This is a genomic window from Actinomadura harenae (assembly GCF_003696215.1).
Taxonomy (GTDB): domain Bacteria; phylum Actinomycetota; class Actinomycetes; order Streptosporangiales; family Streptosporangiaceae; genus Spirillospora; species Spirillospora harenae.
In genome coordinates this window covers 1-41,849 of sequence record NZ_RFFG01000069.1, presented here as the reverse complement: position 1 = coordinate 41,849, position 41,849 = coordinate 1, and the positions used below count along the sequence as shown (strand labels likewise).

Annotated in this window: 9 protein-coding genes; 4 read left to right on the top strand and 5 right to left on the bottom strand. The window is 73.9% G+C overall.

Translation table 11 applies throughout. The features are described 5' to 3' along the window. The 3 genes from EBO15_RS29970 to EBO15_RS29960 all read left to right on the top strand — a co-directional run. Window positions 1-1,888, top strand: a 1,888-nt coding sequence (locus EBO15_RS29970; protein ID WP_233616526.1) for a condensation domain-containing protein, incomplete at its 5' end; no start/stop codon positions are given. 1 nt (window position 1,889) lies between these two features. Then, window positions 1,890-12,815: a non-ribosomal peptide synthetase gene (locus EBO15_RS29965; protein ID WP_122197824.1), complete on the top strand. Its 10,926-nt coding sequence runs from the start codon at window positions 1,890-1,892 to the stop codon at window positions 12,813-12,815. A 130-nt stretch (window positions 12,816-12,945) separates the two neighbouring features. Beyond that, window positions 12,946-35,427: a non-ribosomal peptide synthetase gene (locus EBO15_RS29960; protein ID WP_122197823.1), complete on the top strand. Its 22,482-nt coding sequence runs from the start codon at window positions 12,946-12,948 to the stop codon at window positions 35,425-35,427. A 139-nt stretch (window positions 35,428-35,566) separates the two neighbouring features. On the opposite strand, the gene EBO15_RS29955 is transcribed toward EBO15_RS29960, so the two are convergent. The 5 genes from EBO15_RS29955 to EBO15_RS29935 all read right to left on the bottom strand — a co-directional run bounded on the left by EBO15_RS29955 (window position 35,567) and on the right by EBO15_RS29935 (window position 41,001). Next, a complete protein-coding gene (locus EBO15_RS29955; protein ID WP_122197822.1) occupies window positions 35,567-36,499 on the bottom strand; it encodes a sulfotransferase domain-containing protein in 933 nt (310 codons plus the stop codon). After that, a complete protein-coding gene (locus tag EBO15_RS29950; protein WP_122197821.1) occupies window positions 36,496-37,551 on the bottom strand; it encodes a methyltransferase in 1,056 nt (351 codons plus the stop codon). The genes EBO15_RS29955 and EBO15_RS29950 overlap by 4 nt, the downstream gene beginning before the upstream one ends. A gap of 137 nt (window positions 37,552-37,688) precedes the next feature. Next, window positions 37,689-39,011 (bottom strand): sensor histidine kinase, encoded by a 1,323-nt coding sequence (locus tag EBO15_RS29945; protein ID WP_122197820.1) that lies wholly within the window; start codon window positions 39,009-39,011, stop codon window positions 37,689-37,691. An 11-nt stretch (window positions 39,012-39,022) separates the two neighbouring features. Further along, window positions 39,023-39,676 carry a response regulator transcription factor gene (locus EBO15_RS29940; protein WP_122197819.1) on the bottom strand — a complete coding sequence of 218 codons (654 nt, stop codon included), beginning with the start codon at window positions 39,674-39,676 and terminating at the stop codon, window positions 39,023-39,025. Window positions 39,677-39,813: 137 nt separating this feature from the next. Beyond that, window positions 39,814-41,001 (bottom strand): cytochrome P450, encoded by a 1,188-nt coding sequence (locus EBO15_RS29935; protein WP_122197818.1) that lies wholly within the window; start codon window positions 40,999-41,001, stop codon window positions 39,814-39,816. 215 nt (window positions 41,002-41,216) lie between these two features. Here EBO15_RS29935 and EBO15_RS29930 point away from each other — a divergent pair, with 215 nt between their 5' ends. Further along, the gene (locus tag EBO15_RS29930) at window positions 41,217-41,810 is read left to right on the top strand and encodes a hypothetical protein (RefSeq protein WP_122197817.1); all 594 of its coding nucleotides are present in this window, start codon (window positions 41,217-41,219) and stop codon (window positions 41,808-41,810) included. Window positions 41,811-41,849: the final 39 nt, after the last annotated feature.

Sequence of the window (41,849 nt, the reverse complement as noted above, 5' to 3'; positions counted from 1 at the left end):
GGACCGGGCCGCGCTGCCCGCGCCGGACCTGGCGGGGGCGTCGCGGGGCCGTGCGCCCGCGACGCCCGCGGAGGAGATCCTCTGCGGGGTGTTCGCCGAGGTCCTGGGCCTGGAGACGGTCGGCGCGGACGACTCGTTCTTCGCCCTCGGCGGCGACTCGATCATGTCCATGCTGGTGGTGTCGCGGGCACGCCGCGCGGGCCTGGTGATCACCTCCCGGCAGGTGTTCGAGGAGAAGACGCCCGCCGCGATCGCCCGCGTCGCGGACACCGCGGGCGCGAACGGCCCCGGCGGCGCGCCCGACGAGCCGACCGGACCGGTTCCGCTGACCCCCGTGATGCGCGGCCTGGCGGAGCGGGCCGGTCCGGCCGCGCTGTCCGGGACGTTCAGCCAGTCGGTGGTGCTCACCGCGCCGGACGACCTGGACCTCGGCCGCCTGACCGCCGCGCTGGCCGCGCTCCTCGACCGCCACCCGGTGCTGGGCGCCCGGTTGGAGGCGGACGCCGGCCGGCTGACCGTCCCGTCCGGCGACGCCGCGGTGCCCGCGGGCGACCTGGTCGCGCGCGCCGGGGGCCGGGACGTCCGGCGGGCGCTGCGGGAGGCGACGGACCTGCTCGACCCGGCCGCCGGGATCATGCTGCGGGCGGTGTGGCTCGCCGACGCCGGGCTGGTGCTGGTCGTGGCGCACCACCTGGTGGTCGACGGCGTGTCGTGGCGCGTTCTCGTGCCGGACCTCGCCGCCGCCTACCGCGGCGAGGTCCTCGACCCGGTGCCGACGTCCTTCCGGAGCTGGGCGGAGAACCTGGCCGCCGAGGCGACCGGCCAGGCCCGCCTGGACGAGCTGCCGCTCTGGACCCGGCTGCTGGCGGGCCCGCAGGCCGTGCTCGGAGCCCGCCCCCTGGACCCCGCCCGCGACACCGTGGCGGCCGGGACGCGCCGGGCCGACCTCACCCTGCCGGTCCCGGACACCACGGCGCTGCTCACCGGCGTCGCGGAGGCGTTCGGCGCCGGAGTCGACGACCTGCTCCTCGCGGGGCTGGCGGCCGCGGTGGAGGAGTGGCGGCGGACCCGCGGCCTGCGCACGCCCGGCGGCCAGCTCGTGGACGTGGAGAGCCACGGCCGCGCCGACGGCGACCTCGGCCGCACGGTCGGCTGGTGCACGGCCGAGCACCCCGTCCGGCTGGACGCGGGAGCCGTCGACCACGCCGGCGTCCGCGCGGGCGGCCCGGCCGCCGCCCGGCTGGTCGCGCACGTCGCCGGACGGCTCCGGGACGTCCCGGGCGACGGGCTGGGCTACGGGCTGCTGCGCCACCTGAACCCGGACACCGCCCCCATGCTCGCGGCGCTGCCTCGCGCCCAGATCGGCTTCAACTACCTCGGCCGTTTCGCCTCCGCGTCCGCCTCCGGCACCACGACGTCCGGAACGGCCTCCGGCACCACATCGTCGGGCACCACGTCCTCGGGCACCACGTCGTCGGGCAGCAGGGCGTCGGGCACCACGTCGTCCCGCACGGTGTCGGCCGGGGCCTGGCGGCTCGCCGGGGAGGGCGCGATGAGCGGCGCGCCCGACCCCCGGATGGCGGCCGTCCACGCCCTGGACGCGAGCGGCTTCGTCCACGACGGGCCGGACGGCCCCGAACTGACCCTCTCGCTGACCGGTCCCGCCGGGCTGTGGGACGAGGCGACCCTGCCCGACCTCGCCGCCCGCTGGACGGCGATGCTGCGCGGCCTGATCGCCTACGGCGCGGGCGGCGACGGCCACGCCCCGGGCGGGGGAACACCCGAGGCCGACCCGAGCGCGGACGACCCTGGGCCGGACGACCTCAGCGCGGACGAACTGGAAGAACTGGCGGACATCGCCGAAGGCATCGGACAAGGGGGACTGTGACATGGCGAGATCCGCGCCGGCCGAGGTCTGGCCGCTGTCGCCGCTCCAGGAGGGCCTGCTCTTCCACGCCCGGCACGCCGAGGGGAACGCGGACGTCTACGTCGCGACGCAGGCCCTGGAACTCGCGGGCGACCTGGACGAGAACCTGCTGCGCGGCGCGTGGGAGGCGGTGCTCGCCCGGCACGCCGCCCTGCGCGCCTGCTTCCGCCGGCGCGGCTCGGGCGCCCCGGTGCAGATGATCCCGCGTGAGGTGGCGCTGCCCTGGCGGGTCGTGGACCTGTCCGGCCTGCCCGCGGACGCCGCCGACGAGGAGGCCCGGCGGCTGGCGGCCGACGACCGCGCCCGGCCCTTCGACCTGACCGCTCCACCGCTGCTGCGGCTGACACTGATCAGGCTGGCCCCGGACCGGCACCGGCTGGTGCTCACCACGCACCACATCATCCTGGACGGCTGGTCCCTGCCGGTGCTGCTGCGCGAACTCGCCGAGCTCTACCGGTCGGACGGGGACGCGTCCGGCCTGCCGCCCGTCACGTCCTACCGCGACTACCTGCGCTGGCTGGCCCGCCAGGACCGGGACGCCGCCCGGCGCGCCTGGGCCGAGGCGCTGGACGGGGCGTCCGAGCCGACGCTGGTCGCGCCCGCGCTGCGGGACGCCGAGCCCGTCCTGCCGCGCACGGCGCGCGGCACCGTGGACCGGGACCGCACCGCCGCCCTGCGCGACCTGGCACGCGCCCGGGGCCTGACCCCGAACACGGTGGTCCAGGCCCTGTGGGCGGTGCTCGTCGGACGCCTGTCCGGCCGCGACGACGTGGTGTTCGGCACGACCGTCGCCGGACGGCCGATGGAACTGCCCGGCGTCGAGCACACCCTCGGCCTGTTCGTGAACACCGTCCCGGTGCGGGTCCGGCTCAGCCCGGCCCGCCCCTTCGCGGACCTGCTGGACGACCTCCAGCTGCGGCAGTCGGCCCTGATCGACCACCAGCACCTCGGCCTCGCCGAGATCCAGCGGATCGCCGGGCCCGGCGCGGGCTTCGACGCCCTGCTCGCCTATGAGAGCTACCCGCGCGCCCAGGGCGGCCCGCCGCGCTTCGGCGGCCTGACGATCACACGCGCCGTGAGCGAGGACGCCTCCCACTATCCGCTCACCCTGGTCGTCGACCCGCACGACGAGATGGACCTGCAGCTCACCTACCGTCCGGACGCGTTCGGCGACGACGCCGCCGCCGGACTCCTGGACCGGTTCGCCCGCATGCTGGAGCAGGTCACGGCGGACCCGGACGTCCGCCTGTGCGACCTGGAGGTTCTGCGGCCGGACGAGCGGCGACCCGCCGTGACGGCCGACGAGGCCGCGACGCCGCTGGTCGACGGCGCGTCCCTGGTCGACCTGTTCGAAGCGCAGGCCGACCGTGCTCCAGCGGCCGTCGCCGTGGTCTCCGGCGAGACCCGCTGGACGTACGCCGAGCTCGACGCCCGCGCGAACCGGATCGCCCACACGCTCCGCGCCCGGGGGGTCGGCGCCGAGGACCTGGTCGGCGTCCGGCTGGAACGGTCGGCCGACCTGGTCGCGGCCCTGCTCGGCGTGCTGAAGGCCGGCGCGGCGTACCTGCCCGTCGACCCGTCCTACCCGGCGGAGCGGATCGCCCTCCTCCTGGACGACGCCCGCCCGGCCGTCGTGGTGGACGACGGGTTCCTGCGCGGCCTGAGCGCGGACGAGACCCGTGTCGGCGTGCGCGTCGCCCCGTTCCAGGCCGCCTACGTGATCTATACGTCGGGGTCGACGGGGCGTCCGAAGGGTGTGGTGGTTCCGCATTCGAACGTGGTGGCGTTGTTGGGTGCGGCGCGTTCGCGTTTCGATTTCGGCGCCGAAGACGCGTGGGCGTTGTTCCATTCGTTCGCGTTCGACTTTTCGGTGTGGGAGTTGTGGGGGGCGTTGGGGTTCGGTGGCCGTCTGGTCGTGGTGCCGTGGGAGGTGTCACGCTCACCGGTCGACCTCGTGAGGTTGCTGGCGGCTGAGCGTGTGACGGTTCTGAACCAGACGCCGTCGGCGTTCTATCAGTTGATGGATGTCGAGGGTCTGCCGGAGGTGGGTCTTCGGTGGGTGGTGTTCGGTGGTGAGGCCCTGGACGTGACCCGCTTGGGCGGGTGGTTCGCGCGGTGTCCTGGGACGTCGTTGGTGAACATGTTCGGGATCACCGAGACGACCGTCCACGTCACCTGGGGTCTGCTGGACGAGCAGACGTGCGCTCCAGGCAACGGAAGCGTGGTGGGATCCGCCCTCCCCGGCTACCAGGTGTACCTGCTCGACGCGTGGCTGCGGCCGGTTCCGTCAGGCGTTATCGGTGAGATTTATGTCGCAGGCACCGGCGTCGCGCGCGGCTACCTGAATCGCGCCGGATTATCAGGAAGTCGTTTTGTCGCCGATGTGTTCGGGACGGGCGCCCGGATGTATCGGTCGGGGGATCTGGCGCGCTGGCGCCCCGACGGAACGCTCGACTATCTGGGGCGTGCGGACGCGCAGATTCAGCTGCGTGGTTTCCGGGTCGAACTCGGCGAGATCGAGGCCGTCATAGCCGGGCACGCCGGTGTGTCCCAGGTCGCGGTCGTCGTCCGCGAGGACCAGCCTGACGCGCAACGCCTCGTCGCCTACCTGGTCGGTGACGCCGACCCGCGCGCGGTGCGCGCGCATGTCGCCGGGCGGCTTCCCGAGTACATGGTCCCGGCGGCGTTCGTCACGCTGGACGACCTGCCCATGACGGTGAACGGCAAGCTCGACCGCGCCGCCCTCCCCGCCCCCGACCTCGCGGCTCCCGGCCGGGGGAGGCTTCCGCGGACCCCCGCCGAGGAGGTCCTCTGCGGGCTGTTCGCCGAGGTGCTGGGAGTGTCGTCGGTCGGCGCGGACGACTCGTTCTTCGACCTCGGCGGCGATTCGCTGCTGGCGATGCGGCTGATCGCCCGTCTCCGTGCCGTCCTGGACGCCGAGGTGGGGATCCGGGAGCTGTTCGCGACGCCCACGGTCGCCGGTGTCGCCCGCCTGGTCGAGAACGAGCGCGGCGTCCCGGTGGTGCCGCTGGCCGCCCGCGAGCGGCCCGACCGGATTCCGCTGTCGTTCGCCCAGCAGCGCATGTGGTTCCTCAACCGGCTGGAGGGGGCGGGCGCGGGTGCCGCCTACAACATGCCGCTCGTCCTCAGGCTGTCGGGCGATCTGGACGCCCCGGCGCTGGAGGCCGCCCTCGGCGACCTCGCCGACCGGCACGAGACCCTCCGCACCGTGTTCCCGGACCGCGACGGCACCCCCTGCCAGCGCATCCTTCCGGGAGCCGAGGGGCGTCCGGCGCCGGCCGTGGACGAGGTCGCCGAAGCCGACGTGAACGCGATCGTGGCCCGCGAGGTGGGCCGGGAATTCGACCTGGCCCGGGAGCTGCCGTGGCGGGTCCGCCTGCTGCGGCTCTCCGCCACCGAGTCGGTGCTGGTCATCGTCGTCCACCACATCGCGGGCGACGGCTGGTCCCTCGGACTGCTGGCCGACGACCTCCGGACCGCGTACGCCGCGCGCCGGAACGGCGCCGGACCGGACTGGGCGCCACTGGCCGTCCAGTACGCCGACTACGCGTTGTGGCAGCGTGAGGTGATGGGTGATCCGGACGATCCGGGGAGCCTGATCGCGGAGCAGCTGGCGTACTGGCGTCAGGCGCTGGCGGGCGCGCCGGAGGAACTCGCGCTGCCCGGCGACCGCCCACGCCCCGCCGAGGCGTCCTTCCAGGGCGGGGCCGTTCCGCTGGAGGTCGGTGCGGCCACCCACGCCCGGCTCGTGGAGGTGGCGCAGCGCCGGGGCGTCACCATGTTCATGGTCGTCCAGGCGGCGCTGGCGATGCTGCTGGCGCGGCTCGGCGCGGGCACCGACATCCCCATCGGCACCGTCACCGCCGGGCGAGGCGACGCCGCGACCGAGGACCTGGCCGGGTTCTTCCTCAACACCCTGGTACTCCGGACCGACGTCGGCGGCGACCCGTCGTTCACCGACCTCCTCGCACGCGTCCGCGACACCGACCTCGCCGCCTACGCCCACCAGGACCTCCCCTTCGAACGGCTCGTCGAGGCCCTCAACCCGGCCCGCTCCCTCGCCCGCCACCCCCTCTTCCAGGTCATGCTGACCCTGCACAACACACCGCGGGCCGACCGTCCCTGGGAACTCCCCGGGCTGCGGGTCCGGCCGCTGCCCCCGGCGGAGGGGGCCGTCCCGGCCAAGTTCGACCTGACACTCGGGCTCCGGGAGAGCCGCGACGAGCACGGGAGGCCCGCCGGGGTCTCGGGAGACCTGCAGTACGCCGCGGACCTGTTCGACCGGAGCACCGCCGAGCGGCTGGCCGAGCGCCTCACCGGCCTGCTCGACCAGGTCGCCGCCGACCCCCGCGCCCGCCTCGGACAGCTCGACGTCCTGACCGACGCGGAGGCCCGGGACGTCCTGGCCCTGCGCGACGCCCCCGTCCCGGCGGTCCGCGACGCCTCGCTGGTGGACCTGTTCGCCGAGCGGGTGGACCGCGCGCCCGACGCCACGGCCGTGGTGTCGGGGGAGACGCGCTGGACGTACGGAGAACTGGACGCGCGGTCGGACGGGGTGGCCGCGGGCCTGACCGAGCGGGGCGTCCGCGCGGGCGACCTGGTGGGCGTGGTCCTGGAGCGGTCGGCCGACCTGGTCGCCGTGCTCCTCGGCGTGCTGAAGACCGGCGCGGCGTACGTCCCGGTGGACCCGTCCTACCCGGCCGAACGCGTCGCCTTCACGCTGGCCGACGCCGACCCCGCGCTCGTCGTGTGCGCGCCCGCCACCGAACACGTCCTCCCCGCCGGACGCGCCCGCTGGGTCCTGGACGGCACCCGCCCCGGAACCTTCCCCCGGCGACGCGTGGTCCCCGGGACCCCCGCCTACGTGATCTATACGTCGGGGTCGACGGGGCGTCCGAAGGGTGTGGTGGTTCCGCATTCGAATGTGGTGGCGTTGTTGGGTGCGGCGCGTTCGCGTTTTGATTTCGGTGTGGATGACGGTTGGGCGTTGTTCCATTCGTTCGCGTTCGATTTTTCGGTGTGGGAGTTGTGGGGTGCGTTGGGTTTCGGTGGCCGTCTGGTGGTGGTGCCGTGGGAGGTGTCGCGGTCGCCGGTCGACCTCGTGAGGTTGCTGGCGGCTGAGCGTGTGACGGTTCTGAATCAGACGCCGTCGGCGTTCTATCAGTTGATGGATGTCGAGGGTCTGCCGGAGGTGGGGCTTCGGTGGGTGGTGTTCGGTGGTGAGGCCCTGGATGTGACCCGCTTGGGCGGGTGGTTCGCGCGGTGTCCTGGGACGTCGTTGGTGAACATGTTCGGGATCACCGAGACGACCGTCCACGTCACCAGGGGTCTGCTGGACGAGCAGACGTGCGCTCCAGGCAACGGAAGCGTGGTGGGATCCGCCCTCCCCGGCTACCAGGTGTACGTGCTGGACGCGTGGCTACGGCCGGTACCGCCCGGCGTGGTCGGAGAGATCTACGTCGCGGGCACCGGCGTCGCGCGCGGCTACCTGAATCGCGCCGGTCTGTCGGCCGGACGCTTCGTCGCCGACATCTTCGGGACGGGCGCCCGGATGTACCGCTCCGGGGACCTCGCCCGGCGCCGCCCGGACGGAACGCTCGACTATCTGGGGCGTGCGGACGCGCAGATTCAGCTGCGGGGTTTCCGAGTCGAACTCGGCGAGATCGAGGCCGCCGTCCTCGACTGTCCCGGGGTGCGTCAGGCCGCGGTCGTCGTCCGCGAGGACCAGGCCGACACGCAACGCCTCGTCGCCTATCTCGTCGGCGACGCCGACCCGCGCGCGGTGCGCGCGCATGTCGCCGGGCGGCTTCCCGATCACATGGTCCCGGCGGTGTTCGTCACGCTGGACGGCCTGCCGATCACCGTGAACGGCAAGCTCGACCATGCCGCCCTCCCCGCCCCCGACCTCGTGGGCCTGGCCAAGGGACGGCCCGCGGCGACCCCCGCCGAGGAGGTCGTCTGCGGGCTGTTCGCCGACGTGCTCGGCCTGGAGACGGTCGGCGCGGACGACTCGTTCTTCGACCTCGGCGGCGATTCGCTGCTGGCGATGCGGCTGATCGCCCGTGCCCGTGCCGTCCTGGACGCCGAGGTGGGAATCCGGGAGCTGTTCGCGACGCCGACCGCGGCCGGGATCGCCCGCCTGGTCGAGAACGAGCGCGGCGCCTCGCTGCCACCCCTGGCCGCCCGTGAGCGGCCCGAACGCGTCCCGCTGTCGTTCGCCCAGCAGCGCATGTGGTTCCTGAACCAGTTGGAAGGCGACGACACCCGGGCGGCCTACAACGTCTCCCACGTCGTCCGCCTCAACGGAGACCTCGACGTCACCGCCCTCGACACCGCGCTGGGCGACCTCGCCGACCGGCACGAGACCCTCCGCACCGTGTTCCCGGACCGCGACGGCACCCCCTACCAGCGGATCCTGCACGGCCCCACCGGACGGCCCGGCCTGCTCGTCCGCCCGGTGCCGTCCGCCGAACTGCGCGCGGTGCTGGACGACGAGACCGCCCACGGATTCGACCTCGCCCGGGAGCTGCCGTGGCGGGTCCGCCTGCTGCGACTCTCCGCCACCGAGTCGGTGCTGGTCATCGTCGTCCACCACATCGCCGTGGACGGCCTTTCCCTGAACGTGCTGGTCCGCGACCTCGCAACGGCCTACGCGGCCCGCCGAGCGGGAGGCCCCCCGGACTGGGCGCCGCTCGCCGTCCAGTATGCCGACTACGCGTTGTGGCAGCGTGAGGTGATGGGTGATCCGGACGATCCGGGGAGCCTGATCGCGGAGCAGTTGGCGTACTGGCGTCAGGCGCTGGCGGGCGCGCCGGAGGAACTCGCGCTGCCCGGCGACCGCCCACGCCCCGCCGAGGCGTCCTTCCGTGGTGCCCTGGTCCCGATCCGGCTCGACGCCGACGCCCACGGGCGGCTCGTCCAGGTGGCGCGGAGCAACGGCGTGACCCTGTTCATGATCGCCCAGGCGGCGCTGGCGATGCTGCTGGCGCGGCTCGGCGCGGGCACCGACATCCCCATCGGCACCGCCATCGCAGGACGGGGCGACGCCGCGACCGAGGACCTGGCCGGGTACTTCGTCAACACGCTGGTACTCCGGACCGACGTCGGCGGCGACCCGTCGTTCACCGACCTCCTCGCACGCGTCCGCGACACCGACCTCGCCGCCTACGCCCACCAGGACCTCCCCTTCGAACGGCTCGTCGAGGCCCTCAACCCGGCCCGCTCCCTCGCCCGCCACCCCCTCTTCCAGGTCACGCTGGCCGTGGTGCCGTTCGCGCCGGACGACTGGTCGCTGCCGGGGCTGCGCACCGAGCCCGTCCCGGCGCAGGCGCCGTCCGCCAAGTTCGACCTGTCCGTCACCCTGGAGGAACGGCTGCGCGACGGCGTCCCGGCGGGCCTCGGCGGCGCGATCCAGTACGCGACCGACCTGTTCGACGAGGCGACCGCGGCGGACCTCGCCGACCGGCTCGCCCGCGTCCTCGGCCAGGTGGCGGCCGACCCCGGCGTCCGCGTGGGCGAGCTGGAGATCCTGTCCCCGGAGCAGCGCCGCACCCTCCTGGTGGACTGGAACGACACCGGAACGCCCCTCCCCGAGGAGACCCTGGTCGACGCGTTCGACCGGAGGGTCGCGGCGGCCCCCGGCGACCTGGCGGTGCTCGACGAGGACACCGGACTCACCTACGCCGAACTCGACGCGCACGCCAACCGGCTGGCCCGCGAACTGATCGCGCGGGGCACGGGACCGGAATCGGTCGTCGCCGTCCTGCTGGAGCGCTCGGTCCTGCTGCCGGGCGTCCTGCTGGGCGTCATGAAGTCCGGGGCGGCCTACCTGCCCATCGACCCCGAGTATCCGGCCGACCGCGTCCGCGACCTGCTGTCCGACGCCGCCCCGCAGGCGGTGGTGTGCGCACGGAACACCGAGCACCTTCTTTCGCGGGACCACCCCGCCCTGCACGCGTCCGTGCCCGAACCGGACGTCTCCGTGCTCGTCCTGGACGATCCCGCGACCGCCGCCGCGCTCGCCGGGCGTCCGGCCGCACCGGTCACCGACGCCGACCGTGCGCGGCCCCTGCGCCCCGCCCACCCCGCATACCTGATGTACACCTCCGGGTCGACGGGCCGCCCCAAGGGGACGGTCCTCACCCACCGCGCCGTGCTCAACAAGCTCGCCACGCAACGCGACGACTACGGCATCACCCGCGAGGACACGGCGCTGCACAAGACCTCGGTCGGGTTCGACGTGTCGGTCTGGGAGCTGTTCCTGCCGCTGACCAGCGGCGCGGCGACCGTGATCGCCCGGCCCGGCGGCCAGCGCGACCCCCGCCACCTCGCCGAGCTGATCGAGCGGACCGGTGTGACGATCGCCGAGTTCGTCCCGTCCCTGCTGGCGGCGTTCCTGAGGGAGGACGGCGCGGCCGGGAGGGCGCGCGGGCTGCGCCACGTCCTCTCCGGAGGCGAGGCGCTGTCCGCCGGGCTCGTCGCGGAGTTCCACGACCTGCTCGACGCGCCCCTGCACAACTGCTACGGCCCGACCGAGGCCGCGATCGGGGTGACCGGCCGGCCCTGCCCGCCCGGGGCCGGCCCGGGACCGGTCCCGATCGGACGGCCCGTCCACAACACCCGCGTGTACGTGCTGGACGAGTTCCTGCGCCCGCTTCCGCCCGGCTCGGTCGGCGAACTGTACGTGTCCGGCGCGCAGCTCGCCCGCGGCTACGCGGGCCGCGCGGCGCTGACCGCGGAACGCTTCGTCGCCTGCCCGTTCGGAACGTTCGGCGAACGCATGTACCGGACCGGCGACCTGGCCCGGTGGACGCGTGACGGCGAGCTGGTCCACGCCGGGCGCGCCGACGAGCAGGTGAAGCTGCGCGGTATCCGGATCGAGCCCGGCGAGGTGGAGGCCGTGCTGGCGGACCACCCGTCGGTCGGCCGGGCCGTCGTCGTCGTCCGCGAGGACCGGCCTGGGATCCGGCGGCTCGTCGGGTACGTGACCGGCCCGGACGCCGACCCCGCCGAGCTGCGCGCGCACGCGGCGTCCCGGCTCCCCGACGCCCTGGTCCCCGCCGCGGTGGTCGTGCTCGGCGAGCTGCCGGCGCTTCCGAACGGGAAGCTGGACCGGCGCGCGCTGCCCGCCCCCGGCCCCTCCGCCGGGACGGCCGGAGGACGGCCGCCCGCCACCCCGGCCGAGGCGACCCTGTGCGGCCTGTTCGCCGACCTGCTGGGACTCGCCGAGGTCGGCGCGGACGACTCGTTCTTCACCCTCGGCGGCGACTCGATCATGTCGATGCTGCTGGTGTCGCGGGCCCGCCGCGCCGGGATCGAGATCAGCGCCCGGCAGGTGTTCGAGGCCAAGACCCCCGCCGGGCTGGCGCGGGTCGCCGGGACGGCCCGCCCGGCGGCCACCGCGCCCGCCGACGACGGCACCGGCGAGCTGCCGCTGACCCCGGTCATGCGTGACACCGCCGAACGCGCCGGGGCGGCGGCGCTGACCGGGACCTTCTGCCAGACGATGCTGGTGACCGCCCCCGCCGGGCTGGACCTGGACCGGCTGGTGACGGCCGTGCAGGCGCTGCTCGACCGGCACGACATGCTGCGGGCGCGGCTGGACGGCGCGGCGGACCGGCTCGTCGTCCCGCCCGCCGGAACGGTTCCCGCGTCCGGCCTCGTCCGCCGCGCCGACCTCGCCGAACTGGCGGACGGCGCGCCGGTGCGCGCGGCGATGGGACGGCTCGACCCGCGCGCCGGGACCATGCTCCAGGCGGTGTGGTTCGACGCGGGCCCGGACCGGCCCGGGCGCGTCCTGCTCGCCGTCCACCACCTGGTGGTCGACGGGGTGTCCTGGCGGATCCTGCTGCCCGACCTGGCCGCCGCCTACGCCGGGACGGAACTGGAACCGGTGCCGACCTCGTTCCGCCGCTGGTCCCAAGGGCTGGTGGAACAGGCGGAGGACCCGGCCCGCGTCGCCGAACTCCCGCTGTGGGAGCGGATGCTGGACGGCCCCGCCGCCCTGTTCGACGCCGCTCCACCGCGGCCGGCCGGCGGCCCCGGGTCCGTGCGGACGACGGCGGTGGTCCCCGCGGAGGTGACGGCGGCGCTGCTCACCCGGGTCCCCGCGGCCTTCCACGCGGGCATCGAGGACGTGCTGCTGGCGGGGCTCGTCGCCGCGCTCGGCGAGCGCCGCCGCCACCACGACGGCCGCGACCTGACCGGCGGTGTCTTGGTGGACCTGGAGGGGCACGGCCGCGAGCCGCTCGCGCCCGACATGGACCTCGCCCGCACCGTCGGCTGGTTCACCGACCTCCACCCCGTCCGGCTGGACCCCGGAGTGCTCGACCACGCCTCCGTGCGAGCCGGAGGCCACGCGGCGGGCGCCCTGGTCAAGCGGGTGAAGGAGCAGTTGCGGGCCGTCCCGGCGGACGGGCTCGGCTACGGGCTGCTGCGCCGCCTCAACCCGCGGACGGCGGAGGCCATGGCCCGGTTGCCCGTTCCCCGGCTCGCCTTCAACTACCTGGGCCGGTTCGCCGCCGAGACGTCGGGCGCGCCGGGCCCCTGGCAGCCCGCCGGGGTGACGGCGCTCGGCGGCGGGACGGACCCGGGCATGAGCGCGACCCACGCGCTGGAGGCGGGCGGCCTCGTCCACGACCTTCCCGAAGGCCCCCGGCTGACCCTCGCCCTGAGCGGCGGCGCCGACCTGTTCACCCGCGCCGGCCTGGACGACCTCGCGGACCGCTGGGCCGCCATGCTCGGCGGCCTCGCCGCGCACGCCGCCGAGGGCGGCGGGGGCCACACGCCGTCCGACTTCACCCTGGTGTCGCTCGGCCAGGACCAGATCGACGAACTCCAGTCGGGACTCGCGGGCGAATTCGGCTGAGCCGCCGGACGGGTCCGGCAGCCCATTCGTATTGCGCATTTGGACAGCCCTTCCGCCTCGTGCGGGCTTGGTAGAGTCCGCCACGTATGTCTTTCGATGAAAGTAATGCGTGTGCGGCGGAAGGGCGCTGATGAACCAGATCCGCATCGACGATGTGTGGCCGCTGTCCCCTCTTCAGGAAGGGCTGCTGTTTCACGCCGGATATGACGAGCGGACCCGCGACATCTATGTCGGCCAGCACATCCTCGAATTAGCGGAACCGCTGGACAGTGGGGTTCTCCGCGCCTCCTGGCAGGCCGTACTGGACCGGCACGCGAGCCTGCGCGCGAGTTTCCGGCAACCGGCCGGAGCGCCCCGCCCGGTTCAGGTCGTCGCGAAGGGCGTCACCCTTCCGTGGCACGAGCAGGACCTTTCCGGACTTCCCGCCGACACGGTGGGGGGCGAAGTCCGGAGACTCGCCGAAACGGAACTCCAGAAGGGCTTCGACCTTTCCGTGCCGCCGCTCCTCCGGCTGCTTCTGCTGAAACTCCCGGATCGCGCGTACCGTCTCGTCGTCACCATGCACCACATCGTGATGGACGGTTGGTCGCTGCCGATCCTGTTCGACGAGGTGTCCGGCGTGTACGCGGCCGGGGGCGACGCGTCCGGCCTGCCGCCCGTCCCTCCCTACCGCGACTACCTCGCCTGGCTCGCCCGCCAGGATCAGGAGGCGGCCCGCGCGGCCTGGCGGGACGCCCTCGCGGGACTCGACGAGCCGACCCTCGTCCGCCCCGCGGCGTCCGCCCTGCCCGTCCAGCCCGGCCACGTGACCAGGCGGCTCGACCGGGCGGCGACCGACCGCGTCCGTGAGGCCGCGCGCGCACGCGGACTGACCGTGAACACCGTCGTCCAGGGAGCCTGGGGACTGCTGCTCGGCAGGCTGACCGGCCGCGACGACGTCGTGTTCGGGGCGACGGTCGCCGGACGCCCCATGGAACTGCCCGGCGTCGAGCGGATGCTGGGCCTGTTCATCAACACCGTCCCCGTGCGCGTCCGGCTGGATCCCGCCCGGGCCGCGGCGGCGACGCTCGCCGAACTCCAGGACGCCCGGTCGCGGCTGCTCGCGCACCAGCACCTCGGCCAGACGGAGGTCCGGCGCGCCGCCGGGCCGGCGGCCGCCTTCGACACGCTGCTCGTGTACCAGAACTACCCGCGCGGCCTCGCGTCCGGCGCGTCCGGGGACGGGCCGGACGGGAACGGCCTGAGGATCACCGGTGCCGCGGGCGAGGACGCCTCCCACTATCCGCTGACCCTGGTGGCCGCCGAACTCGACACCCTGGACCTCCGCCTCGAGTACCGCCCCGACGTCGTGGACGAACCCGCCGCCTCCTCCCTCGCGGACCGGCTGACGCGCGTCCTCGAGCAGATCGCCGCCGACCCGGACGTCCGTCTCGGGGATGTCGACGTCCTGGTCGCGGGCGAGCGTGAGCTGGTCGTGGAGGAGTGGAACGACACGGCGCGTCCGGTGGTGGCGGGTTCGCTGGTGGAGTTGTTCGAGGATCGGGTGCGGCGGTCGCCTGACGCGACGGCGGTGGTGTTCGATCAGCACCTTTGGACCTATGCGGAGTTGGACGCCCGCGCGAACCGTGTCGCGCGCACCCTGGCCGAGCGTGGGGTGCGTGGCGAGGAGCTCGTGGGCGTCCGCCTGGAGCGGTCGGCCGATCTGGTCGCCGTGCTGCTGGGTGTGCTGAAGGCGGGTGCGGCGTATCTGCCGATCGATCCGTCGTATCCGGTTGAGCGGATCGCGTTCATGATCGAGGACGCTCGTCCGGTCGTGGTGGTGGACGAGGAGTTCCTTGGTTCGCTGAGCGAGGACGATTCGCCGGTCGAGGTCGAGGTTTCCGCTGGTCAGCTGGCATATGTGATCTACACGTCGGGGTCGACGGGTGTGCCGAAGGGTGTGGCGGTCACCCACGCGAACGTCACCGATTTCTGCGCCGCGAGCTGCTGGCACGACGAGGCCGTGCAGGGCGTCCTGGTGCAGGCGAACCATGCCTTCGACGCGTCGACCTACGAGATCTGGGTGCCGCTGCTGCACGGCGGTCGGCTGGTCGTCGTGCCGCCCGGCGAGGTGGACGTCTGGGAGCGGGCCGACCTGATCGCCGAGCACGGCGTGACGAACGTGCACGCGACGGCGGGCCTCTTCGCGGCCTTCGCCGAGCAGGCCCCGGAGATGTTCGCGGGAGTCCGCGAGGTGTCCACGGGCGGTGACGTGGTGTCCCCGGTGGCCGTCCGGACGCTCCTGGAGGCGCACCCGGGCCTGGTGGTGCGGACGACCTATGGCCCGACCGAGACCACGGCGTTCACCACGCACCTGGCCTTCACCGATCCCGGCCAGGTGGACGGGGTCGTGCCCATCGGCCGTCCCATGGACAACGCCCGCGTCTACGTGCTGGACGAGTTCCTGCGGCCCGTCCCGCCCGAGATGCTCGGTGAGCTGTACGTCGCCGGTGCGGGTGTCGCACGCGGATACGCCGGGAACGCCGGGCTGACGGCCGAGCGTTTCGTGGCGTGCCCGTTCGGCGCGGGCGGCCGGATGTACCGGACCGGTGACCTGGTCCGCTGGACGCGTGACGGTCTCCTGGAGTTCGCCGGGCGCGCGGACGACCAGGTGAAGATCCGCGGGTTCCGGGTCGAGCCGGCCGAGATCGAGGCCGTCCTGACCACGCACGAGCGGGTCACGAACGCCACGGTCCTCGCCCGCGAGGACCAGCCCGGCTCGAAGCAGCTGGTCGCCTACGTCGTGGCGGAGGCGTCCGCCGACGAGCTCCGCGAGCACCTGGCCGCCAAGCTGGCCGACCACATGGTGCCCGCGGCCATCGTCGTCCTGGACGAGTTGCCGGTGACGGTGAACGGCAAGGTCGACCGGGCCGCGCTGCCCGCCCCCGACTTCGCCGGGCTCGTCGGCGGCCGAGGCCCCGCGACGGTCACGGAGGAGATCCTGTGCGGGTTGTTCGCGGAGGTGCTCGGCCTGGAGTCGGTCGGCGCGGAGGACGCGTTCTTCGCCGTCGGCGGTGACTCCCTGCTGGCGATGCGGCTGATCGCCCGCGTCCGCGCGGTCCTGCGGACCGAGGTGAGCATCCGCGACCTGTTCGACCAGCCCACGGTGGCCGGCCTGGCGCGCCTGGTGGACGCCGGGCACGGCGAGGCGCGGCCGCCGCTGGCCGTCCGGGAACGCCCCGAGTCGGTGCCGCTGTCGTACGCGCAGCAGCGCATGTGGTTCCTCAACCGGCTGGAGGAGGCCGAGACCGGCACCGCCTACAACATGCCCCTAGCGCTCCGCCTGTCCGGCGACCTGGACGTCGCGGCGCTGGAAGCCGCGCTCGGCGACGTCGCCGACCGGCACGAGAGCCTGCGGACGGTCTTCCCCGAGTCGGACGGCGTGCCGCGCCAGGAGATCCTGGACGGCCCGTCCGGACGTCCTGTCCTGGCCGTCGACCAGGTCACCGAGGACGCGCTCGAGAACGCGATCGCCGCGGAGGCCGGGCGCCGCTTCGAGGTGGAGCGGGAGCTTCCGTGGCGGGCCCGCCTGCTGGCGCTCTCCGGCGACGAGTCGGAGTACGTGCTGGTCGTCGTCGCCCACCACATCGCGGTGGACGGCTGGTCGATGGGCGTCCTCGCCCGCGACCTGAGCACGGCGTACGCGGCGCGCCGCTCGGGGTCGGTCCCGGGCTGGACCTCGCTGCCGGTGCAGTACGCCGACTACGCGCTCTGGCAGCGCGAGGTCCTCGGCGAACTCGGCGACCCGGACAGCCTGATCTCGGCGCAGCTCGGCCACTGGCGGGAGGCCCTGGACGGAGCTCCGGAGGAGCTTCCGCTGCCCGTCGACAGGACCAGGTCGGCCACCCCCTCCTTCCGGGGCGGCGTCGTGCCGCTGGAGACCGGCGCGGCCGTCCACGCCGGTCTGGTGGAGGTGGCGCAGCGCCACGGCGTGACGATGTTCATGGTGGTCCAGGCGGCGCTGGCCTCGGTGCTGTCGCGCCTGGGGGGCGGCACGGACATCCCCCTGGGCACGGCGGTGGCGGGTCGCGGCGACGCGGCCTTGGAGGGCCTGACCGGGTTCTTCCTGAACACGCTGGTGCTGCGGACGGACGTGAGCGGTGATCCGACGTTCGCTGAGCTTCTGGGTCGTGTGCGGGAGGCGGATCTGGGGGCGTTCGCGCATCAGGACCTGCCGTTCGAGCGGCTGGTGGAGGACCTGAACCCGGTCCGTTCCCTGTCCCGGCACCCGCTGTTCCAGGTGGCGCTCAACCTTCAGGGCACCGCCCAGATCGAGCTGAGCTGGAACCTGCCGGGCGTCGTCGTCCGCCCGGTGCACAGCGACGCCGCGATGGCCGCCCGCTTCGACCTGGCCGTCGAACTGGGGGAGCGCCGCGACGAGCGGGGAGCCCCCGCCGGACTCGGAGGCGTGATCGAGTTCGCCGCGGACCTGTTCGACGAGGAGACGGTCCGGACGATCGCGGAGCGGCTGGTCCGGGTGCTGGAGCAGGTGTCCGCCGACCCGAAGAGGCGGGTCGGCGAGCTGGAGGTCCTGTCGCCCGGGGAGCGCCGTCGCCTTGTCGCCGACTGGAACGACACCGCCCGCGAGGTGGCGGCCGGTTCGGTGCCGGAGCTGTTCGCGGCGCAGGTCCGGCGGTCTCCGGACGTCGTGGCGGTGGAGTCCGGTGACGTCCGCTGGACGTATGCGGAGTTGGACGCGCGTGCGAACCGTGTCGCGCGCACGTTGATCGAGCGTGGTGTGGGCCGCGAGGACCTGGTGGCCATTCGCCTGGGGCGGTCGGCCGACCTGGTCGCGGTCATTCTCGGCGTGGTGAAGGCGGGTGCGGCGTATCTGCCGATCGATCCGTCCTATCCGGCCGAGCGGATCGCGTTCATGCTGTCCGACGCGGCCCCCGCCCTGGTGGCCGACGAGGACTTCGTCGCCTCCCTGAACGGGGACGACTCCCCGTTCGAGATCAAGGTTCCCGCCGGTCAGCTGGCGTACGTGATTTACACGTCGGGCTCGACCGGTGTGCCCAAGGGCGTGGGCGTGTCCCACCGGGGCGTGGCGAGTCTCGCGGCCTGGCAGGCCGAGCTCTTCAGCGTGCGGCAGGGCTCCCGGGTGGCGCAGATGGCCGCGCTGGGCTTCGACGCGGCGTTCTGGGAGCTGTGCATGGCACTGCTGTCGGGTGCGACGCTGCTGCTCGCCGATGCCGAAGTCCTGCTCGCGGACGCGAGCGTCACCCACGTGACGGCGCCGCCCTCGCTGCTGGCCACCGTCGACGAGCTGCCCAAGGCCCTGGAGAACCTGGTGGTGGCGGGGGAGGCGTGCCCGCCCGGCCTGGTGGAGCGGTGGGCGCCCGGCCGCCGGATGTTCAACGCCTACGGTCCGACCGAGTCGACGGTGTGCGCGACGATGAGCGCCCCCCTCGCTCCCGGTGCCCCGGTGTCGATCGGCGGCCCGATCTGGAACACCTCCGTGTACGTCCTGGACGAGACACTTCGCCCCGTCCCGCCTGGAGTGACCGGTGAGCTGTACATCGCCGGGCCGAGCCTGGCGCGCGGCTATGTCGGTCGCGTGGGTTTGACGGCCGAGCGGTTCGTGGCCTGTCCCTTTGAGCCGGGCGCGCGCATGTACCGAACCGGCGACCTGGTCCGCTGGACGGCGGCAGGGGAGCTGGTGTTCGCCGGTCGCGCCGACGACCAGGTGAAACTTCGCGGGTTCCGCGTCGAACTCGGCGAGATCGAGTCCGTCCTGGCCCGGCACGCCGCGGTGTCGCAGGCGGCGGTGGTCGTCCGGGAGGACCAGCCCGGCGTCAGGCGTCTCGTCGCCTACGTGACCGGCGGCGACGCCGAGGAACTGCGGGAGTACGTGGCCGGACGGCTGCCCGACTACATGGTCCCGGCGGCGTTCGTGACGCTGGACGAGTTCCCGATGACCGCCAACGGCAAGCTCGACCGCGCGGCGCTGCCCGCGCCGGACAGGACGGCGGGCCCCAGCGGGAGCCGCGCGCCCGCGACGGCCGCCGAGGAGATCCTGTGCGGCCTGTTCGCCGAGGTCCTCGGCCTGGAGTCGGTCGGGGCCGAGGACTCGTTCTTCGCGATCGGCGGCGACTCACTGCTCGCGATCCGGCTGATCGTGCGGGTCCGGTCCGTCCTGGAGACCGAGCTGACCATCCGGGAACTGTTCGCCGCCCCCACGCCCGCCGAACTCGCCCGGTCGCTGCCCGAGGAGACCACCCGCCCCGGGCGGCTCGCGCTCACGGCCAGGGAACGGCCCGAGCGGATTCCGCTGTCGTTCGCCCAGCAGCGCATGTGGTTCCTGAACCGGCTGGAGGAGGCCGGAAACGCGGCGGCCTACAACGTCACCCTGGCCCTGCGCCTCACCGGGGACCTGGACGTGACCGCGATGCGCGCGGCCCTGGGCGACATGGCCGATCGGCATGAGAGCCTCCGGACGGTCTTCCCGGACGTCGAAGGGGTTCCCCACCAGCGGATCCTCACGGGAGCCGCCGGGCGACCGCGGTTCGGCGTGGACCGGGTGGAGCCGAACGACCTGGAGCCGGTGCTCGCCGCCGAGGCGGACCGGCCGTTCGACCTCGGCCGCGACCTGCCGTGGCGCGCCCGGCTGTTCGTCCTGTCGCCGACCGAGTCGGTGCTCCTGCTGGTCGCGCACCACATCGTGGTGGACGGCCGGTCGATGGGCGTCCTCGCACAGGACCTGACCCGGGCGTACTCGGCGCGGTCCTCGGGACGCCTGCCGGACTGGGCGCCGCTTCCGGTGCAGTACGCCGACTACGCGCTCTGGCAGCGCGAGGTCCTCGGCGAACTCGGCGATCCAGGCAGCCTGATCTCCGAACAGCTCGCCTACTGGCGCGAGGCCCTCGCCGGAGCGCCGGAAGAGCTCGTGCTCCCGACGGACCGTCCCCGTCCGGCGGAGTCCTCCTTCCGGGGCGCGGCGGTGCCGGTGCGGCTCGACGCCGAGGTTCACGCGCGCCTGCTGGACGTGGCCCAGCGGCACGGCGTGACGATGTTCATGGTCGCGCAGGCCGCCCTGGGGATGCTCCTGGCGCGCGTGGGGGCCGGCCCGGACGTGCCGATCGGCACGGCGGTCGCCGGCCGTGGCGACGCGGCCCTGGAGAACCTCGCGGGGTTCTTCATCAACACGCTCGTCCTCCGGACGGACGTGACCGGCGACCCGACGTTCACCGAACTGCTGGGGCGCGTCCGCGACATCGACCTGTCCGCCTACAGCCACCAGGACCTTCCCTTCGAAGGGCTGGTGGAGGAGCTCAACCCGGCGCGCTCCCTCGCCCGCCACCCCCTCTTCCAGATCATGCTGGGCGTGGACACCAACGCCCGCGGCCCCGAACCGTGGGAGCTGCCGGGCCTGCGGGCGGAGGCGCTGCCCCCGGCCGAGAACCTGGTGGCGAAGTTCGACCTCACCGTCTCCCTGACCGAGGAACGCGACCGGGACGGAACACCCGCGGGCGTGGGCGGCGAGATCCTCTACGCCGTGGACCTGTTCGACGAGGCGTCGGCGCGGGACCTGGCGGGGCGGTTCGTCCGGGTGCTGGAGCAGGTTGTGGCCGACCCGGACGCGCGGGTGGGGGACCTGGAGATCCTGACGCCCGGCGAACGTCAGCTGGTCGTGGACGACTGGAACGACACCGCCCGCCCGGTGGTGACGGGTTCACTGGTGGAACTGTTCGAGGAACGGGCGCGCCGTGCGCCGGGCGCGACCTCCGTGGTGTTCGGCCCGCACCGTTGGACGTATGCGGAACTGGACGCGCGGGCGAACCGCGTCGCGCAGACGCTGCGTGCGCGCGGCGTGGGCCGCGAGGACCTCGTGGGCATCCGCCTGGACCGGTCGCCCGACCTGATCGCGGCGCTCCTGGGCGTCGTGAAGGCCGGGGCCGCGTACCTGCCGATCGACCCGTCCTACCCGGCCGAGCGGATCGCGTTCATGCTCGCCGACGCCCGTCCGGTCGTGGTCGTGGACGAGGAGTTCCTCGACGCCCTGAGCACGGACGAGACGCCGGTCGAGGTCGAGATTTCCGCTGGTCAGCTGGCGTATGTGATCTACACGTCGGGGTCGACCGGCACGCCCAAGGGCGTGGCCGTCACGCATGCGAACGTCGCCGACTTCTGTGATGACGCCGCCTGGCGGGATGAGGTGCTGGAACGGACCCTGGTTCAGGCCAACCACGCGTTCGACGCGTCGACGTATGAGATCTGGGCGCCGTTGCTGCGCGGCGGGCGGCTTGTCGTCGTGCCTTCGGGGGAGGTGGACGTGCGGGAGCGGGCGGCGCTGGTCGCCGAACACCGGGTGTCGCATGTGGTCGCGCCCTCGGGCCTGTTCGCGGCCCTGGCCGAGCAGGCCCCGGAGATGTTCACCGGCGTTCGTGAGGTACTGACCGGCGGCGACGTGGTGTCCCCGATCGCCGTCCGCACCCTGCTCGACACCCACCCGGACCTCGTGGTGCGGACGACCTACGGCCCGACCGAGACCACCGCGTTCACCACGCAGCTTCCCCTCACGGCGCCGGGACGGCTCGACGGGATCGTGCCGATGGGCCGCCCGATGGACAACGCCCGCGCCTACGTTCTGGACGAGTATCTGCGGCCCGTCCCGCCCGGTGTGACGGGCGAGCTGTATGTCGCCGGCTCCGGGGTGGCGCGGGGGTACATCGGAAAGTCCGCGCTCTCGGCTGAGCGGTTCGTGGCGTGCCCGTTCGGTTCCGGCGGGCGGATGTACCGGACCGGCGACCTGGTCCGCTGGACGCGTGACGGACTCCTCGTGTTCGCGGGACGCGCGGACGACCAGGTGAAGATCCGCGGGTTCCGGGTCGAGCTCGCCGAGATCGAGTCGGTTCTTGCGGCGCATGACGCGGTGAGCCAGGTCGTGGTTCTCGCGCGTGAGGACCAGCCGGGGACCAAGCGCCTCGTCGCCTACCTCGTCGCGGACGCCTCCGCCGAAACGCTGCGCGAGCACACGGCAGCGAAACTCCCCGACTACATGGTTCCGGCCGCCTTCGTCGTGCTGGACGAGTTCCCCGTGACCACCAACGGCAAGGTCGACAGAGCGGCGCTGCCGATCCCGGGCTTCGCGGGCCTGGTGGCGAGCCGCGGCCCCGCGACGGCCACGGAGGAGATCCTGTGCGGCCTGTTCGCCGAGGTCCTCGGCCTGGAGTCGGTCGGCGCGGAGGACTCGTTCTTCGCCGTCGGCGGTGACTCCCTGCTGGCCATGCGGCTGATCGCCCGCGTCCGCGCGGTGACCGGCACCGAGGTGACCATCCGCGAACTGTTCGCCGAGCCGACGGTCGCGGCCGTCGCCCGCCTTGCGGACGGTGAACGCGACGGTGCCCGTGCGGCGCTGACCGCGCGGGAACGTCCGGGCGTGGTGCCGCTGTCGTTCGCCCAGCAGCGGATGTGGTTCCTCAACCGGCTGGAGAACGCCGGTGCCCAGGCGGCCTACAACGTGCCGATGGCGCTCCGCCTGTCCGGCGACCTGGACGTCGCGACGCTGGAAGCCGCGCTCGGCGACGTCGCCGACCGGCACGAGAGCCTGCGGACGGTCTTCCCCGAGACGGACGGCGTCCCGCGCCAGGAGATCCTGGACGGCCCGCCCGGACGTCCCTCGCTCGTCGTGGAGCACCTCGGCGAGGAGGCGCTCGCGGACGCCTTGCAGGCGGAGATGGGCCACCGCTTCGACGTCGAGCGGGAACTGCCGTGGCGGACCCGGCTGTTCGTCCTGTCCCAGGACGAGTCGGTGCTCGTGGTCGTCGCCCACCACATCGCGGTGGACGGCTGGTCGATGGGCGTCCTCGCGCGCGACCTGAGCACCGCCTACGCGGCCCGCCGCTCGGGAACCGCGCCCGGCTGGACGCCGCTCACGGCCCAGTACGCCGACTACGCGCTCTGGCAGCGCGAGGTCCTCGGCGACCCGGACGACCCGGACAGCCTGATCACCGAGCAGCTCGCCCACTGGCGCGAGGCCCTGGCGGGCGCGCCCGAGGAACTCGCGCTCCCCACCGACCGGCCCCGGCCCGCCACCGCCACGTTCGAGGGCGGATCCGTGGAGCTCCACGTTCCCGAGGAGGCCCACCGGCGGCTGGCCGCCGTCGCGCGGCACCACGGCGTGACGATGTTCATGGTCGCGCAGGCCGCGCTGGGCATGCTGCTGGCACGGCTCGGAGCCGGTCCCGACGTCCCGATCGGCACCGCGGTCGCCGGCCGAGGCGACGCGGCCCTGGAGAACCTCGCGGGCTTCTTCGTCAACACGCTCGTGCTGCGGACCGACGTGAGCGGCGACCCGACGTTCACCGAGGTGCTGGGGCGCGTCCGCGAAGCCGACCTGGCCGCCTACAGCCACCAGGACCTCCCGTTCGAAGGGCTGGTGGAGGAGCTGAACCCGGCGCGCTCGCTCGCCCGCCACCCCCTCTTCCAGGTCATGCTCACCCTGCAGAACCTTCCGCGGTCCGAGGAGCCCACGGCCCTGGCGGGGCTGCGGGTCCGGCCGCTGGCCCACGAGGAGGAGGCGGCCTCCGCCGCCAAGTTCGACCTGTCCTTCTCGCTCGCCGAGCACCGCGACGACCACGGCGCCGCCGCCGGCATGTGGGGCGGCCTCCAGTACGCCGTGGACCTCTTCGACGAGCGCACGGCCCGGACGATCGCCGACCGGTTCGTCCGGGTGCTGACGCAGCTGTCGGCCGACCCGGACCTGCGGGTCGGCGAGCTCGACCTCCTCTCGGCCGACGAGCGTGACCACCTGCTGGTCCGCTGGAACGACACGGCCCGTCCCGCCCCGGACGGCTCGCTGGCCGACCTGTTCGAGGCCCGGGCGCGGCGGTCTCCGGAAGCGGTCGCGGCGGTGTTCGGCGACGAGCGCTGGACGTACGCCGGGCTGGACGCGCGGGCGAACCGGATCGCGCGGACACTGCGTGCGCGCGGTGCGGGCCGCGAGGACCTCGTGGGCATCCGCCTGGACCGGTCGCCCGACCTGGTCGCGGCGCTCCTGGGGACGCTGAAGGCGGGCGCGGCCTACCTGCCGATCGACCCGTCCTACCCGGCCGAGCGGATCGCGTTCATGCTGGAGGACGCCCGTCCGGTCGTGGTCGTGGACGAGGAGTTCCTCGACGCCCTGAGCACGGACGAGACGCCGGTGGGCGTCGAGGTCTCACCCGACCAGCTGGCGTATGTGATCTACACGTCGGGTTCGACGGGTGTGCCGAAGGGCGTGGCGGTCACCCACGCGAACGTCGCCGACTTCTGCGCCGCGAGCTGCTGGCATGACGAGGCCCTCCAGCGTGTGCTGGTGCAGGCGAACCACGCGTTCGACGCGTCGACCTACGAGATCTGGGTGCCGCTGCTGCGCGGCGGTCGGCTCGTCATCGTGCCTTCGGGTGAGGTGGACGTCCAGGAGAGGGCGGCCCTGGTCGCCGAGCATGGTGTGACGAACGTGCATGCGACGGCCGGGTTGTTCGCGGCGCTCGCGGAGCAGGCTCCGGAGATGTTCGCGGGAGTCCGCGAGGTGTCCACGGGCGGCGACGTGGTGTCCCCGGAGGCCGTCCGGACGCTCCTGGAAACGCACCCAGGCCTGGTGGTGCGCACCACCTACGGCCCGACCGAGACCACGGCGTTCACCACGCACCTGGCCTTCACCGATCCGGACGAGGCGAACGGGGTCGTGCCCATCGGCCGTCCCATGGACAACGCCCGTGCCTATGTCCTGGACGAGTACCTGAGGCCCGTCCCGGCGGGCGTGACCGGTGAACTGTACGTCGCCGGATCCGGAGTGGCCCGCGGCTACATCGGCAACGCCGCGCTCTCGGCCGAACGCTTCGTGGCCTGCCCGTTCGACCCCGCCAGCCGGATGTACCGGACCGGCGACCTGGTCCGCTGGACGCGCGACGGTCTGCTGGAGTTCGCCGGGCGCGCCGACGACCAGGTGAAGATCCGCGGGTTCCGGGTCGAGCCGGCCGAGATCGAGGCCGTCCTGACGGCCTGCGACACGGTCGGCCGGGCCACGGTGATGGTGCGCGAGGACCAGCCGGGCGTGAAGCGGCTGGTCGCCTACGCCACGGCCGCGGCGACGCCCGGCGAGCTGCGCGAGCATCTCGCGGCGCGACTGCCCGAGCACCTGGTCCCCGCGGCCGTCGTCGTCCTGGACGAGCTGCCGGTGACGGTGAACGGCAAGGTCGACCGGGCCGCGCTGCCCGCCCCCGACTTCGCCGCGCACGGCGCCGCCCGCACCCCGGCCACCGCCGCCGAGGAGATCCTGTGCGGTCTGTTCGCCGAGGTCCTCGGCCTGGACACGGTCGGCGCGGACGACTCCTTCTTCGCCCTCGGCGGCGACTCGCTGCTCGCGATGCGGTTGATCTCCAGGGCCCGGGCCGTCCTGCGGGAGGACGTCGGCATCCGGGAGTTCTTCGCCGAGCCGACGGCGGCGGGCATGGCCCGGGTGATCGACGGCGGCCGGGGAGTCGTCCGGACGGCGCTGACGGCCCGGGAACGTCCGGACGTGGTGCCGCTGTCGTTCGCCCAGCAGCGGATGTGGTTCCTCAACCGGCTGGAGGCCGCCGGGGCGGGCGCCGCCTACAACATGCCCCTGGCCCTCCGGCTCTCCGGCGACCTGGACGTGGCCGCGCTGGAGGCGGCGCTCGGGGACGTCGCCGACCGTCACCAAAGCCTCCGCACGATCTTCCCCGCGGTGGACGGGATCCCCAGGCAGGAGATCGTGGACGGGGCGGCGGGCCGTCCGGTCCTCGCGGTGGGCGGCGTCGCGGAGGACCGGCTGGCCGAGGCCCTCGCCGAGGAGACCGGCCGCGGCTTCGACGTGGAGCGCGAGCTTCCGTGGCGGGCCCGGCTGCTGGAGCTGCCGGGGGCGGAGCACGTGCTCGTCCTCGTCGCCCACCACATCGCGGCGGACGGCTGGTCCATGGGCGTGCTCGCCCGCGATCTCACCGCCGCCTACGCGGCCCGGTCGTCGGGCGAGGCGCCGGACTGGGCGCCGCTTCCGGTGCAGTACGCCGACTACGCGCTCTGGCAGCGGGACGTCCTCGGCGACCCCCGCGACCCGGAGAGCCCGATCTCGGCGCAGCTCGACTTCTGGCGCGGGGCCCTCGCCGGGGCGCCCGAGGAACTGGCGCTGCCGACGGACCGTCCGCGTCCGGCGGAGGCGTCGTTCCGGGGAGCGCTGGTTCCGCTGGAACTCGGCGCGGACGTGCACGCGCGGCTCGTCGAGGTCGCGCGGCGGCGCGGGGTCACCCTGTTCATGGTCGCGCAGGCGGCCCTGGCGGCGCTCCTCTCCCGGCTCGGCGCGGGCCGGGACGTCCCGATCGGCACGCCGATGGCGGGCCGGGCCGACGTTGCGCTGGAGGACCTCGCGGGGTTCTTCGTCAACACGCTCGTGCTGCGGACCGACGTGAGCGGCGACCCGACCTTCGCCGACCTGCTGGGCCGCGTCCAGGAGGCCGACCTCGCCGCCTACGCCCACCAGGACCTCCCGTTCGAGCGCCTGGTGGAGGAGCTGAACCCGGAGCGCTCCCTCGCCCGGCACCCGATCTTCCAGGTCACCCTCACGCTGGAGAACCTGGCGCGCGGCCGGAGGGACTGGGAACTGCCCGGCCTGCGCGTCCGGCCGCTCGCCCAGGGGGACGACGACACGGCCGCCGCCAAGTTCGACCTCTCGGTCACGCTCGGCGAACGCCGCGACGAGAACGGGGCGCCCGCCGGGATCGGCGGCGAGATCCTCTACGCGCTCGACCTGTTCGACGAGGGGACGGCACGGCTGCTGGCGGGGCGGTTCGCCCGGGTGCTGGAGCAGGTTGCGGCCGACCCGGACGTGCGGGTGGGGGACCTTGAGGTTCTGACGCCCGGCGAACGTGAGCTGGTCGTGGACGACTGGAACGACACCGCCCGCCCGGTGGTGGCGGGTTCGCTGGTGGAGCTGTTCGAGGAGCGGGTGCGGCGGTCGCCTGACGCGACGGCGGTGGTGTTCGGCGACGTCCGCTGGACGTACGCGGAGTTGGACGCCCGCGCGAACCGTGTCGCGCGCACCCTGGCCGAGCGTGGGGTGCGTGGCGAGGATCTCGTGGGCGTCCGCCTGGAGCGGTCGGCCGACCTGATCGCGGCGCTCCTGGGCGTGGTGAAGGCGGGCGCGGCGTACGTGCCGATCGACCCGTCCTACCCGGCCGAGCGGATCGCGTTCATGATCGAGGACGCCCGTCCGGTCGTGGTGGTGGACGAGGAGTTCCTCGGTTCCCTGAGCGAGGACGAGACACCGGCCGGTGTCGAGGTTTCCGCTGGTCAGCTGGCGTATGTGATCTACACGTCGGGGTCGACGGGCGTGCCGAAGGGCGTGGCGGTCACCCATGGCAACGTCGCCGAAGCGTGCGCCGACAGGGAGTTCCGGGACGAGGTGCTGGAACGGACCCTGGTCCAGGCCAACCACGCCTTCGACGCGTCCACCTACGAGATCTGGGCGCCGCTGCTGCACGGCGGGCGGCTGGTCGTCGTGCCCTCGGGCGAGGTGGACGTCCAGGAGAGGGCCGCGCTGGTCGCCGGGCACGACGTGACGCACGTGATCGCGCCTTCGGGGCTGTTCGCGGCGCTGGCCGAGCAGGCTCCGGAGATGTTCACCGGCGTTCGCGAGGTTCTGACGGGCGGGGACGTGGTGTCCCCGGCCGCCGTCCGGGGCCTGCTGGAGGCGCACCCGGGTCTGGCGGTGCGGACGACCTACGGCCCGACCGAGACGACCGTGTTCACCACGCAGCTCGCCCTGACCGATGCGAGCCGGGTGGACGGCGTCGTGCCCATCGGCCGTCCGACCGACAACGCCCGCGCCTATGTCCTGGACGAGTTCCTGCGGCCCGTCCCGCCGGGCGTCACCGGTGAGTTGTACGTCGCGGGCACGGGTGTCGCGCGCGGGTACGTCGGAAAGGCCGCGCTCTCGGCCGAACGGTTCGTGGCGTGCCCCTTCGGCCCGGCCGGGCGGATGTACCGGACCGGTGACCTGGTCCGCTGGACGGGCGACGGCCTGCTGGAGTTCGCGGGACGCGCGGACGACCAGGTGAAGATCCGCGGGTTCCGGGTCGAGCCGGCCGAGATCGAGGCCGTCCTGGCCGCCCACGAGGCCGTCCGGCGCGTCGCCGTGGTGGTGCGGGAGGACCAGCCGGGCGTGAAGCGGCTGGTCGCCTACATGGTCGGGAGCGGCGCCGACGAGCTGCGACGGCACGCGGCGGAGCGGCTGCCGGAGTACATGGTGCCGTCCGCGTTCGTCCCGCTCGACGAGCTGCCGGTGACGGTGAACGGCAAGGTCGACCGGGCCGCGCTGCCCGCCCCCGACCTCGCCGGGCTCGTCGGCGGCCGAGGCCCCGCGACGGCCACCGAGGAGATCCTGTGCGGCCTGTTCGCCGAGATCCTCGGCCTGGACACCGTCGGCGCGGAGGCCTCGTTCTTCGCCGTCGGCGGTGACTCCCTGCTGGCGATGCGGCTCATCGCCCGCGTCCGCGCGGTGACCGGCACCGAGGTGAGCATCCGGGAACTGTTCGCCGAGCCGACGGCGGCGGCCGTCGCCCGCCTGGTCGACGGCGAGGGCGACGGCGTCCAGGCGGCGCTGACGGCCCGCGAACGTCCCGGGACGGTGCCGCTGTCGTACGCGCAGCAGCGGATGTGGTTCCTCAACCAGCTCGAGGCGGCGGGCGCGGGCGCGGCGTACAACATGCCGTTCGCGTTGCGGATGTCCGGTGACCTGGACGTCGCGGCGCTGGAGGCGGCGCTCGGCGACGTCGCCGACCGGCACGAGAGCCTCCGGACGGTCTTCCCCGAGTCGGGCGGCGTCCCACGCCAGGAGATCCTCCAGGGCGCGTCCGGACGCCCCGAGCTGGTCGTCCGGCGGATCGCCGGGGACGAGCTCGCCTCCGCGCTGTCGGCCGAGGTCCGGAAGGGCTTCGAACTGCCCCGGGAGCTCCCCTGGCGGACCGTGCTGTTCGAACTGCCGGACTCGGAGCACGTGCTCGTCGCCGTCGCCCACCACATCGCGGTGGACGGCTGGTCGATGGGCGTGCTCGCCCGGGACCTGGGGATCGCCTACGGCGCCCGCCGCGCCGGCGACGCGCCCGGCTGGGAACCGCTGCCGGTGCAGTACGCGGACTACGCGCTGTGGCAGCGGGACGTCCTCGGCGACCTGGACGACCCGGACAGCCGGATCTCCGGGCAGCTGGGGTACTGGCGGCGCGCCCTGGCCGGGATTCCGGACGAGCTGTCGATCCCGTTCGACCGGCCGCGTCCGCAGGAGCGCTCGTTCGAGGGCCGGGCCGTGCCGCTGGGCCTGCCCCCGAGGGTCCACGGACGCCTCACGGAGGTGGCCCAGCGCAGCGGCACCACGATGTTCATGGTCATGCAGGCCGCGCTCGCGGTGGTCCTGTCCAAGCTGGGCGCGGGCACCGACGTTCCGATCGGCACCGCGGTCGCCGGACGTGGCGACGCGGCGCTGGAGGACCTCGCCGGGTTCTTCCTGAACACGCTGGTGCTGCGGACGGACATGAGCGGTGATCCGACGTTCGTCGAACTTCTGGGTCGTGTGCGGGAGGCGGATCTGGGGGCGTTCGCGCATCAGGACCTGCCATTCGAGCGGCTGGTGGAGGACCTGAACCCGGTCCGTTCCCTCTCGCGGCACCCGCTGTTCCAGGTGTCGCTGACGCTCCAGAACCTGGGCGGGTCGGGCGACTCGGGCTGGGAGCTTCCCGGGCTCCAGGTGGAGCCGCTGCGCGCGGACGAGATGGTCGCGGCACGGTTCGACCTGTCGGTCACGCTGGGAGAGCGGCGCGACGAGGCCGGCCGGCCCGCCGGGGTGGGCGGCGAGCTGCTGTACGCCGTGGACCTGTTCGACGAGGAGACGGTCCGGACGATCGCGGAACGGTTCGTCCGGGTGCTGGAGCAGGTGTCCGCCGACCCGGCGAAGCGGGTCGGCGAGTTGGAGGTGCTCTCGTCCCGGGAGCACCGGCGTCTCGCCGTCGAGTGGAACGACACGGCCCGTGAGGTCGTGGCCGGTTCGGTGCCGGAGCTGTTCGCGGCGCAGGTGGCGCGGACGCCGGATGCCGTGGCGGTGGAGTCCGGTGACGTCCGCTGGACGTATGCGGAGTTGGACGCGCGTGCGAACCGTGTCGCGCGCACGTTGATCGAGCGTGGTGTGGGCCGCGAGGACCTGGTGGCCATTCGCCTGGGGCGGTCGGCCGACCTGGTCGCGGTCATTCTCGGCGTGGTGAAGGCGGGTGCGGCGTATCTGCCGGTCGATCCGTCCTATCCGGCCGAGCGGATCGCGTTCATGCTGTCCGACGCGGCTCCGGCGGTCGTCGTGGAGGCCGGGTTCCTGGACACGCTGAGCCAGGACGACACCCCGGTCGATCTCGCGATCTCACCTGGTCAGCTGGCGTACGTGATCTACACGTCGGGCTCGACCGGTGTGCCCAAGGGCGTGGGCGTGTCGCATCGGGGCGTGGCGAGTCTGGCGGCCTGGCAGGCAGCGAGCTTCGGCGTGGGGACCGGGTCGCGGGTGGCGCAGATGGCCGCGCTGGGCTTCGACGCGGCGTTCTGGGAGCTGTGCATGGCACTGCTGTCGGGTGCGACGCTGCTGCTGGGCGAAGCCGACCGGATGCCTCCTCGGGGACGCTTCGACGACCTGCTGGCGGACCTGAACGCCACACACGTGACGGTTCCCCCGTCGCTGCTGGCCACCGCCGAGGACCTGCCGGACGCCCTGGAGAACCTGGTGGTGGCGGGGGAGGTGTGCCCGCCCGGTCTGGTGGAGCGGTGGGCGCCCGGCCGCCGGATGTTCAACGCCTACGGTCCGACCGAGTCGACGGTGTGCGCGACGATGAGCGCCCCCCTCGCTCCCGGTGCCCCGGTGTCGATCGGCGGCCCGATCTGGAACACCTCCGTGTACGTCCTGGACGATGCCCTGCGGCCTGTGGCCCCCGGGGTGATCGGGGAGTTGTACATCGCCGGGCCGAGTCTGGCGCGTGGCTATGTCGGTCGTGTGGGTTTGACGGCCGAGCGGTTCGTCGCGTGTCCGTTCGAGCCGGGGTCGCGGATGTACCGGACCGGGGACCTGGTCCGGTGGACGGCGACGGGGGAGCTGGTGTTCGCCGGTCGCGCCGACGACCAGGTGAAACTCCGCGGGTTCCGCGTCGAACTCGGCGAGATCGAGAACGTCCTGTCCGCTCATCCGGACGTCGACCAGGTCGCCGTCCTGGCGCGGGAGGACCAGCCGGGGGTCGTGCGTCTGGTCGCCTACGTGACCGGCGGCGGCGCCGGGGAACTGCGGGAGTACGCGGCCGGACGGCTGCCGGAGTACATGGTTCCGGCGGCGTTCGTGACGCTGGACGAGTTCCCGGTGACCGCCAACGGCAAGCTGGACCGGGCCGCGCTGCCCGCGCCCGACTTCGTGGGGCCCGGCGTCGGCCGTGCTCCCGCCACAGCGACCGAGGAGATCCTGTCCGGGCTGTTCGCCGAGGTCCTCGGTGTGGAGTCGGTCGGGGCCGAGGACTCGTTCTTCGCGATCGGCGGTGACTCACTGCTCGCGATCCGGCTGATCGTGCGGGTCCGGTCCGTCCTGGAGACCGAGCTGACCATCCGCGAGCTGTTCGCCGCCCCCACCGTCGCCGAACTCGCCCGGCTGGTCGACGACGCCCGGGCGTCCGACGTGCGGATGGCGCTGACGGCCCGCGAACGGCCCGAGGTGATTCCGCTGTCGTACGCCCAGCAGCGGATGTGGTTCCTCAACCGGCTCGAGGAGGCCGGGGCCGGTGCCGCCTACAACGTGCCGTTGACGATGCGGCTGTCCGGTGATCTGGACGTCGCGGCCATGGAAGCGGCGCTCGGCGACGTCGCCGACCGGCACGAGAGCCTGCGGACGGTCCTTCCCTACGTGGACGGGGCGCCCCGCCAAGAGATCCGGACCGGTGCGGCCGGCCGTCCCCGGCTGACCGTGACCCGTCTCGACGAGGCGGACCTGGGCGCGGCCCTCATGGACGAGGTGGGCCGCGGCTTCGACCTCGTGGCCGAGCTGCCGTGGCGCGCCCGGCTGTTCGTCCTGTCGCCGACCGAGTCGGTGCTCGCGGTGGTCGCGCACCACATCGTGGTGGACGGCTGGTCGATGGGCGTCCTGGCGCGGGACGTCGGCCGCGCGTACACCGCGCGCCGTGACGGCGGCCTGCCGGACTGGGAGCCGCTTCCGGTGCAGTACGCCGACTACGCGCTCTGGCAGCGCGAGGTCCTCGGCGAACTCGGCGACCCGGACAGCCTGATCTCCGAACAGCTCGCCTACTGGCGCGAGGCCCTCGCCGGAGCGCCCGAGGAGCTCACCCTTCCGGCGGACCGTCCGAGGCCGCCGGAGTCGTCCTTCGAGGGCGGGTCGGTGCCGCTGCGCGTGAGCGCGGAGGCGCACGCCCGGCTGCTGGAGGTGGCCCGGGAGCAGGGGGCCACGATGTTCATGGTCGCTCAGGCGGCCGTCGCGGTGCTGCTGGCACGGGTGGGCGCGGGGACCGACGTCCCCCTGGGCACGGCGGTCGCCGGCCGTGGCGACTCAGCGCTGGAGGGCCTGGCCGGGTTCTTCGTCAACACCCTGGTGCTGCGGACGGACGTGAGCGGCGATCCGACCTTCGGCGACCTCGTGGCGCGGGTCCGGGAGACCGACCTCGCCGCCTACGCCCACCAGGACCTTCCGTTCGAGCGCCTGGTAGAGGAGGTCAACCCGGCGCGCTCCCTCGCCCGCCACCCCCTCTTCCAGGTCATGCTCACACTGCACAACCTCCCGCAGGCCGTGGCGCCCTGGGAGCTGCCCGGGCTGAGCGTCCGGCCCGTCCAGACCGACGACACGCTCGCCGCGCGGTTCGACCTGTCGGTCATCCTCGCCGAGCAGCGGGACGACCGGGGCGACCCCGCCGGGCTCCTCGGCGGTGTCCACTACGCCGCCGACCTGTTCGACGAGGCGACCGCCGCGCGGCTGGCCGACCGGCTGGCCGCCGTCCTGGAACAGGTCGCGGCCGACCCCGGCCTGCGGGCCGGTGAGGTGGAGATCCTGTCGGCCGGGGAACGCGACCGGCTGCTGGGCGAGTGGAACGACACCGGGCGTCCCGTCCCGCGGGCGTCCCTGACGGAGCTGTTCGAGCGGCAGGCCGCACGGACGCCGGAGGCGGTCGCCGCCGTCTTCCGGGACGTCCCGGTGACCTACGCCGAGCTCGACGCGCGGGCCAACCGGGTCGCGCACGGGCTGCTGGAGCGCGGCGTCGGCCATGGGGACATGGTCGGCGTCCTGATGGAGCGGTCGGCCGATCTGGTGGCCGTGCTGCTCGGCGTGCTGAAGACCGGGGCCGCGTACCTGCCGCTCGACGCCGCCCACCCGGAGGACCGGCTGCGGACCGTCCTTGCGGAGTCGGGCGCCCCCCTGGTCGTGACGGACGAGGCGAGGGCGGACCACCCCCTGCTGACCGGCGGCACACGGATCGGGACGCCGCGCGCGAGCGCGCTCCTCGGCACCGGCGACGACACGGCTCCGGGCGTCCCGATCCCGCCGGACTCCGCCGCGTACGTCATCTACACGTCGGGGTCGACGGGAGTGCCGAAGGGCGTCCTGGTCACCCACGCGAACGTGGTGGACTTCGCCCTGTCGTCGTGCTGGACCGGCGACGCCCTGGAACGCGTGCTCGTTCAGGCGAACCACGCCTTCGACGCCTCGACCTACGAGATCTGGGCGCCGCTGCTGCATGGCGGGCGGCTCGTCATCGTGCCCTCGGGCGAGCTGGACGTCCAGGAGCGGGCGGCCCTGGTCGCCGAGCACGGAGTGACGAACGTCCACGCGACCGCCGGGCTGTTCGCCGCGCTCGCGGAGCAGGCTCCGGAGATGTTCGCCGGAGTGCGCGAGGTGTCCACGGGCGGCGACGTGGTGTCCCCGATCGCCGTCCGGGCCCTGCTGGAGGCCCACCCGGGCCTGGTGGTGCGGACGACCTACGGCCCCACCGAGACGACCGCGTTCACCACGCACCTCGCCTTCGCCGAACCCGGCCGGGTGGACGGGACGGTCCCGCTGGGCGTCCCGATGGACAACGCCCGCGCCTACGTGCTGGACGAGTTCCTTCGTCCGGTCCCGGCCGGGGTGACCGGTGAGCTGTACATCGCCGGTGCCGGCCTGGCCCGCGGCTACGTCGGCCGGACGGCCCTGACCGCCGAACGGTTCGTCGCGTGCCCGTTCGGCCTCGGCGAGAGGATGTACCGGACCGGGGACCTCGTCCGCTGGACCGACGACGGTCTCCTGGTGTTCGCCGGGCGCGCGGACGACCAGGTGAAGATCCGCGGGTTCCGGGTGGAGCCCGGCGAGGTCGAGGCCGTTCTCGCGGGACACGACGGGGTCTCCCGGGTGGCCGTGGTCGTCCGGGAGGACCGGCCGGGAACCAGGCGGCTGGTCGCCTACGTGTCCGGCGGCGGCGCCGAGGGGCTGCGGGAGTACGCGGCCGGACGGCTGCCGGAGTACATGGTCCCGGCGGCGTTCGTGACGCTGGACGAGTTCCCGGTGACCGCCAACGGCAAGCTCGACCGGGCCGCGCTGCCCGCTCCCGATCTCGCGGGCCGGAGCGTCGGCCGGGCCCCGGCCACGGCCACCGAGGAGATCCTGTCCGGGCTGTTCGCCGAGGTCCTCGGTGTGGAGTCGGTCGGGGCCGAGGACTCGTTCTTCGCGATCGGCGGCGACTCGCTGCTCGCGATCCGGCTGATCGCCAGGGTCCGCGCCGTCCTGGACGTCGAGGTCGGCATCCGCGAGCTGTTCTCGGCCCCCACCGTCGCCGAACTGGCGGAAGTGATCACCGGTGGGGACCGGCCGGGCGCCGTGGAGGGGCTGCTGCCGCTCCGCGCGGAGGGCGGGCGACCGCCGCTCTTCCTCGTCCACCCCGGCAACGGCCTCGGCTGGCAGTACGCGGCCCTGGCGCGCGGCCTGCCGGAGGGACGTCCCGTGTACGCGATCCAGGCCCGCGGCCTGGACGGCTCCGCCGGGGACGAGCTTCCGCGCGGCATGGACGAGATGGCCGCCGAGTACGCCGAGCGGATCCGGGAGGTCCAGCCCGAAGGGCCGTACCACCTGGCCGGATGGTCCTTCGGCGGCGTCGCCGCCCACGCCGTGGCGACCCGGCTCCGCGAGGCGGGGGAGCGGGTGGAACTGCTGGCCGTCCTCGACGGTTACCCGTTCCAGCGGCGGGCCGAGTCCGGCATGGTCCGCGTCGCCGCCCCGCTCGCCGTGCCCGACGCCGCGGGCGAGCGGCACGTCGCGGACGCGCTGGCGGCCGTCGCGCGGGTGTCGGAGAACAACATGCGGCTGCGTGAGGAGCACACCCCCGGACGGTTCGACGGCGACATGCTGCTCGTCGTGGCGACCGAGGACCGCCCGGACCACCTTCCCGCCGACGCGGCCCCCGAGGCGTGGCGTCCGCACGTTGGAGGGCGGCTCGACGTCCACCGGGTCGCGGCCGGGCACCACGGGCTGCTCGACGGGGACGCGCTCGGCGAGATCGCCCGCCTCCTGCGGGACCGCCTGGGCGACTGACCGGCAGGGCGACTGACCGGCACGGGGCGTCCCGGCGAGGCCGGGACGCCCCGTGCGGGAAGCGGCGGTGGGGGAAACGAGAAGGGGCGGTGGCCGGGGATCCGGCCACCGCCCCTTCTCCGCGGGGCGCGGGAGCGGGCTATCTGATCAGCCAGGAGAGCAGGTCGGGCGGGGTCGTGGCGGCGAGGCGCCCGTGGAAGGCGGCGAACTCCTCCGGGGTCAGCAGGGCGCGGCCGGAGCCCGAGCGGCCGGCGCGGAAGAAGGTGCGGGCGTCCTTCAGGCGCTCCCGCCCGGCCGGGACGAGCCGGGCGGCGTCGGCGCGCATCCGCCGGAACGTCGCGGCCTCCAGCAGAGACGGCCAGCGGTCCTCCGGGACGGTGATCCCCAGGCGGTCCGCGACCCGGCGCATCTGGCCCGGCAGGTCGGCGGCCAGGTCGGCGTAGTGGACGAGCAGCACGTTCGGGTCGTCCCGGCGTTCCCAGGCGTCGGTGACGTGCCACATGAGGCGGTTCAGGGAGTCCGGCTCCCAGTCGTCGCGGGCGAGCCAGGACAGCAGCCACGCGCGTTCGGGATCGGCGGGCCGCCGGTCCGGGTCCTCGTCGTACACGTGGTAGCGCGACACCGCCACGTCGAGCGGGTCGCGGGCGACCACGACGAAGGTCGCGCGCGGATCCGCCGGGAGCCCGTCCAGCGGAGTGTGCGTCTTGATCACCCGGCGGTGCGGCTGGTCCGCGAGCAGCGCGTACACCTCCTCGGCGGGGCGCACGAGCTGGTCCAGCCAGGGAGAGAGCTCGGCCAGCGGCGCGGGCGGCTCCGGCCGCTGGAACACCAGCAGGACGCAGATCATCTGCATCCAGGTCGTCCCGCTCTTGTGACCGGTGCTGACGACGACGTCGCCGGGCCGGAACGGGAAGCCGAGCCAGCGGGTGCTGTCGTCCTCCAGCGTCCGGTAGACGGCGGGCGGCGGCTGCGTGACCGGCTGCTTGACCGGCGCGGTGGCCGGCTGCGTGACCGGCGCGGTGACCGGCGGAGCGCCGGTCACGGCGGGCCCCGGCAGGGTGGGGTCGGTCATCGCGGCAAGGCCTCCACGAGGCTCAGGGCGTAGGGCAGCTCGATCACCCGGTTCGGCCGCAGGCCCGCCTCTCCGAGCAGGCCGAGGTACTCCGACTCGGTCCGCTCGCGCGCGCCGTCGTACAGCGCGAGCATCCGCATGTCGAGCTCCTTGCCCAGGTGCGGACGGTCGTCCTCGGGCAGCAGGATGTCCAGCAGCAGCACCCGGCCGTGCGCGGGCAGCGCGGCCCGCACGTTCCGCAGGATGGTCAGGGCGTCCTCGTCGTTCCAGTTGTGCACGATGTTGGACAGCACGTAGGCGTCCGCCGTGGGGACCTCGGCGAAGAAGTCCCCGGCGACCAGCTCGCAGCGGTCGGCGACGCCCAGGGGCGCGAGGAAGCCCGAGGCCGCCTCGATCACCGGCTCCAGCTCGAACAGCAGGCCGCGCGTGTCCGGGTAGGTCGCGAGGATCGTCGCCAGGACGGTGCCCACGCCACCGCCGATGTCGGCGATCGTGCCGAGGCCGGTGAAGTCGTAGGCGGCGACGGTGGCCTCGGCGATGGTCCGCGAGCGCGTCGCCATGTGCGCGTCGAAGTGGTGCCGGGCGTCCGGGTGGGACGCCAGGTAGCCGTACATCGAGCCGAACCGCGCGGCGAACGGGGACTTGCCGTTGCGCACCGCCTCGTCCAGCGAGCCCATCGCCTCGAGGAAGTCCGGGGCGCCCTGCGGGATGACGACCGACCGCATGGAACGCCGCACGTCGCCGCGCAGGGTGTGCCCGACGTCGGTGAGGTCGTAGCGGACCGGCCCGCCCTCGGCCCGGAGCGTCCGGACGAGCCCGCTGCCCGCCGAGGTGCGCAGCAGCCGGGCGAGCGCGGCGCGGTCCAGCCCGGCCCGCTCGGCGATCTCCTCGACGGTCAGCGGGCCCTCGCGTAACCAGCCCGCGAGGTCCAGCTCGACGAACGCGTACAGCGCGGAGAACCGCCATCCGGCGCGGAGCATCTCCCACACGAAGGACCTGGGGTCCTCGCTGTCGACGACGTCCTTGGCCTCCGCGGCCGTGGTTTCGGACATGCTGCTCCTCCTGGAGTCACGGTTGCGCCGGGGGAAGACCGGCGGACGGTCGGGACGAACTGGACGGGGTACGGGGCCGGACGGGGTTCGGGGACGGGACGGGACGGGGTTCGGGGACGGGACGTTCGCGGGCGGGGTCAGACCTGGGCGGGCGCGCGGGTCTCGGCGCCGCCGTGCCGCCCCGGCGCGCCGGCCGGGGGGAACGTCACGGAGATCACCAGCCCGCCGCCGGGCCGTGCCCGGGCCACGACGGCGGCGTCGTGCGCGTCGGCGATGGCCTGGACGATCGACAGGCCGAGGCCGAGGCCCTCGGTGCGGCCGGTCTGCTCGGCGCCCAGCCGCTCGAACGGTTCGAAGAGCTGCTCCACCGCGGGGTCCGGGATCACCCGGCCGGTGTTGGCGACGGTCAGCACCGCGGACCCGTCCCGCCGGACCGCGGTGACCTCCACCAGCCCGCCGGGGACGTTGTGCCGCAGCGCGTTGTCGACCAGGTTGGTGATCATCCGTTCGGCGAGCCGCGCGTCGCCCGCCACCGGCGCCGCGGCGAGTTCGGTCCGGACGGTCACGCCGAGCCGCCGCGCCTCGTCCGACCGGTTCAGCACCGCGTCCCGGGTGAGCGCGGCCACGTCGAACGGTTCGCGGCGGCTGATCCCGGCCTGCCCGCGGGCCAGCGTGAGCAGCGCCAGGACGAGCTGCTCCTGCTGCGCCCCGGCCGCCAGCACCCGCTCGTGCGCGGCGCGCAGCGACTCCACCGTGGCGTCCGGGTCGGCGAGCGCGACCTGCGCGAGGGTCCGCTGCCGCGTCATGGGGGTGCGCAGCTCGTGCGAGACGTGCGCGATGAACTGCCGTTGCGCCAGGAACGTCCCCTCCAGCCGGGCGAGCAGCCCGTCGAAGGTGTCGCCGAGCTCCTTCAGCTCGTCCTGCGGGCCGTCCAGCGCGAGCCGCTCGTGCAGGTTGCTGGCCGAGATGGTGCGGGCGGCCGCGGTGACCCGCTGGAGCCTGCGCAGCACCCTCCCGGCCACCACCCAGCCGACCCCGAGCGAGATCACCGTCGTGATGCCGAGCGCGGTGCCGGACTGCACGAGGAGCGAGCGCAGCTCCCCGGCGCGCTGCGCGCGGGCCGCCTCCTCGCCGCGCTTGGCGGTGTCGGCGGCCTGGGACGGGCCCGGGGCCTGGCTCACACCGCCGCCGACGCCCCCGCCCGAGCTGGAGTGCGAGGAACCGTCCGCGCCGGGCGAGGACGAGCCGCGCGCCATCGCGTTGTTGTCGCCGTTCGGCCCCCGGAAGGTGTAGACGCCGGGCGTGGACTGGCTGGCCAGCAGGTAGGTGATGCCGACCAGCGCCGTCCCGCAGACCAGGAACAGCGCCCCGTACAGCAGGGTGAGCCTGAGGCGGACCGTGCGGCGGGACAGGCCGGACCGGAGGAGCCCGGGCGTCCGGCGGGACCGGGGAAGTCGCATCGGACGGCCCCTCAGATCCGGTACCCGGACTTGGCCACCGTGGCGATGACCTGGGGTTCGCCGAGTTTGGCGCGCAGCCGGCTGATGGTGACCTTCACGGTCTTGGTGAACGGGTCGGCGCTCTCGTCCCAGACCCGTTCCAGCAGCTCCTCGGCCGACACGGCACGGCCCTCCGCGGCGAGCAGGACCTCCAGCACCCCGAACTCCTTCGGCGCGAGATCCAGGTTCCGGCCGCCGCGTCTGGCGTCGCGCCGCGCGGTGTCCACGACGATGTCGCGGTGCCGCAGCACCGGCGGAGCCACCGGGTGCGCCCGGCGGGCGAGCGCGCCGATCCGGGCCACCAGCACCGGGAAGTCGAACGGCTTGGGCAGGTAGTCGTCGGCGCCGATGCCGAGGCCGTCCACCAGGTCCTCGGACGTGGCGGCGGCGGTCAGCATCAGCACCCGGCTGCGGCTCTCGGCCAGGATCAGCCGTGCGCACACCTCGTCGCCGTGCAGGCCGGGCAGGTCCCGGTCCAGCACCACCACGTCGTAGTCGTTGACCAGCGCGCGCTCCAGGCCGGACGGGCCGTCGAACGCCACGTCCACGGCCATGGTCGCGCGGCGCAGCCCGACGGCGACCGCCTGCGCCAGCTCCTCGTCGTCCTCGATCACCAGGACCCGCACGTGCGCTCCTCCCGACGGAACCGACCCCGTGTGCCACCGCTTCGGCCGCGCCGTCCCGGATGCGCAGGACGCGCAGTTGGACACGGCTCCATCATGCCCTCGCCCCCGGTTTCGGGGAGGTCTCAGCCCCCGGATCCTCAGCCCTTGAGGGCGACCGGGAGGCTGCTCATCCCGGCCAGGAAGTTGGAGTAGACGGGCCGTCCGGGCCCGGTCCGCTCGATGCCGGCGACCCGGTCGCGCAGCCCCGCCAGCATCGCGTTGATCTCCACCCGGCCGAGGTGCGCCCCCAGGCAGAAGTGCCGCCCGTAGCCGAGCGCCAGGTGCTTGTTGGGCGAGCGGCCCAGCAGGAACCGGTCGGGCTCGGCGAACGCGTCCTCGTCCCGGTTGGCCGAGGTGAACCAGAGCGTCACCAGCTCCCCGGCGCGGATCCGGCGGCCCGCGATCTCGGTGTCGGTGAGCGCGACCCGGCCGAAGTGCATGGTCGGGGTGGTCCAGCGCAGCACCTCCTCCCCGGCGGACTCGACGGTCGCCTCGCCGTCCTTGAGGGCCCGCCACTGCCCGGGGTCCCCGGCCAGCTCCCGCACCGCGCCGATCATGGCCAGGCGGCTGGTCTCGTCCCCGCCCATGATCAGGCTGTAGCAGTTGAGGACGACGTCCTCGTCGCTGAGCCGCCGCCCGCCCACCTCGGCGGTGGCCATGAGGCTGATCGGGTCCTCGCCCGGCCGCCGGCGGCGGGCCTGGAGCAGGTCGGTGAAGTAGAGCAGGATCTCGGCCCGCGCCATCCGGTCCTCGGCGGCGTCCGGCGCCGCGTAGTCCGAGGCCAGCGCGGTCTTGGTCAGCTTCAGCACGTGCTGCCGGTCGGCGGCCGGCACGTCGAGCAGGTCGCAGATCGTCTCCAGCGGCACGGCCGAGGCGATGTCCCGGGCGAAGTCGCACTCGCCGCGCTCGACGGCCTCGGCCAGCAGCCGGTCGATCAGCAGGCGCACGCGCTCGGCGACCCCGGCGAGGGCGCGCGGCGAGAACGCCCGCAGCAGCAGGCTGCGCAACTCGGTGTGGCGGGGCCCGTCGGTGACCGCGAGCATCCGTCCCGCGCCGGTGTCGCCGCCCGCGAGCATGGTCGCCAGCACGTTCCCGCGCTCGGAGGTGAACGTCGCGTCGTCGCGGAGGATCCGCGCGACGTCGGCGTACCGCGTGACCACCCAGAAATCGGGGGCGCCCTTCGGCCCGGGGTGCCGGTGAACGGGCTCCCCGGTGCGCAGCCGCCGCCAGACATCGGCCATGTCGTGCTCGGCGTAGGTCGTCGGGTCGACCAGATCCGGAACCATTTGACTCACCCAATCCTCGCTATGGCGCTGTCAACGTACCGGGCGTCCCACAAGGCATCAAGGAGTCATTCAGTTGGACGATCCGGGCGCGTCCCAGGTGTCCAGGTAAAAGTATTTGGACGCTTGCGCACAGGCCCTCCGGTGACTGATACCTCTCCGAAACCCCTGGCTCGATAGAACTCCATCCCAGGTGGTGTCGAGAGAAGGAGCAACCCATGCAAGCACGCACCGGCCGCGGCGCCCGCGCGACCGCCCTGCTGGCCACAGGCCTGGCGCTGTTCGCCCTGGTGGCGAGCGGATGTGGGTCGTCCGGCGGCGACGACAAGAAGGGCGTGGCCGCAGTGGACTCCGCCTCCGCCCCTCCGCAGGGCGGCGGCGGCGGTGGCGGCGGCAACGGCAAGCCCCCGAGCGACCAGCAGATCTACGACGGCCTGCTCAAGTACGCCAAGTGCATGCGCTCGCACGGGATCAGCAAGTTCCCCGACCCGGTGCTCGGCAAGGGCCTGCAGGTCAACGGCAACGACGTGGGGGCCGACACGGCGACCTACAAGTCCGCCGACGGCAGCTGCAAGTCGCTGATGCCGGGCGGCGGCGCGGGGGACAACGCCCCGAAGGACCGCGCCGCGGCGCTGAAGTACTCGCAGTGCATGCGGGGGCACGGAGTGACCAAGTTCCCCGACCCGAACCCCAACGGGGGCATGAACCTCGACGGCGACAAGATCGGAATGACGCAGGACAACCCCGTCTTCCAGGCCGCGCAGAAGGCGTGCCAGCAGTTCCTCGGCGCCGGGGGACAGGCGGGCGGCTGATCCGCCGCGCCCCCGGCCGGAGCACCGGCCGGCCCTCCC

Excerpts from the sequence above, each read along its gene's own strand:
- EBO15_RS29965 (WP_122197824.1), top strand. The coding sequence starts at position 1,890 with ATGGCGAGATCCGCGCCGGCCGAGGTCTGGCCGCTGTCGCCGCTCCAG.
- EBO15_RS29960 (WP_122197823.1), top strand. The coding sequence starts at position 12,946 with ATGAACCAGATCCGCATCGACGATGTGTGGCCGCTGTCCCCTCTTCAG.
- EBO15_RS29955 (WP_122197822.1), bottom strand. The coding sequence starts at position 36,499 with ATGACCGACCCCACCCTGCCGGGGCCCGCCGTGACCGGCGCTCCGCCG.
- EBO15_RS29950 (WP_122197821.1), bottom strand. The coding sequence starts at position 37,551 with ATGTCCGAAACCACGGCCGCGGAGGCCAAGGACGTCGTCGACAGCGAG.
- EBO15_RS29945 (WP_122197820.1), bottom strand. The coding sequence starts at position 39,011 with ATGCGACTTCCCCGGTCCCGCCGGACGCCCGGGCTCCTCCGGTCCGGC.
- EBO15_RS29935 (WP_122197818.1), bottom strand. The coding sequence starts at position 41,001 with ATGGTTCCGGATCTGGTCGACCCGACGACCTACGCCGAGCACGACATG.
- EBO15_RS29930 (WP_122197817.1), top strand. The coding sequence starts at position 41,217 with ATGCAAGCACGCACCGGCCGCGGCGCCCGCGCGACCGCCCTGCTGGCC.